Origin of the sequence: Emticicia sp. 21SJ11W-3, from assembly GCF_024138715.1 — a bacterium.
Taxonomy (GTDB): Bacteria; Bacteroidota; Bacteroidia; order Cytophagales; family Spirosomataceae; genus Emticicia; species Emticicia fluvialis.
On record NZ_CP092074.1, the window covers coordinates 634,388 to 692,058 of the forward strand.

Sequence of the window (57,671 nt, forward strand, 5' to 3'; positions counted from 1 at the left end):
TCTACTTCTCCTATTGTAATTACAATATGGCCTTTACTAGCAGCGGAGAATTTTTCTTGAATGCTTGCATTACAAGAAAACAAGATTAATATAGTAATTGTATAACAGTAAAATCTCATTGATTCAATTAAAGTTATTGGCTTGCTATAAGTTAAATATAGCAAGCCTGAAAAATTATTAAGAACAACCTTTGCACCATGTAGCAGTGCTACAATGAGCGCAACAATAATTTACACCTAAAGCCTTAGCAATTTGTTTACAAGTACTTAAATCTGAGCAGCCAGAAGGTCCACCTGGTGTATTTTGACTTGGCTCTCTTTTGCTTTACACTTTTTTGCGAGTTTTAGAATAATTTTCAACTTGCTTTTTTGTAATAATTTTCCATAAAGCTTTGTGGACTTTGATAGTTGAGAGAGGAATGCAACCGCATTCGATTGTAATACCCTTCAATGTATTCAAACAAAATTCCACGTAATTCCTCGATACATCCATAACAACCTTTGGGCATATCTAACTCAGCTTTTAATCTACTCCAAAGTGACTCGGCCGTAGCATTGTCATAAGGGTCATCGGCTCTACTCATGCTTTGCCTTAACTCAAAGATATTCACAACGTTCTTGATATTATCTGACAAATATTGCCCCCCACGGTCGGACCGGGTCGCCGGAGCGATGAATTATCATGTTTTTGGGAGCATTCTTTTTCAATAAAGCGTTTTCTAATGGTACTCTGACCATCTCTTCACGCATATTATCTGCCAAGCTCCAACCAACAATTTCTCGGCTGTATAAGTCTTGCCAGACAGATAAATAGGCCCATTTGTCACCTTTCATGGGCATATATGTAATATCTGATACCCAGACTTGATTCGGTGACGTTGGCTTTGATTTATCCAATAAAAGATTCTCACAAACTCGTTTACCATGTTTACTATCGGTCGTTCTGGGTATGAATAATCTGGGCTGAATCGCTTTTAAGCCTTCTTCCTTCATGATTTTTGAAACCGTTCGGCGACCTAATTTATACCCCTTTGTTCTCAACACTATTTGTATGCGTCTTGAACCATATCTTTTCATATTTCTAAGAAACTCTAAGCGAATTTCATGTCTGGGACGAGTATATTTTTTCTCTAAATTATAACTCCGCCCAGCTTTGAAATTATAATATGATGTTCGGCTTACTTCAAAAACCAAACAAAGCAATGCAACTTTGTAGTCCGTACTGAGCATTTTTATCAACTCATAGACGTCTCTTAACTGGACATGCTGAAGAGACCTAAGGCCTTTTTTAGGATGTCTCGCTCATCTTGTAGTCTTGCATTCTCTTTTTTAAGCCGTTCATTTTCAGCTATTAGCTTTAAACTGTAGCTGCTTTGTTCTTCCGTGGTCTTGGTCTTAACTTTTGTTTTTGCTTTCATCCGCTTCGGCGGTCCGATTCCAAGTGTAAAGAACATTTTGTCCAATACCAAATGTTCTTGAAATTTCACTAACATTTTTTCCGGAATTGAGCATCCTGATAATTTCTTCCTTGAAATCAGCCGCATAATATTGTCGGCTACTCCCTTTCCTTTCTCTTTCCATTTTCTGCTTTTTTTAAGCAAAAAAGTGTAACGATTTATAGCACCACCTCAAAGAATGTTTTAGTAAAATTTACATTTTCATACTTTATTTACAATCCTTCAATTTTAAAGAATCACAAACCCATTTTAAACTATCTGGATAATCTAATTTAAGAGATTTGAATTCGTTCTCTAAAATTAAAATATGACTTTGATAATAATCCAAGCTGTCATAGACAATTGGGAATTTTTTTCCTACTAAGTATTTGTAAATGTTACTATTAGAAATACCATAAGCGGTAGTAAGTCCGCTATAAATTTCTGAGTCTATCTTATAAGAATAAGTAATATAAAGTCCTCTTATAAGTTTTGTACCCGTTATAGTACCTATGGCTATTTTCTTGCGTTTTTCTAAGTTAAGAAGCTGTGTATACCCTATAACACAAATTATAATTAGAAAAGAAATACCAATTATATTAAACCACTTTTTTTTCATATTATTTTTTTTCATCTATAATGTCACTACTCAATGTCGCTCCTATTCCAAAATATGTATTCAATCCTGCATCCATAACTCCTTGATCGAATACATTCGGTTGATATGCTTTTGCGAATTGTCCTCCAATAGCTCCTGCTCCGACATTTCCAATTACACCGAATGAGAAGTTATACCAAGTAGAACTACTAGTCAAGTCGGCAAAATCAAAACCATAGTGACCATTTTTATTCGATTTAAAATTTTCAAGTGTAAATGAGGTAAAGCTACCAATTCCTGAAGCGGCAACTGATGATAAAAAGACTTTGCCCCCTATGGTTAGTTGCCCCGCCACGCTCAATAAATTTACTTTATTAATATCTTGCCCATTTGTAAGAAATTGAGCTGCAAAATCACCAAGTGTCGCTCCTACATTAAATTTATCAATATTTAATACTGGACTTTTGACGATTTGTCTTGCAATGCTTAATGCTCTGCTTCTGACAAGAAATGATACCCCTTGTGTTGTACCAATTGAAACCCCATAAATTGCAGCTATACTCCCACCAATAATTTTGATCGCATCTTCTCCTCCTTTCTGAAAATGTTCTCTGTAAGGACTTGGATGTCCATACAATTTTTGATTTCTATCATAGGCTTTTGATGCGTATTCTAGCATAGTATAAGGTTCTGGGTCACTTATTCTTTGTGCTACTACTCCCGCTTCACCTTTTTCAAGGTCATAATATCCCCCATTTGTCCCACTGGCACCCTTTCCAATCCAAATAAATCTACAAAACCAATGGGGTTGTTTCCAACATAATTATAAGGTGAAAAATCTAAATCTAAAGCTGCCAAAGGATCCACTACCCCCCATCTACCAATACTCGGGTCATACATCCGGGCGCCGTAGTCTAAGTAATTCAAGATGCCCTGCAATTCTTTGCCATTGTAAGTAAAGCGGTCTTTCAATTCAAATTTCGGTAGCTTGCTGGTATCAGCAACAACTTCGCGTTCAATGCCTACACCCCATGGGTCGTAGTGGTTTTCTTGTGTTACCAGCGTAGGGTATGCCTGGTTCATTGCCGTGGCATTTGGTTTTTCTACACATCGGCAACGGGTGCGGAGGGTGTTCTTTTACCTTATATGTTTCAAAAGTGCGTTCAGAGAACGCTAAACACACCGACTAAATGTAGAACATTTAGCCGAACGGGGCGTAAACATATGGAGATGAGAACGGTAATTTATCCGCCAACGGATCCACCTAACTAAACCCCATTAGTATTAGCTTCTTAATCGGTTGGCATTCCATTGTAATAAATAGTACTATTTTTACATTCAAAGCTAAAAACCTCTACTGAATCTTTACTGTCATTTTTATAAAGTGTAATGCTTAAAGTATTTTTCTTTTTAACTATCCTATCACCTTTGTTAGTCTTACGATACAATTGATAGACAGCGCCATCCATAAATCTTTTTTTCTCTTTTGCATTTTCAAATACCCACTTCCTATTTGGAGCATCTTGCCATAGAGAATCAATCTTAATGTTAAATTCCTGGGCTTTTAAAGTAGAATTGTATTCAGAGCAATTAATCCCAATTCTACAACTGGTTAATGCAATTAAGAAAACTACAGTTATCTTTTTCATATTATTTTAGTTGGTCTCTTTCTATAATCAAAAGTTTTATAAAGGAAGGTATTTGAACCTGAAGTAAACATCCCTCCAAGTGGAATTGGTCCTTTCCCAAAAGATTTACTTCCAATTTCAAAACCAAGGCCATATGACTTTACGCCTGATTTAGCAGCTTGTAGAGCTCCCTTAGAATCGTACTCGCCTGACTCAGAAATTGAGACACTCAGTGGGCCTAAATAAGCTCCATTAGTTTTAGAGTTTCCATAAAAAGCACCAATATTGCCAATATAGGTATTATAATATTCACTCAAATACCCCATACTACTAACTGATATTCCTGGAACTAATGGGCCATTCCCCATACTAAATTCATACCCTCCGTAAGTAGTAACACCATAATCATCAAAATATAAGCCGCCGTAACCAGAAAAATTCATACCTGCACCACCTAAAGAGACGCCTCCTTGTAACCCAAAACCATGAGGCAGCCAAGCTCCGTAGTCTCTATCATCATGAGGATTATATTGGAAACTATGGACAAACTGATAAGCTACTTCGTCTTCTCTAGTCCAGCGCTTTGCTGTAACTGAAGCACTTCCTTCTCCATTATAAACTATACCTGTTGGACTATCGTAAGTAAATAAACTTTTATTATCCCTATAAATATCATATTCTTTACTATTAGGACAAGTAGGGCAAGTCCCGATATAAGCAAAATGACCATTTATTTCAGGAGGGGTTATATCTTCTCCATCTTTACCACAACCCTTACAAGACATTCCTGTTGGGTCTGTATTCTTAACAGGATTACCACCCACATAATTGTATGATGTGAGGTTACTAAATTTCTCCGCCAACGGATCCACTACCCCCCATCTACCAATACTCGGGTCATACATTCGGGCGTGGTAGTCTAAGTAATTCAAATTGCCCTGCAATTCTTTGCCATTGTAAGTAAAGCGGTCTCGCATTTCAAACCTCGGTAGCTTGCTGGTATCAGCTACTACTTCGCGCTCAATGCCTACGCCCCATGGGTCATAGTGGTTTTCCTGTGTCACCAGCGTAGGGTAGGCCTGGTTAATTGCCGTGGCATTTGGTTTTTCTACACATCGGCAACTGCTGAGGAGGGTGTTCTTTTACCTTATATGTTTCAAAAGTGCGTTCAGAGAACGCTAAACACACCGACTAAATGTAGAACATTTAGCCGAACGGGGGTAGAGAATATCCCATTCTTCTTTTACAAACTTACGAAAATCTATGCTGAAATTAATTCACCCCACAGGTTTTATGCTTGAGCCCTTTTTCGCTTGAGCCCTTGATCCCATTTTTGGCCTATGTTTGGCATGAAAAAATTGGACATGAAAAAAGGGAGCCACATTTTCATGTAACTCCCTGATTATCAAGTACCGGGGACGGGAATCGAACCCGTACGGGCGTTTCGGCCCACAGGATTTTAAGTCCTGCGTGTCTACCAGTTCCACCACCCCGGCGGATGGTCATTCTTGGATGGTGACGTATCCTAAGAAAAAAAAAGCACCTTTTGATGGGTGCTGAAATTTCCGAGCGGAAGACGAGTCTCGAACTCGCGACCTTAACCTTGGCAAGGTTACGCTCTACCAACTGAGCTACTTCCGCTTAACATTCCTTGGTGTTGGATGGGACTGCAAAGATAGGGGGTCTTTTGATATTTGTCAAGTCTGTAATCAAAAAAAATCTACTTTTTTTGATTACAGACTTGTAAATGGCTGATTATGAGTGTATTTGAAATGAATATTTTTTTAAATTTTTTTTGCCGTTCCTGGCTTCTTCATAATGTCCATAAATTTTCGGTATGATATAGGTATTAGTTTTTTTAACATCTGTACTTTTGTAGAAAATAATTGAAGGAATGGATAACAATTTAGATTTTGATAAATCTCCTGACGGCCTGGTGCCGGCTATCATACAAGATTACCAGACCGGTAAAGTACTGATGCTGGGTTATATGAATGCCGAGGCGTATGCAAAAACAATTCAGGACAACATTGTAACCTTTTATAGCAGAAGCAAGCAACGGTTATGGACAAAGGGGGAAACTTCCGGTAATTTTTTGCATGTAAAGAATGTCCTGATTGATTGTGACGGTGATACCATTCTTATTCATGCCCTGCCTGACGGCCCCACCTGCCACACCGGAGCCGATACCTGTTTTAATGAGCTAAACAGTGCCGACTACAAGAAGATTCTGTTTGTGAATCATCTCCGTGAAGTGATAAAAGGGCGTAAGCAAAACCCGACTGACGAATCTTATACCAGCCATTTATTCAGAAAAGGAATTAACAAGGTGGCGCAGAAAGTAGGAGAGGAGGCCGTTGAACTGGTTATTGAAGCCAAAGACGATAACAAAGAATTATTTTTGGGAGAGGCCGCTGATTTATTTTATCATTATTTAGTACTTTTAGAACAGAAAAACTACGAGTTCGACGAAGTACTCGATGTTTTAATAAAAAGGCATACCCCGCGCTCTTGATTGCCACCCAAAGGGGATATGTGAGTTCAAACCTAAAACCATTGCTCCTGTGGGTAAGGAGGAATCTTTGCTATGCTAAACTACATTGTACGTTTAATATGCTGCGGAGCCGCGGTGTATTATATGCCTAATTTTCTAAGCAAAATACACGTAGAAGACTATACTACGGCAGTAATTGTTGCTTTTGTGATGAGTATTCTTAATGCCTTTGTTAAACCTGTGCTTCAGTTACTTTCATTACCACTTACCATTCTTACATTAGGTATTTTTTATCTGGTTGTAAATGTGGTGGTAGTGTATTTGTGTGCCTCTCTGGTTTCAGGTTTTAAAGTGGATGGGTTCTTACAACCACTTATTTTTGGTTTCATTTTGTCGGTTGTAAATAGCATCGTGGGAGGATTCCAGGATTAATTACAAGCAGCCCTCTGCGCAAATCTTTATACGCACAGAGGGCTGTTATTGCAATAGCCAATTTCTTACAGACTTTCTAAGGTGGCTTTAATTGCGGCAAAGTCAGGTATGTCTCCGGCTTTTTCCAAAACCTCTGCATAGCGTATTATGCCATCTTTGTCTACCACAAAAGCTGCCCGTTTAGATACACCTTTCATATCAAACACAAAAGTGTCATAAAGTGAATCATAAGCCAGCGACACCTCCTTGTTGAAGTCTGACAAAAGCGGGAAAGGAAGTTTTTGCTCTTCTTTAAACTTACCCAAAGTAAAAATTGAATCAACAGAAATAGCCAGTACATCTGTATTTAATGCCGAATAAAAAGCAATGTCATCTCTGGTCTGGCAAAGTTCAGCCGTGCAAACGCTGGTAAAAGCTAATGGGAAGAATAATATAACCACGTTTTTTCCGCGGTATCCGGCAAGCGTTACCTCCTGTTTTTCGCTGTTGTATAGTTTAAAATCCGGTGCCGGGTCGCCTACTTGTAAAGCCATATTAGATGAGGTTTAGATAAATGATATTTTCAGAACAAATAACTGAACAGCCGTTCGTAATGTTCAGTATTACAATCCCAAATTTATCATCTTCTTTAGTATCTTCATCAGGCTTTGGGTAATTTTTTTCGGGTCCGGCTTGTTGGTGTTCTGTTATTTTAATGGTCGCGATAAGGTAAGATTTATCGAAAATTTGTACTTTGCATGCAATAGATACAGGTATTAAACGTGCAAATCTCTGTAAATTCAATTATTTATGGATTTCCCTGAACCATTAAATTGCGGCAATGTATCTTCATTTTAGTTTTGCAATTCATAACTTGTAATACATAATTAGATGAAAACTTTTCTCAGGATTTTTAATTTACTTATCGGCTTTTCTCTGGTATCTGCGTCCGTGAGTTTGGCTCAAACCAAAACGCATAAATTGCTGATAGACTTAAACAGTGCCGATACCACTGACCAGGCTGCTGTATTAAGGCAAATCAGAAACCTGTGGCGTGAGCTGCCCGATACAAAGGTTGAAGTGCTGATTCATGGTCAGGCCATATCTGCTATCAGAAAAGAGACCTCGCCCTTTGCCGTACAGATTGAAAAACTACAAAAAGAAGGCGTTACATTTGCCGTGTGCCGCAACACCATGAAGCGCTATAAATTAGCCGAGGCTGATATGTTGTCTTCAGCCTCCTTTGTGCCCTCAGCTATTGCTGAAACAGTTCTGAAACAAGAAGATGGCTGGAGTTACCAGAAAGCAGGGCATTAACTTCTAAATGCTTTAGTTATGCTCAATTCATATCCGAAAGCGTACCTTTACCGGAGAATCGTACAGGCCAAGCTGTTTATAGACAGGCATTATCACGAACCAATAGACCTGGCTTCTATTGCTGATGAAGCTTTTTTCTCCAAGTTTCACTTCATCAGACAGTTTAAATTAACCTATACCAAAACACCTCACCAGTATCTTACGCATGTGAGACTAGACAAGGCAAAGGGTTTATTAAAAACAAAAGTGTCTGTTTCAGAAGTGTGTTATAGTGTTGGTTTTGAAAGTGTAACTTCATTTACCGGCTTGTTTAAGAAATACGTGGGTAAGGCCCCTTCAGTGTATCAGCAGGAGCAATTAAAGCGGCAATCGGCTATCAATTCAACACCTCTCCATTACATACCCGGTTGTTTTGCGCAAGCAAAAGAATGGAAGCAAAAAAGCAATTTTGAAGAGGTGAGTTTCTGAAATATTGCCGAAGTTTATGTTGTTATTTATTTAAACAACCAGTGCTATGATTTCCAGAATTTCGCATGTAAGCATTTATGTTCTTAATCAGGACAGCGCCTACGACTTCTACGTAAACAAATTGGGTTTTAATGTAGCCACTGATGCCCCAATGGGGCCGGGTATGAGATGGCTTACGGTAACGCCTCCCAACCAGCCTGATGTGGAAATTACCCTGATGTCGGTTTCGGCAGGAATGGTGTTTGATGAAGAATCAGCTGAGCAAATGCGCAACCTGGTAAAAAAGGGAACATTTGGTTTTGGGGTATTTGAATGTAAAGATATTTATGCCACTTTTGAAGAGTTAAAAGCCAAAGGCGTTGAATTTACCAAAGCCCCAACAGAAGAGTTTTACGGTATAGAAGCTTTGTTTAAAGATGATTCTGGCAACTGGTTCAGCCTGAGTCAAAAATCATAAGAAAATGGATGCCAGCGCTATTTTTAAAAAACTACGGCTGAATACAGCCGATACATTGCTGATTATGAATGCACCGACTGATTTTCTGGCCTTACTGGAGGGAACTTCTTTCGACAACCAGCCACAGGCAGGCAAAGTATATGACTTCGTACAGGTGTTTGCTACCCGGCAGGCAGAGCTGGAGCAACTTTGTTCGTCAGTAAAAAATGCAGGTAAATACGATTGTTTGTTCTGGGCTTGTTACCCTAAAGGAACTGGGAAGATTAAAAGTGATATAAAACGGGAAACCGTGTGGCTGGCATTGGAGCTGGCAGGTGTTCAGGCTGTTTCGCAGATAGCCATTGACGAAACCTGGAGTGCGCTGCGCGCTCGGCCAACTGAAATGATAGGCAAATAGGGTAGAAGTTTGGTGGTTTACTGGAAATGGTGTTACATTCGTGGCAGAATTTACTTCATCTTCAATAAAATGCTAAAGGAAGCAATATCGACTTCTGTATTTGACCTGTTTAAAATAGGCCCCGGGCCATCTAGTTCGCATACCATCGGGCCTATGAAAGCCGCCTTCGATTTCCTGCAAAGAGCCCTGGCTTTGCCCGATTCGCTGCTGGCAGGCCCGCTTCAGATAAAAATACATTTATATGGTTCATTAAGTGCCACCGGAAAGGGGCATGGTACCGACCGTGCCGTTATTGCCGGTCTTCTGGGCTGGCTGCCCTACACCTGCGAGCCGACTGCTTTTACTGCATTGCTGAAAAATGCTGATGATACTTACTCCATCTTTATCAACCAAAGCCCGGTTGTTTTAAGTGCCGGCAGCATCATCTTTCAGAAAGGGCGTTATGATTCTCCGCATCCAAACACACTTGTTTTTCAGCTGCTTGCTCCTGAGGGTGTCATGCTGCAGGAAGAATACTATTCAGTAGGCGGGGGCTTTATTCAGCGTAAAGGAGAAGAGGCCCAGGCGGCTTCGGCCAAAAGGCCGGCCTATCCGTTTTCTAACATGAAAGAACTGAAGGAGCATCTGGCTAAAGAAAAGATATCACTTACCGACCTGATGATAGCCAATGAAATGGCCCTGACCGGAGCCAGCCGGAAAGAGATATACCAAAAGATAGATGATATTCTGGAGACCATGCATAAGGCCGTGAAAAGAGGTTTACGTCATAAAGGCCTTTTACCGGGTAGTATCAAGCTAAGGCGGAAAGCCCCGGTATTGTATGCCCAGGCTAAAAGCCATGCCTCTGCCACCGATAGCTTCATGGTTTTTCTGAACGCCTATTGCATGGCGGCATCTGAAGAAAACGCTGCCGGAAATATTGTCGTAACTGCTCCTACCTCGGGTGCATCGGGTGTAATACCGGGCATAACCTACCTGCTGCGTAATCATTACCACTACGATAAACAAAAACTGCGGGAAGGCATGTTGGCCGCTGCCGCCGTGGGCTTCCTGATTAAGCATAATGCCAGTATATCAGGTGCCGAAATGGGCTGCATGGGTGAGATTGGCTCTGCCTCAGCTATGGCAGCAGCTATGTTGGCTTATTGCGCCGGCCGGCCGGTAGATACGGTTGAGGCCGCAGCAGAAATAGCAATTGAGCATCATCTGGGCATGACCTGCGACCCAATAGGAGGCTATGTGCAGATACCCTGCATAGAGCGCAATGCCATGGGGGCTATCAAGGCTTATAACGCTTATCTGCTGGCATCATCCGGCAATACGGGATACCAGAAAATATCGCTCGACAGCGTGATAAAAGTAATGCGTGCTACGGGCAAAGATATGTCTAAAAAATATAAAGAGACCTCGCAGGCAGGCCTAGCGCTTAGTGCTACTGAGTGTTAGATAAGGGTATGAGAACCCCTGATTATCAAGTATATGCTGTATACCGGTAGTTTCCTTCATAGCCGGATTGCGAATTAAAATTACTTTCGTAAATTGTTGAATATATTCAACCGGGCCATGTACCAATCATACAGGCCCCATCTAAACTATATATTTAACTATGAAAAGAATTCTTTATGTGGCATCCATTATGCTGGTGCTTACGCACGCTGTTTCTGCCCAAAAAGCAAAAAAAGGCTGGTACTCTTTGTTTGACGGCAAATCGTTAGAGGGCTGGAAAGTGGGAGAGAACGCCAGTACGTTCAGCATTGAAAATGGTACTATTGCGGTAAATGGCCCGGTAGCGCATTTATTTTATGTAGGGCCGGTTAATAATCATGATTTCAAAAACTTTGAGTTTAAGGCAAGGGTAATGACCACGCCAGGTTCAAACTCAGGTATTTATTTTCATACCCAATATCAGCAAGCCAGCTGGCCCGATAAAGGCTATGAAGTACAGGTTAATAACTCGCATACCGATTGGCGCCGCACCGGAAGCCTCTACGGTATACAAGACGTGAAAGACACCCTGGTAAAAGATAACGTATGGTATACCGAGCACATTATAGTAAAAGACAAGCACGTTACCATAAAGATTAACGATAAGACAGTAGTTGAATATGACGAACCTGCCGAATTACCTAAAGGAAGAGAAGGCAGACGAATAAGCAGCGGAACCTTTGCCTTACAGGGCCATGACCCCAAAAGCAAAGTATATTATAAAGAGATAATGGTAAAACCCCTGCCCTGAGACGTTATCAAAACAAAAGCCTCTTAACATTTGCTAGGAGGCTTTTTTATTGCATAATGACGGCCTGTATATTAAATAGAAAAGCAGGCACACCATTAAATGGAAGCTAATTTGAATGATATCTTGGGATATCCGCTCAGGAATATCAATAACGGCGTCCGCCACCATTATCACCACCACGGCCGTAGCCACCGCCACCACCACGGTTGAAACCACCACCGCCACCGGCAGGTCTTTCTCTTCTTTCTTCAGCCTGATTAACAACTGCAGTACGGCCACCGATATCAGAACCATTCAACTGGCTGATCGCTTTCAAAGCGGCTGCATCGTCTGGCATTTCAACAAAGGCAAAGCCTTTGCTTCTTCCGGTTACTTTGTCAATAATAATTTTAACAGAACTTACTTCACCAAATTCTTCAAAATATTGTTTTAATTCACTTTCTTCGATTCTAAACGGAAGACTTCCAACAAAAATGTTCATGATACCAGTAGGATTTTAATTGATAAATTTTTGTAAATTATATTATTTAATCTTTTTTGAAAAAATCAGTTGTTTATGGGCATGCTTTAAAACCTACCGCTCTTTAATAAATTACTATCACTTAATCTTTGCCTGTCAAAAAATAAAAAAGTGTGAAGCACATTATCGTTCCTTTCACACTTTTCATGATTTTGTTGTATAATCGATTAATAATGGCAAATGCTTTATCGCTTCAAATATAAAGAATTAATTTGCCATTTCCGACAAGAATTTTATTCTCATCAATCTTAATTCTTCTTCAGTTATATCGTCGCCTTCAAAAGTCTTGAGTGCAGCACGGATATTATCGGTTTCTGCGGCCATAAAATACTCATAAATCTCGTCCTGATGTTCTTCATCTATTACCTGATTGATGTAGTAGTCCAGATTCAGCCTTGTACCAGAATAGCAGATGTGCTCAATTTCTTCAATCAGTTCAGGCATTGTCAGGTCTTTCGACTCTGCAATTTCGTCCAGATCAATCTTGCGGTCAATCTGCTGAATGATATAAATCTTTATTTTTGATTTATTGACAGCCGATTTTACAACCAGGTCCTGCGTGGTTTCAATTTCGTTTTCTTCTACGTATTTTGAAATCAGCTCAAGAAAAGGCTTCCCAAACTTTTGAACTTTGCCAAGGCCAACCCCGTTTATCTGAGCCAGGTCTTGTCCGGTAGTTGGGTAGGTGGTTGCCATTTCTTCCAGTGAGGGATCCTGGAAAACCACATACGGTGGCACGTTCTTTTCTTTGGCAATTTTTTTACGAAGCGCTTTCAGCAACTCAAACAACGCTGAGTCAAACGCACCACCTCCGCCAGACGGCCCGCCGTTCATTTGTACGTCGTCGTCGTCACTGCTTTCGGTATTTTCGTAGTTATGGTCTTCTGATATCGTAATAGGGTAAGAGTCGGCAATAAAGCTTTTGCCTTTTTCCGACAGTTTTACTACCCCATAGGCGTTTTCAATATCTTTTTCAATAAAACCAAGCACCATCATCTGACGAAGGATAGACACCCAGTAATCGTTAGGGGTCTTTTTGTTGTCAGATTTTTTTGTTGGTTTTTCTGCTTTTTTAGGTGAGTGTGACGGACTTTTGGTAGCAACAGGGGTGTTGTCTTCCTCTTCGTCCATATCATCATCATTGGCCAATTCTAATTCTTCTTCTTCATCGTCTTCGTCATCCTCATCCTCTGCTTCAGCAAACATGCTTTTCCCTTTACCATAAACGGCCAGTTTGTCGTGTTCATAGCTGCGGATGTAAGCATTGGCTGTATTGGCTGTAAGAACATCAGCAATGTGCTGAATATCAAACCTTTCGCCCACCTGCTGAATGGCTTTTAAGGCCAGCACGGCTTCATCTTCAATTTTAAATTTCTTGGTGGGTTTCAGGCAGTTATCGCAAAAACCACAGTCTTTTTCTGAGTATTCACCAAAATAACTTAGTAACTGACGGCGGCGGCAGATACCCAGGTTAGAGTACGCTACCATTTCCATCAGCAAAGCCTTGGCGTTGTCTCTTTCAGTAACGGTCTTATCTTTATTGAACTTCTCCAGTTTTAAAATGTCGTCAAAGCTGTAGAACATCAGGCAGTTACCTTCCAGTCCGTCGCGGCCGGCTCTTCCTGTTTCCTGATAGTAGCCTTCCAGCGACTTGGGCGCATCATAGTGAATCACAAAGCGCACATCGGGTTTGTCAATGCCCATCCCGAAGGCAATCGTTGCCACAATTACATCAGCTTCTTCATTCAGAAACGCGTCCTGATTTTTCATCCGGGTGTCGGCATCCAGTCCGGCATGATAATGCAGGGCCTTAATACCGTTTACGCTCAGCAGGTTGGCAATTTCTTCAACTTTTTTACGGCTGAGGCAGTAAATTATGCCCGACTTACCTTTATTGTTAAGAATATACCTTATTAATTGCTTCTTCGAATCTACTTTAGGACGAATCTCATAGTACAAGTTCTTGCGGTTAAACGACGACTTGAACACGGGGGCCTCGTCCATTATCAGGTTTTTCTTGATATCCTGCTGTACTTTTGGCGTCGCGGTAGCCGTCAATGCAATAATTGGCAGATTGGGATTGATATCGTCAATGATTCCTCTGATTCTACGATACTCAGGTCTGAAATCATGGCCCCATTCAGATATACAGTGGGCTTCATCTACTGCTACAAAAGAGAGTTTGGCTTTTTGTAAGAAAGACAGGTTATCTTCTTTTGTGAGAGATTCCGGAGCTATATAAAGTAAACGGCATTCACCGCTTAAAACATCGTTCTTCACTTTGGTCATCTCAGCCTTATTCAGTGTTGAATTTAAAAACTGAGCATTGATACCAAAGGCTGTCATTTGGTCAACCTGATTTTTCATCAGGGCAATAAGCGGGGAAATTACAATAGCAGTGCCCTCAAGTACCATAGCGGGCAACTGATAACATAGAGATTTCCCAGCGCCGGTAGGCATAATAACAAAAGTATTTTTTCCTGCTACAATGTTATTGATAATTGCTTCCTGTTCGCCACGAAAAGCATCAAAGCCGAAAATTTCTTTGAGTTTCTCCTTTAATGATTGTTTAATAATTGGTTCTACCATAAACGCAAAATTGCTATCCGGAAAATTTACAATATTTTAAAAATAGGTCAGTATCTGAGCAATTTTATGTTGATTGTCCTGATGAGCCAGTCATCAGAAAAAATGCCATTAGTAAAGATTTGCTGTAGTAATAATTGCTGTGGTTGTGAGGCGGTTCAGGCCATGCCGGGTATGAGCATCAACAACAGCGATATAATTCGTAATACTTACAAAACAGTTTGCTTAAGGTATGTTTAGCCTGGCAAAAGGTACTATAAAGTTTGAATTAGTTCAGAATAATTACTTTAGCCTTTGCTAAGATACTATTTTTTTAATTGAGTATTACAAATTTCCGGCGTGGTTTTTTTTAACCTGATTCATTTAATGATTTAAACTAGTTTTGTTGTAATTGTTATTCTACAGCAGGCAATGTGTTCTTATTGCACTAATCTTTTGATGCAAGCCCTACAAGCATTACTTTTGCCTGTAAATACCCCCTCTGAAAAGTGAAGACGAAGTTAGAAAAAAATTTACAAAGCGTAGCGAAAAAAGTTTTGCAACATGAAGCAGACGCAATACTTTCTTTGAAAAGTTATATTAATGATGATTTTGAATTATGTGCGAAGGCTATTTTAGCCTGTAAAGGCCGTCTTGTGGTAACCGGGATAGGGAAAAGTGCAATTATTGGCCAGAAAATAGTGGCTACAATGAATTCTACAGGTACCCCCGCTCTTTTTATGCATGCGGCCGATGCGATACACGGTGACCTGGGGATGATTCAGAAAAATGACCTGGTTATGTGTATTTCTAAAAGCGGCGATACCCCCGAAATAAAGGTACTTGTGCCGCTGCTGAAGATGCACGGTAACCAGATGATTGCCCTGGTAAGCAATACCAAAAGCTACCTGGCCAGCCATGCAAATTATGTTCTGAATGCCTATGTGGAACGCGAGGCATGCCCGCTTAATCTGGCGCCTACTACTTCAACCACAGCCGCACTGGCTTTGGGAGACGCCCTGGCCATTTGCCTGCTGGAAATGCGGGGTTTCACCAGCAGCGATTTTGCACGCTACCATCCGGGGGGCAGCCTGGGTAAAAAAATGTATCTCAAAGTAAGAGACCTGTACCCCAACAATGCAGTGCCAAGCGTTTCTCCGGATGCTGATTTACATACGGTTATTCTTGAGATGACATCAAAACTATTGGGGGCTACTGCCGTTACCGATGCATCCAGCCAGTTACTGGGCATAATAACTGATGGTGATTTACGCAGAATGCTGAATAAAAAGCAGGATTTTACAAGCCTGAAAGCCACGGATATTATGACTGCCACCCCCAAAACCACCAGCCCGGACGAATATGCAGTCAATGCACTGGCACTAATGCAGGAGAAAAGCATTACGCAATTGGTGGTGGTTGAAGAAGGTAAACTTCTGGGCTTTGTGCACCTGCACGATTTACTAAAGGAAGGCCTTTTATAAAACTACCCAGGCTCTGGCAACCATGCAATATACCGCTACTTATTATGATGGACAAACCTCCAGGCCGCATCAGGTGCAGGTTGAGGTTTGGGGTAACTCCTTGCGCATAAATGATGCAAACATCAATATTGTATGGGCAATAACTGAAATAGAGTTCAGCGCATTTATGGGCAAGGGTAAAACCATGCTTCAGTACGGGGCATTCCCGCATCAACATCTTGAGTTCCCGTCAGACTCCCCACTGGCAATTGCTTTAAAAGCGTATCTGCCCGGGCTTAGCGGTAAGCCCCCAAAAGTGATAAGACGGCAGTATGAGGCTTTTCTAAAAGCGGCACTTATCATGGCAGGCGTGGCAGCGGGCCTTCTACTGGCGCTGTATTATTGGTTGCTTCCGGTGGTGGTTTCTTTTGTTGTCAGCAAAATACCGGTATCGGCAGAAGTAGCCATGGGTGAAAAATTCTATCAGGGTTTGATGGGCAACGCCCGGGTTGATAAAAAAGCCACGGCCGCTCTTACCGGTTTTGCCGGTTGTATTGATTTTGAAACCAAATATCCGCTCAGGTTTACAGTTGTTGAAAACAAAGATGTAAATGCCTTTGCCTTGCCGGGTGGCCATGTAGTGGTTTACAGCGGCATTATCGATAAACTTAAAACCCCTGAAGAGCTGGCAGCATTGCTGGCACATGAGGTAACGCATATAAAGGAAAGGCATTCTTTGAACGCACTAACCCGAAGCATGGCTGGCTCGGTGCTTCTGTCTTTTGTTTTTGGTGATGACGGCACCCTGGCTAATCTATTGTTAAGCAAAGCCGACGAAATACATCAGCTGGGTTTTTCGAGAAGTATGGAAAAAGAAGCAGATCTGAAAGGGCTACAGCTAATGGCAAACAACCGCCTGGATACCCATGGGATGCTCCGCCTGATGCAAAGACTGCAAGCCCAAGAAAATGAAAATCGTAGCACAGGGGCGCCTGCCTATCTTTGCTCGCATCCGCTAACGGAAGCAAGAATAACTTATATATCAGAACAGCCTATACCCGCAAGCCAAACCCGGAACAAGGCCATTGAAGATGCCTGGCGCCTGCTTAAATGATGTAAAATCGGGGCGTTTCTTCCCCGAAAACTCAACAAAGATTTTTGAAATTTAGAACAATTTCAGATTGTATTTTTTTTTTGAAATTAATGTTTGCTTTTTGAATTTTTATTCTACATTTGCTCATAGACACTATGTCTGAGACCTCATACAAATTAACCCTGCGAATTGATTCTTTTAGCTGTGCCATGGAAACCAATTGATGCACCAAGTAAAAAATAATGCAAGAGAATGGTGTTTAAAAAACCGAATTCAATTGCATTCAGACAACCCAAAAAGTAAAAACTGAGTAACGATGTAGCGACGGCTTCTGTATAGGAAGTTTCTGTTTTCTATGCGTGCAGGCCAGAATGACATCAAGCCTTTTTTTAGTTGTCAAATTTTAATTGGTCTGAGATGAGGGTACTTACGTTGCTATTAGGAGTGAGGAATGCCACACATGCAAGAGTGTCTTTTGTTTTGGTAGTTATTTTAACCTGTCTTTCCAACAACTTAAAAGCGCAGAGTAGAATAACCTTCGGCAAAGGTAATATTCAGAATGTAACTGTTTCTTCGTCTTCTGCAGTGGGTAGCCAGGATGGCATCACCACTTTGTTAAGTTCGGGCTTTTTGCCCAATAAAACTGCTGCAGCCAGATTATTATCTCAGGCTACGCTTGGCGCAACCTACGACGAAATTGAGAACGTGGCCGCCATTGGTGTAGAATCCTGGGTTAACAAGCAATTGAATATGCCCAATTCGTTCAGGATTGAGGCCTATCTGCAAAACCTGCATCAGTCTATTGTGGATTCGCTCAGACGAACCGATCCTTCAAAAACAATATCTAATACCTATGTAACCGACAGACATTTTGATATCTGCTGGTTTCAGGGATTCATGACTGCCCCCGATGTATTGCGTTGGAGAGTGGCTATGGGTTTAAGCCAGATATTTGTTACTTCAAGGGTGTCGGCCTTTGATTCAAACCCGTATGCCCTGGCCAGTTATTACGACCTTCTGCTCGACGGCGCCTTTGGCAATTACCGTACCCTGCTTGAGCGCATTACCTATCATCCGGCAATGGCGGTTTACCTTACTTATATGAACAACCACGCTACTGATATCAATAAAGGTAAACAGATATATCCGGACGAAAACTATGCACGTGAAATCATGCAATTGTTTTCGATAGGTTTGTTTCAGCTGAACCTGGACGGAACCGAGAAAAAAGACGCCAGCGGCAAGGCTATTCCTACCTATAATAATAACGATATAGCCAACCTTGCCAAAGTATTTACGGGGTTGTCATGGGCTGACAGCCGTTACATAGGCGAAAAAAATAAAGACATCTGGAGTTATACCAGGAAACTGAAGTTTTATGCCGTTGATTCAAGCGATGCCTACCTGAGAACCTGGTCTGTTGCACCAAGAATTGTGAATGCGCATGAGCAGGGTCCAAAAACATTTTTAGGCAAAACCATTGAAGCACGGCCGGTAGAACAAGGTGAACTGGATATCAGTGATGCACTTGATATTATCTTTAATCATCCGAATGTAGGGCCTTTTATGGCACGCAGGCTTATTCAGCGTATGGTTTCTTCTAACCCTACGCCGGCCTATATAGCGCGGGTGGCCTCTGTTTTCAATGATAATGGAAAAGGAGTGAGAGGCGACTTAAAAGCGGTAATAAAAGCAATTTTGCTTGACCCTGAGGCCCGCGACCTCAGCAACAGATATACGGGTGTTCTTAAAGAACCGTTTATCAGATATACCAATCTTATTAAAGGTCTTAATCTGAAATCATCCGGCGGTATTTACAGAAATACCATGCGCCGGGCTTATGACAGAATGGGGCAACTGCCACTTTTTTCGCCTAGTGTGTTCAACTTTTTCTCTCCTGATTACGTGCCTGATGGAACCATGAAGGAAACAGATAAATATGGCCCGGAATTTCAGATATTTAATGCCCAGACCTGGACCGGGTATCTGAACGCCCTGAACAACTGGATAGCCGGAGATGAACCAATTGATTATATGGGATATTACAGTGCAGAAACCGTTAAAAACGACCAGAGACCCAGATTTGACCTGACGGCCGATTTCCCGCTGACACGTAATGACAGACTTGTGCAGTTGCTTGATAAGTATAACCTTATACTTGCCAGCGGCAGGCTGTCTAAAAAGAGTATGGATATCATAAAAAGAGCTGTATCAGGTATGCCGCTGAGACTTGCCAACGGTGAGCCTAATGCAGATGATGCCAACAAAAGAGTGCGAGTGGCCATCTATTTAATAATGGCTTCACCCGAGTATATCATCAATAATTAATGAAGCTATGAACAGACGCGCTTTTTTAAAACAGACCGGTTGTGCAGCCATGGGAGCTACCACACTGTTAAGCACGCTTACAAGCCTGGGGTCAGTTAACGGTGCCATAGGGCATAAGAGATTCTCGAAGACCGACCTGGGAGAAGACTACAAAGCATTGGTGTGTGTGTTGCTGGCGGGTGGTCTTGACTCCTATAATTTGTTGATACCGAACGGAACGGTAGACAACGGCTATAATGACTATGCCACTACCAGGGCTGACCTGGCCATCCCTCAAAGTTCTATTTTATCTTTAAACAACGCAGGTTCTACCGGATTCAGGGGTATTTCAGGTCACTATGGTTCATTTGGGTTGCACCCGGCTATGGGCGGGCTGAAAGACCTCTATAATAGTGGCAAACTGGCATTTATGGCCAATGTCGGAACTTTGGTTCAGCCGGTAATGAATGCCACCGAGTTTAGCAGTGGCCAGAAAAAACTACCGGAAGGTATCTATTCTCACTCAGACCAGATTATGCAGTGGCAAACTTCTGTTCCGCAAAGCAGAAAAGCTCTGGGGGTTGGTGGGCGCATTGCAGATTTGCTTAATGGCAGTAATGCCAACAACCAGATATCAATGAATATTTCGTTGGGAGGCAAAAATGTATTCCAGACCGGCGAAAGCATTTCCGAGTATTCAATCAGCAATAATCTAAGTGCCAATACAGTAGGTCTTGATTTGGTGCCTTCGTCATGGTGGGGTAATTCAGGTATGATCAGTGACCTCAGAAATTCGGCTATTGACAGCCTGATTAGTGATACCTATGCTAACCTTTTGCAACAAACCTATGCCACGGGTTCCAAAAACGCCGCTTCTTCTTTTGATGTTTTCAGAAATGCCTTGAAGAAAATACCCAACTTTGCCACGCAGTTTCCTAATTCGTCGTTAGGCAATGACCTGGCCGCAGTAGCTAAAGTAATAAGTGTACGCAATAGCCTTGGAGCCAAAAGACAGATATTTTTTGTAACACTGGGTGGCTGGGATATGCACGACAACCTGATAACCGGCCTGAGCCAGAGACTACCGATGGTAAACAGTGCATTAAAGGCATTTTATGATGCCACAGTTGAGCTGGGCATAGCAGAAAATGTAACCACCTTTACTATCTCAGACTTTGCGCGTACCATTACATCAAACGGCATGGGGTCTGACCACGCCTGGGGTGGCAACTCAATTGTTATGGGTGGCAGCGTAAATGGAGGTAAAATATACGGGGCCTACCCGAGTATGAATCTGAACAACAACAGCCAGAACGTTTCGTTCAGAGGTAACTTTATTCCGTCTGTCTCAACAGATGAACTATACGCCGAAATGGCTCTATGGTATGGGGTAAGTCCGGCAGATTTATGTTATGTGCTGCCCAATATCGGTAATTTTTACGCGTATGCCCAGGGCAATTATCCTATCGGCTTTATGAATATGAATGGTACTGCCATTTCTACTGAAGATAAGCCGCAATCGTGTTTAACCTATTGAGTGATGCTATGAATAGAACGTTTACACTACTGTTTCTTATTGTGATTACATCGGCCGGCAGCCTGTTTGCGCAAAACTGCATTGGGCCGGGCGGGCAGGTAAAGTGGTCTTATTGGGCAAACTTTGCCGTTCAGGGTGCACCAGACATAACAGACTTGTCTGTTCTTGAAAACTACCCCGACAAGCCCGATGGTACACAGATACTGGGTTCACTGCGAGCCCCTGTCAATTACTCCGATTATTTTATTGGTATGATACGCGGTTTTATTAAAGTTCAGCAAACCGAAACGTATCTTTTTAACATTACCAGCGACGACAAAGGTACTTTTTTCCTGAGTACAGACCAGAGCCCGGCCAATAAAGTAAAAATAGCAGAGGTTACGTCAGCTACTGGTACTGAAGAAAACGGTAAAGAGGCAGGCCAGACCTCAGCGGCTATTCAGCTGAAGGCAGGGCAGTATTATTATTTTGAAGCCTATAATTTTGAGGCCTCAGGCGCTGACCACCTTGCCTTATGGTGGAAGAAGGCCTCAAACCCCGCCGGAGCCTGGAGCATCATTGATTTTAACAATATAAACGAATACAACTGCGGGCAGGCCTGCCCCCCAAGAGGTACGCTCTGCAATGATGGCAATGCCCTTACCAAAAACGACCAGCAGGATGGCTTCTGCAACTGTGTGGGAGTTGCCCCAACTGCAAATGCCTGTGTGGGCGAGCGTGGTCTGGCAGAAGCCTATTATTATGATAACATTAAAGGCAGCTATGTTGAAAATGACCTTGTTAATTCGCCTAAATTTCCGTTATCGCCTGATAGAAAAGAAAAGCTGAAAGGGGCGTTTGGGCCTATACCCACCATACCCATTTATGCTTCTGATAACTATGGTGCCTACGTGCAGGGCTTTATTACGGTGCCGGTGTCTGGCAATTATGAGTTTAATGTAACCGGCGACAATCAGACGATTTTTTACCTCAGCAAAAATGACTCAATTGAATTCAAACAGACATACAAAGCTGTGGTAATGCAGGGCGTTGATGAAACCGAGCATAACAATGCCCCTGCCCAAACCATTGGCCCTGTTTATATGCAGGCCGGTAAGTACTATTATTATGAAATCAGAAACAAAGAAAACAACGGCAGAGACCATTTTAATGTTTACTGGAAAACACCTTTCTATAAAGAAAAGGTCTGGAAGCGCATACCTGCTTTTTATTTGTTCGACTACAAATGTGAGTTAGCCTGCATTGCACAAGGTACCCCTTGTGATGATGGCAACCCCTATACCAATAATGACAAAATCAATGGCATTTGCGAATGTGTAGGCACGCCCTGCTCAGGGCCCGACTGTATAGACGAAACCGCCAGGTATAAAATGTTTGATTCGCAGGGGGTAACAGACAACCTCTCTACCACCGAAACCTCCTGGTTGTCTTGTGGTACTCAAAAGGCAAATCCAAATGCCGCCAGAGCCGGTAACAAGAGCTGGATATTGTATGATTTTTCTAAGCTATATGTGTTTCATGATACAAGGGTCTGGAACTATAACGTTCCGGGCGAGACAGGCAAAGGGTTCAGAAATGTAAATGTTGATTACTCAACAGACGGCAAAACCTGGCAGCCAATTGGCAATGATTACACCTGGCCGCAGGCACCGGGCAGCCACGACTACGCCGGTTTTGAGGGTCCTAATATGAATGACGTACGGGCAAGATATATACTGGTTTCAGCAAAAGATAACTGGGGAGACGCCACTTGCACCGGTTTCAGTAAAATCACATTCAATGCCTCGCTCTGCGATGTGGAAGGAACAGCCTGCGATGACGGAGACCCACTGACCCAGAATGATAAGTTTGACAATAACTGTAATTGCAAGGGGGTAAGTATTAATTGCGCCACAGACTTGCTGGCTTTGCAGAAGAGTTCTATTACCTCGGGCGATTACAAGGCTGCCAGAACAATTGTGGCACAAACTACCGTTTCTACATCCTCAAAAGATATTTCTTTTACGGCAGGTAATAGTATTGTGTTATTGCCGGGGTTTGAGGTGAACAAAAATTCGGTCTTTACTGCCGACATTGCCGGTTGCGTGCAGCAGTCTTTTATAAACAATCAGAAATCGAGAATGGCAGTTGACGATAAAACGGTTTCCGATTTTAAATCAGACACTACTCATATTGATAAGCAGCGGAAAATTGTTTTCCGGATTAATCAGCCGTCGCAGGTGAAACTGACCCTGAAAGACAAAAATGAGAAGATTATTACCACTTTGATTGACGGCTACTCACAAAACCTGGGTACACAGATTAAAATGCTGCCCGTTAACAAACTACCAAAAGGAGAGTACTGGATTGAACTGCTTGTGGCAGACAAAGTGCTGAGAGAAAAGCTCGAAATTACGGAATAGACGAAAATAAGCCTGAGAACACTGCTGCGCTCAGGCTTATTTGTTATTTCAGTTGTTTAATTACATCTGTCTTGGCTATAAAACCCTCGTGGGCCCACTGAATTTTACTGTTTTTATAAAGCTGCAAGACGGGCAGGGCGTCAACTTTCAGCGCTTTGCACAATTCGGCATTATCATCTGCATTGATTCGTAATACCTGCACTTTATCCTTCATTTCTGAAGCAATCTCGTTCAGATACGGCTCCATTCTTTTACAGGGTTCGCACCAGTCGGCATAAAAATCAACCAGTACCAGTTTATCCGAACTAAGCATTTGATTAAACTGCTGCTTTGTAAGGCTTACAGGCTTGCTACCGGCTTCAGTGGTTTCAGGCAGGTTGGCTGCCCGCCATTTAATTATGCCACCTTCCAGCTCAAACACATTTTTGAAGCCCATTTCTCGCATTTTGGCTGCCGCCGCTGCGCTGCGCCCACCTACAAGGCAATACACAAAAACAGGCTTGGCTTTGTCAATCTTTGCTACCTCAGCGGCAAAGTTGCTGTCTTTCCAGTTTACATTGCGGGCATCTTTCAGGTGTCCTTTCGAAAACTCTTCCGGTGTTCTTACGTCCAGCACCAAACCCCCGGGCGTTTGTTTGATTTTCTCCGAAAATGCCGCTGCCGGCAGATTATTGGTCTGGCTGTGGCTTTCAGAGCAGGCCAGTGTGGTTGTTATCAGGGCAAATAGCCAGGTATACAATTGTCTTTTCATTTCTTGAATATGATTTAACAGACAGCAAAGATAAACTATCCTTCGGGTTTTAAACGTGATAAACGTCACAATCGCTATTCAGGTTATAATAAATTCTTTGCCTTGGGGCGCCGGGCTTTATAATCTTGAAAATAAGGCAATTATTATGGGTTTTGCCAAACATAATTAACACATAATATTGACTTAACATTTGCTTAATATTGACAAGCTAGTTTTGCACCGTGAAAATAAGACACGGAAACCAATATGAACAATAAGAAAATCTCTACTACTCTTTTTTTGTTATTTGCTTCAATTATTGCCTTTGCCCAGACGGGAACCATTCGCGGAACAATCAAAGATGCTAAAACCAACGAAGACCTCATTGGCGCAACTGTTAAAATTGAAGGTACAGCTTTAGGTTCAGTTACTGATATTAACGGTTTCTTTTCGATAGCGAAAGTACCGGCCGGAAAAGTAAAAGTGGTTATCAGCTATGTTTCGTATCAGGACAGGGTTCTGGCTGATGTAGCGGTTGTAAGCGGAAACATAACAGAAATAAACACCAGCCTTGAAGAAGAAAAAACCTTACTACAGGAAGTAAAAGTTACAGCCAGCCGCCTGACTAATACTGAGGTGTCGGTTATTTCAGAAATAAAAGCTGCCCAGATGGTGGTAAACGGTATTTCGGCACAGCAGATTGCCAAAACCCTAGACCGTGACGCAGCCCAGGTAGTGAAGCGCGTACCGGGTATTACTATTGTTGGAGACAGATTTATCAATATCAGAGGTCTTAACCAGCGTTACAACAATGTAATGCTTCATAATGCCTTTACACCCAGTATGGAGACAGACGTTAAGTCTTTCTCATTTGATATTATTCCCAGCTCTCAGATTGACAGGATGTTGATTTATAAAAGTCCTTCGGCTGAGCTACCCGGTGAATTTGCAGGGGGTCTTGTGAAAATCTTTACCAAGAATATCCCTGACAAAAACTCATTGGTAATTGATTACAGCACTTCTTACCGTAGTAATACAACATTCGGAGACTTTTATCAGCCTAACCAGGGTAAAAATTACTGGACAGGGTTCAATAACGGATATTACGACCTGCCTAAGTATTTTCCGGCCAACATTAGTCAGGTACTCAATAACCCTGCTGCGCTTGAGTCCGCAGGGCGTTCTTTGAGAAATGAATGGATTGCCAAAAACTCTACGACAACGCCGGACCAAAGAATTGGTATTACAGGTAACTACAAATTTTCAATCGGAAGAGTAAAAGCGGGTAACGTTACGGCAGTAAATTACTCTGACACCCGTACCAATTTTTTGATTGACCGTAACGATTTCAATGCCAACATCAGCAATACGCAATCGCCGATCTATAACTTTAACGACCAGCAATATAGCCGTAATATCCGTGTAGGTGTGATGCACAACTGGGCGTTTCGTCTTAGCGACAATCATTCTATTGAGTTCAAGAACCTGTTTAATCAGTTAAGCAATTCCAATTATACACGCCGTACAGGCCGTGCCATTGAGGCCAACTATAATCCTGATAACCACTCGTTCAATCAGGTTTACCGGGGTATTTATACCGGCCAGCTTACCGGAAAACACACACTTGCCAATGGCAAAACCAGTATCGACTGGGTAGTTGGTTATAATCATTCGTATCGTGACCAGCCAGATTACCGCCGTTACCGTTCGGATGTTGACCCTTCCAGCGGCACTAAGTCTGTGTATATTCCAATAGGTACTGCGCAGGCGTTCTTCCTGGGAAGATGGTTCTCTAAAATGCTTGAAAACGGTTATACCGGCGCTGTGAACCTGACACAGAAAGTAACCCTTTCTAAAGAAAAAGAAACGGAAATGGAGCTGAAAGCCGGTGTGTTCTATGAAAAGAAAGACCGTAGCTTTAATGGTAGAAACCTGGGTTATGTACGTGGCTCAAACTTTAACGGAGAGTTATTCACAGCGCCTATCAACGTTATTTTCAATAATATTAACGGCACTAACGGTATCAGAATTGACGAGCAGACTAACCCGAACGACTCGTACACTGCGGGTAACAAGTTGTTGGCCTACTATGCAAATGCCAATATTCCGCTAAGCAAAAAGCTGAATATCATTGGTGGTGTTAGGGCAGAAGACAATACGCAAAGCTTAGAGAGTGCTTTTATTGGCGGAGCCAAGGTATCGGTTAAAAACCCGGTTTTAAGTATTTTGCCATCGGCCAACCTTTCTTACAACTTTAATGAGAAAATGCTTGTAAGAGCTGCTTACGGACAAACCATTAACCGTCCGGAGTTCAGAGAGCTGGCGCCTTTCTCGTTCTATGATTTTGATTTCAACGTAGTATATGAAGGCTACACCGGCCTTAAGATTTCAACAGTGAATAATTTTGATGCCCGTTGGGAATTCTACCCTACACCTGCCGAGGTAGTTAGCTTTGCAGTATTCCACAAGGATTTCAGAAACCCGATTGAAATTGAAGTAGAAGCAGGTAGTGGCTCATTGGGTGCCAAAACCTTTATTTATAAAAATGCCCAGAGTGCCAGAAGCACAGGGGTTGAGCTTGAAATAAAGAAAGGGCTGGCAAGTATTACTTCTTCAAGATTTCTTGAAAGGGTAAGTGTGCTCTTTAATACCACTCTGATTGTAAGTAAAGTAAAACTAAGAGAAGGTGCGGTGGGGCAATCAAACAATCGTCCGTTGCAGGGGCAGTCTCCTTACATCGTAAACACAGGTATAAACTACAATGATCAGGAAAGAGATTTCCAGGTAAATATTCTCTACAACGTAATAGGCAAAAGAATTTTTGCTGTAGGTTTTCTGGGATACCCCGACCTATACGAAATGCCACGAAACGTGCTTGACCTTACTTTCTCTAAAGGCGTAGGAAGCAGATTTGTTATCAAAGGTGGTATAAACGACATCTTCAATCAGGCAGCCTTAATTCTGCAAGACGGTAATCAGGACGGTAAGTTTGACCGTAAAAATGATGAAATCATGCAGCAATACAAACCAGGCAGATTATTCTCTCTGGGTGTAAGCTACACTTTGAGTGGCAAATAATTAGCAAATCGAATATCAATATATCAAGTAAACATTTTAGGATTTACATTTAAAACCCCAATAATCATGCAATTTTCCAGATTATCTCGATTGTTTGCAGCAAGTGCAATGGCAGTTTCGGCTGTGTTTGTACTGAACGCATGTAAAGAAGATGAAGAAGTTTTCCCGGCGCCAACTGCATCGGCAGGTGCTGAGGCATCTGGTGTTCCAGGAGCAAAAGTAAACGTTACGGCTTCTATCAGTGCACCGGCTGGTTTGAAAACCCTTACAGTTTTGAAAAACGGAGCCGCTTTTGATACAAAAACTTACACAGACGGAGCAACTTCAGACAATTACACGAAAGAATATACTATTGAAAGTCTTGCCTCTGGTACAACGGTAAACTTTACTGTTATTGCAACAGACACTAAAAACCAGGCGTCAGCGCCGGTTACATTTACAGTAAAAGTAACGGCTGTTCCGCCTAAACAAGTGGTTACAGTAAAAGGACTTTTAACCGGCAACATCAGCTGGACAAAAGATAAAATCTACAAATTGTCTGGCTTTGTACGTGTAGGTGGCGACACCACCGAAACCGCTGCTGCTGGTGTTGCAACCGGAACCCTTACCATTGAGGCTGGTACAGTTATTATCGGTGAGCGTTCTACCAAAGGTACTTTGATTATCCAACGTGGTAGCAAAATTATTGCTAACGGTACAGCTTCTGAGCCTATCGTGTTTACATCTGAACGTGGTGTAGGTGAGCGTGAAGCCGGCGACTGGGGTGGCCTGGTAATTTGCGGTAAAGCAAAAAACAACCTGCCTGGTGGTACTGCTCAGCTTGAAGGTAGCTACAAAGCATGGCATGGTGGCAGCGACGATGCTGACAACTCTGGTAGTTTGAAATATGTTCGTGTTGAATATGCTGGTGTGCCTATCAACCCGAATCAGGAAATCAACTCATTTACTTTTGGTTCTGTTGGTAGTGGTACATCACTAGAGTATTTACAGGCTTCTTATGGTGGCGACGACTCTTACGAGTGGTTTGGTGGTACTGTAAATGCAAAATATCTGGTAGCTTACAGAGGTCTTGACGATGATTTTGATATGGACAACGGTTTTAGAGGAAACATTCAGTTTGCAGTGGGTCTGCGTGGCGCTACAAGTGCTGACCAGTCTGGTTCAAACGGATTTGAAGTAGATAACGATGGTCAGGGAACCTCAGCCGAGCCTTTCACATCGCCAACATTGGCTAACGTATCATTGATTGGAGCTAAACAAAGCCAGGAGACATTTATCAGCACATTGTTCCAGAATGGTATGCACTTACGTCGTAACAATAAAATCAAGGTTTATAACACATTTGTTACGGGTTACCCTAATGGTGTTTATATTGACGGTTCTACTACTGCCGCTAACGCAGTTGCGGGTTCGCTGGTATTAAACAATGTGGTTCTTGCCGGCGTAACAGGCTGGGGTACCAATGGATACGGACAAGGTGCAGCTACACCACCGCAAGGTTTTGCAGTACGTGACGTAAACACCTCTACGCCTGCTGCTGCTTTAACTATCGGTACACAAAAGCCATCTGAGTGGTTTGCTTCTTTGGCGGGTAATAAAGCCTTAGCTTCGTGGACCACCACTGGTATCAGCAATACTGTATTTGGTGCGGGTCGCCCAACGTTTACCATTACTACATCTGCAGCAGATGCTATTACTAAAGGTACTTCAACTGTAACCTTGCCTGCCTTCTTTACTGCTACCGATTACGTAGGTGCATTTAAAGATACAGACTGGACAGCCACCTGGGCAGAGTTTAACCCTAGCGCGGTAGTTTATATCAAGTAATATTTCTTTGAAGAAACAAGGGGTAGGGAGTACCCGCCCCTTGTTTTTTAAGTTTACATCAACACCAATATGAAAAAGAGTTTATGGATATTTATTTGTCTGATTGCGGTTTCGTGCCAGGCAGACAAGTATAAGTTCAATCATTATTTTGACACAGCACAACAAGATACTTTACTGACAAATATCGTAACCTATATTTATAGTAAGGCGCCTCAATCAACCAATCAGACAAGATTCCAACCCCGGTTCAGGAATTTCTATGTTGCAGCTCTGCCAAAATTCAGCATTGAAAACTATTATGTCGGCCCGGATAGCACCCATTATTTTTTTGTGATACGCCCAGTAGGTAATCTGCCGTATAAGCGTGGAGTGATAGGAAGATACAAACTAGGGAAAAACCTGATGCCAACCAATTTTGAAGAGGTAGTTAATACACCTCATCTGGACGAAAAACTGGTAAAGGAAAGAGGCAGATTCTTGTTCAAAGAACTGATAAAGACCGGAAACCTGAATAAATACCTGACCATGAAGCATTACGTAGAATGGCCGGATGCCCATTTGGTTTATGATAAAAAACTGAATGAATGGGTGGCACCCACTTCTGAATCTATACAATAAAAAGACATTAGTTTTATAACTAGAAGATTATCAGCCCTTTGGTTGAGAATTGAATCAGCAGATTCATATTGGTGTTAAATCAGAAAAGTCAGAGGCGTTGCTTCTGACTTTTTCTTTTTGAGTTAGTCTCGCTTTTGCAACAATTCAGAACATCAGACCGACACCGTAACTCAATTGTTTAAACCAGTTTTGTTTATGATTAAGTAATGGGGAAAAATTTGTTTGAAAAACAATATTGGTTCTTTTAAGCGGAATTATTCCACCTAGTTCAAAAACAAGTGGAAATTTGGGAAGAAGCTTAACTCCGTCAGCCTTTTGCTGAGTGAAAGTTGCCGAGAATCCGGCATATGGGCGAAATTCTCCTTTTAATGATGCATAACGAACCCCTAAAGCAATTGAGGCAATTTCCCGTTCGATTTTCTGAGTAGTATTTTTATCGGTGTTTAGCAAAGAATAACTATAATAATGGAAACCCAATTTGTAAAAAATGTTTTGGTTTTTACCGTAATTTGGGATGAGAACATAAATGTTATAGTTCCATGCATTTGTGAATTTTGTTTCAGCACTTGTAAAACGGTCTTTGATAGGAATTGTGCCTCCAGCCGTAAAACCGAAATAAATCTTACCTAATTTTTTCTTTTGAAAAATAATTTCAGGTTTTGTTTCGGTGTATAATGTATTATAGTTTACAATGAAGGCAATTAAATCTTTAGCTGTGTAATTAAGGGTCTTTAAAGACTGTTTAATGCCGTTTTCCAGTGCAAATTTGTTTTCAAACAAAATGCTATCTAAGGTATCAGTAAAAGGTTTTTGCTCAATATATCCACCTCTAAACCTGTTAGTTTGATAATACTGACCTTTTATGATAAAGAATCCATTATTACGGATACTATCCGGTTTGAAATCATAATAAACAGGAGGTAACTCATGCATTTTTTCATCCTTTTCTATATAGAATTGATTTATATCATTTTGGGTGGTTAGTTGATATAAACTAACTTCACCTTTTACAAGTAATTTTAAGTACAAATGTTCTCTATGCGGTTGAACCTGGTTGTTTTTTAAAATCAACGATCCTGATTTTATGAATGGGAATTCACTAAAAGAGTTGTCGACTCTGTAAGAAGAGGAATACACTTCTTTTGATAAGTAAATATTGCCATTAGTAATGTAGCCTTTTATTGAATTTGGCGATACCTCTACAGCCTTGTCATTTGAAGTTAATTTATAACTGATTTTTGATGTGGTGGAGAAATTTGAAAGTATTACTTGAGAAGTATCACCTTTTAAATTAACAATTTTTGCAGGTCTGTAAATGTCCTGTGAAAACAGTTTAATTGTTAAAATTGAGGCAGCTAAAGTTAAGGTAAAGATCCTTATCATATTTGAGTAGTACAGCTTTTAAGTTTTAATAACAAATGTAAAGATATTAGCTTAAATTAATAACCAGCTTAAGATAATATCTTTATCCTGTAATTGGCAGCAAAATTTTGCATCGTAATTGCAATTAATCTTATTTAGCTTTAGACCTTTTGCTGCCACTTTTAAGATTAAAGGCAATTTTGCTAACGGGTGGCTGGTCGTCGCCAATCAGAAAACCAAAAGGCTTCAGGTCATCTATTCTGTCAAAAATTACTTTTAGTATCGCCGTAAGCGGTATAGAAAGAAACATGCCTGCAATACCCCATAGGGCTCCGCCAATGAGCACCACTATTATAGAAATAAGCGCGTTTACCTTTACCTTGCTTGCTACTATTTTAGGTACTATCAGGTTATTGTCAATAAACTGCACGGTTGAAAAAAGGATAATTACCCATAGAACATAAGTAGGCTCTTTGTTGGTAAGCGCCACAGTAATCGGGAAAACCATCGCTATCAGGTTACCGATATAAGGTATCAGGTTAAGTATGGCAGCAATAATACCTATCAGAATAGCATATTCAATGCCCAGCAACAAAAGACCAACCGAGAAAAGCGCCGATACAATAACGGCTTCAATCAGCAAGCCCATCAGGTAGCTTTGAATAAGGGCTTTTGTTTCAACCAGAACTTCTTCTACGATATGTTTTTTAGCATTATGAAACAGCATCGATATAAACTCAAGCAGCAGCGATTTATAGAATAGTATCAGAAATATATAAACCGGTAGCAGCACAAACAACGCAAAAATATTGCTCATGGCCCCTAGGGTTTTGGTAACTACCACGGTGCCATTCTTCATGCCTTCGGTTTTTATATTGGTTAGCATTTCCTGCAATCTGGATTTACTGAGGCCAAAGGTTTGGGTTACCCAGTTAACAGCTTCTACCGACAGCGCATCAAATTTTTGCTTGAACTGCGGGAAAGTTTCGCTGAACATAACCAGTTGCGAGCCAATAAAAAACAGTACTGCGGCTAAGAGAATAAATCCCGCAAAAATAGCCAGGCTGATTGCCAGAATCCGGTTCAATTTTTTACTGCATAAATAATTAACGGCAGGGTTAAGCAGTATGGCAATAACCACGGCCAGAATAAATGGTATAATGATGTTCTGGCCAACGTAAAGAATATAAAAAAAAGCCACAAGCCCCATCACAATTTGCGCAAGTTTCAGGTAAACAGGTAATTTTATAGAATTCAGGTCCATGGTTTTGTTTGATTAAGTTTCTGACTGATATGTCTACCGGTTACTTCAAAAAAATTGTCCAGTTTAATAAGGTAGTATAACGCACACAAATATGGTTGTTTATGTGGATTAGTACGTATAGCCTATGTGGAATTAATTCTACATAGAGTTTATTTAATATTTGCGTAACGATGAGTTTATATTGGATATCGAACTTACAGGTTCAATTAAGTAATGAAACCTGTGAAGAAAATCCTGGAAAAATCTGAGGTATTATTAATAATCTGGTGCATTATTGCTGCTTTTGGTACGTATTTCTGTATGTATGCATTCCGGAAGCCATTTACAACCGGGCTTTATGAAAACTATCAGTTATGGGGCTTAGGCTATAAGAGTATCCTGATTATTGCTCAGGTTTTTGGCTATATGCTGTCTAAAATAATAGGTATTAAAGTAATAGCCGAGCTAAAATCAAAAAGCCGTATATGGCTTATTATTGGCCTGATAGCCTTTGCCGAGCTTGCACTGCTGGCTTTTGGGTTTGTGCCTTTTCCTTACAATTTTATATTTCTATTCATGAATGGGTTACCTCTGGGCATGGTATGGGGTGTGATTTTCAGCTATCTGGAGGGTCGTAAACTAACGGAATTTCTTGCCTTAGGGTTAAGCCTGAATCTGGTAATGACCTCTGGCGTGTTAAAGACCATTTACCTGTACCTGCAGGAAACTTTTCATTTTCAGGAGTTTCATCTGCCTTTTATAATCGGGCTTATCTTTCTGCCGTTTTTTCTGTTTTTTGTCTGGATGCTGGCTCAGATACCCCCGCCTAATGCAGAAGACCTGAAACTGCGTAACAAGCGCGTGGCCATGACAGCAGACGATAAAAACAAAATTGTGAGGGAGTTTGGTATCGGGCTGTTCTGCTTTGTTGGTATGTACTTGCTGATGGCAACCATGAGAGATTTCAGAGATAATTTTGCAGTAGAAATATGGCGCGAGATTGAGCCTGGGTTTAGTAAGGTAATATTTTCAGAGATTGAAACCACTATTGGCCTGGTTGTGGTGGGTCTGATAGCGTTGATAGCGTTTATACGAAATAATTTTTATTCGTACCTGACCTTTACGCTGATGATGCTGCTGGCTGTAATGGCCTGTGGGGGTAGCACATGGGCGTTTCAGCAACAGTTGATTTCAGCAAAATTGTGGATGCTGAGCCTGGGCATTGGTTTGTTTTTACCTTATCTTTTAATACAGACCGTTGTTTTTGAGCGGCTGATAGCCCTTTTTAAAGCAAAAGGAAATGTTGGCTTTCTGGTGTATATCTGCGACGCCATCGGGTATCTGGGCAGCGTTTGTCTTTTGCTTTACCGTGAGTTTTTTCTGCGTCAGATTTCGTTTGTCAACGTGCTTATAACGTTCAGTTATATTATTTCGGTAGTGTCGTTTGTTTTGCTGATTATACAGCTCATTTACTTTACAAACAAACATTTAAACGGCCGTGTGTGGTGGAAACTGTCTCCCGAATCTGAAATGGTGTAGCTGGCAGGCATAAAAAAAGGTATTTTCTGCTTGCAAAAAATACCTTTTTTATGAGGGCTTATTAGTTGGCCGATAGCTCAGATAGAGGCTTGAAATTACCGTTTTTCAGTTTTTCGTCTACTTCGTCATAGGGTAGTACTTCCAGAATATTGGTAAGGTTGATGTCGGTAATCTGGTAATCTTCTACTGTTCCCAGTCTTTCAGCAATCAGGTTATAGGCTTCAGACGGGTTCTGGGCGTTAATCAGCATATTAAACGGCGTGCGTTTTTCTTTTTGTGTTTTTTCGTCGAAACTCATGAAGTTTACCTTTACTTTATACCAGGTTTCGGCGCCGTCTTCTACAAAAAAAACCTCATGGAATTTCCGGCGGGCCAGGCCTGACAAGTGAAACTCTGGCACGTTAGCAGCCACGGCTGAGTAGATTCTGGCTTCGGCATCGGTATAAGACACGGCATCTACTAAATATACTTCGGTCACTTTCACTGTTTTGTCTTTTTCGTCTACAATCTGATAGCGAATCTTTCCTTGATACCAAGCTGACATATTCTAAATGGATTATTAATGAATGGAAAACTTTTGTGCTGCAAAATTACAGAGGCTATTGAAAAGACCTGTACAAATCTGATAATAAAATTATAGTACAGAGCAGGCAGGTGGGCTTTATAAGCAAGAAGAAAGAAACACTACTGAAAAAGGGCGGTAAGAGCTTAGAACGTGGCATGAACGGGCATGCCACGCCGGATTATAGAAGCGACGCAATCATGTTTTCGGCGTAGCCGGCACTGGTTGTCATACCTTTACCGCCAATGCCGGTGCGGATATGAATATTGGGGCTTACGTCAAACTCAAAAATATCGTTAGGGTGCTGGGCGTAAAATCCAGCCCAGGCACGTGCAATTTTACGTACCGGGAAACTCATTATACGCTCGGCTTCTTTTAGCATCAGTTCGTTGATATGGTTTTGGGTATCAAAACCTAGTTCATCGGTACGGCCAACAGGGGCGTATTCGTGTGAGTCGCCAATGATAACAGAACCGTCAATGGCCTGCTTGAACAGAATATGGATACCCCACTTTTTTAGTTCTGAGTAATGTTCAGGAGTAGTGATGTTTTTGAATGAAGGGCATTGCTCAAACGACTCATAACGGCGGATAGAGAGCCCGGTAAGTATGTTGCCCTTAATGCTTACGTTGGTCAAAGGCACGGTCTGCAGCATTTGCAGTTTGCTCACAACCATGCCGCTTTGTGCGTATATTTCAGGAAAAAGCAGGTTGAATACATAACCGCTGCAAATAATGGCTTTGTCTGCCGAGTAAAGCTGTGAGCCTGCGGCAGTAACCACCACCTTGCCTGAAACATCGGTACAGTTGATAACACCGGTGTTGTTAAGGTACGTAACGCCCAGTTGTTCTTGCAGGTATTGTATAATTCTGTAAATAAGCAGGTTCGGCTCAACACTTACTTCGTTAGGGTAATAGATGGCCCCTCGCACGTAGTCCTGTTTCAGTTCCGGGTATAAATCAAGGCATTGTCTTTTCGACAGCAAAGAGCATTCATAACCCTGGCGCTGATGAATATCAAATAGTTCATTGGCCAGCTGCCATTCAGTGTCGTCAGAGGCAATGTAAATGGTGCCGTTTTTTCTGACAGATATATCAAACTGTTGTTGTATGTCTTTGTAGATTTCAAGGCTTCTGCGGCCATAATTGAACCATTTTCCGGCCGAACCTGATGGTACGGCTTGTCCGAAATTACGAACCGTAGCGCTAACCGGAAAATTATCTTTTTCAATAATCAGTACTTTTTTGCCTTTTTTAGCTGCATGGTAAGCATGAAAAGCCCCCATAATACCGCTACCTACTACTATTAAGTCAAAATTTTTCATTTATGCTTCGTTAAGAACGCCCAGGTTGATGATTGTGTCTTTCAGGTCTTTCAGAGAGTCCAGAAGACCATCATTGCGTATAATACTCAGCTGCTGGCGCGTGTGGGTACCATTAACCACACCTAAAGACAGGCGGCATCCGGCTCTAACGCCTGACTTGAGGTCAGAAGGGGTATCGCCAATGTTAATTACTTCGTAGGAGTCTGTTACGCCCATTAACTTCATGGCTTTTTGTATCATGTATGGCTCTGGCCGGCCTTTAGGCACCTCATCGCTGGCGATAGATACATCAATAACAGACCTGCCAGACGTATTCACATAGTTAAACTCCAGTCCGTCCAGCCAGCCCAGTTTACCCAGTATGATATTGGTTACAACCCGGTAAAAGCCGGTGGTAAGCGCTATTTTAATATTATTCTTACGTAGGAAATCAAATAGTTCCAGACATCCCTCTGTCGGAAGCACCTCATGTGTACGATAGTGTTCTTCCAGAATCAGCCTGAAATAGTCATAAGAATAGATAACGTTTTCTTGATATTCGGGGTGGTCTTTGCCTGTTTTTTCTTCCCATAACATTTTGAAAACCTCAATCTTTGAATAACCCTGCAAGGCCAGGATTCTTTCAGCGGTAACGTTTAGACCAACGTACTCACAGGCTCTGGCAAAGCAGGTTTCTACTTCTTTTTTGTCCTGAACGGTAGTACCGGCCATATCAAAAACGACTAATCTGATTGGATACATAAGGTAATGTTTTTGACAAAAATAAATGACTTGTTTCGATTAAACATATTATGTTTTTGTTAAGCCACAGAGGCACAAAACCAGCCTCCTGATACCTGGTTTTATCTGCTTAACAAGCTGATACGTCTTCGAAGTTGTACTTTTTGTAAAAGGGTTTTCATCAGCTTATACTTATTGATATGCTTTTTTGTGGAAAAACTTCCCCGAAATTACACATTAGTCTGGCATATCTGGTGCAGTTTACTGTGCAATATTCATTTTTTTGTTTGTGTTTAAGTGTCTTGTATTCAGTGTTTTATGGCTTGTTTTGATGCTCAGGCCAAGTAGGACGGCTTATGCCCGGCTTACATTTTTTATTGGTAGTCTGCAAATAGTCAGGCGGCAGAACATTAAATATTAAGCCTTTCTGAATAACCATTGTCAAAAAAATACTACTAAATTAAAAGCTTATGAAAAATGTATTGTTGGGCATCTCACTTGTATGGTTTACAATGAGTTGTAATAATAAGGCAAACACAGAAAAAGAAATACAAGCCGCAAGACAGGCAGCCATTGATTCGGTGAACCAGGTGGTAGAACTTGAGCGCGTAAAACAAGCTACCATAGACTCGATGAATGTGGTGAAAGAAGAAGAGGAGCGTAAACTGGAAGCCCAAAAGGCAACCAGAGCAAAAAGCGGGTCATCGTATAAATATGCTTCTAATGGCAGCAGCGGGTCGTCTGCCGATTACGTTCCGGTTTCTCAGACCTCTAACAAAAAGAGAATGAGTAATGCGGCCAAAGGTGCTTTGATTGGCGCCGGTGTAGGTGCATTAACGGGTGTGGCTATTGCAAAAGATAAAAAAGGCAAAGGGGCGCTGATAGGCGCCGGTGTAGGCGCGGGTGCCGGAGCCATTACTGGTGTTATAGTAGATAAACAGCAACAGAAGAAGCAACAGCAATAAGGTTTTTTTTGATTGAAACGCAGCCCCGGTAAATGGATACCCTTCATTTACCGGGGTTTTTTGTGGTAATGGCCCGTCATTTCTACCGCGGGCAGTGAGAGTTTACAGTAATTTAATTTTTGCCGATTTTATTAATAATATCTTCACAATCTCTTAGCCATTAGTTTTTTCTTGCTATCGACTTTTGCATTTTTATTACCATAGTAATTAATAATGCTGCCTGATGGCCAGAATTTTTATCCTTGTTTTTCTTTTAACTGCATTTAAGGTATCTGCTTTCACACTTAAGGGTGTAATTACAGACAAAGCCACCGGCGAACCATTAATTGGCGCTTCCGTAAGGTTACAGAACCAGCCTTTTTATGCCATTTCGGGCCTGGATGGGTCTTATATGCTTAAAAATGTGCCGGCCGGCGAATATCAGCTACAGGTTACCTATGTGTCGTATCAGCCGGTAACATTAAAAGTTAAGCTTTTGCAGGCAGATATGGTTGTTAACATTACCTTGGAAGACGACAGCCAGCGTACGCTCAATGAGGTGGTGGTGGTAGGCACTGCTGATAAATCAACTGAGTTAATGGCCCGGCAGTTGGAGAGAAACGCCAGTCAGCTAATGAACATTGTGTCAGGGAAAGCCATTGAAATATCGCCTGACCTGACAGTGGCCAATCTGATTCAGCGGGTGTCGGGTGTTTCTATTGAGAGAAACAGCAACGGTGATGGCCAGTATGCGATTCTGCGAGGAATGGATAAGCGTTATAATTATACACTTGTAAATGGAGTTAAGATTCCGAGCCCTGATAATAAGTACCGGTATGTGCCACTGGATATTTTTCCGTCAGAATTACTGGGGCGGCTTGAAGTAACCAAAACCCTGACACCTGACCTGGAAGGTGATGCGGTGGGAGGTGTGGTGAACATGGTTATGAAAGACGCACCTAACAACCGCGAAATAAAGTTAAATCTGGCAACGGGTTATAACGAGCTTTTTTTGAACAGAGACTTTATGAGTTATTCATTAAAGGATATCAATTTTAAGTCTCCTTACGAACAATTCGGGAAAGACTATTCTGCCACAGTAGCTAATTTTCCTAAAACCACTATTCAATATCGGTCTGCAAAACCTTTGCCCAATATTGTCGGGGGTTTTTCTTTTGGTAACCGTTTTCTGAATAACAAACTGGGTGCAGTGGTTGCAGGTAGTTTCCAGAATACCTACAGAGGCAGTAACAGCCTTTTTTACTCATCAACCGTTTATGACACCGAGCTGTCTTCCCGCCTCACAAGCCTTGCTGAACGAAAATACGCTGAACAGCAGGGGCGGTACGGGCTACATGCAAAGCTGGATTATAAACCCAACACCCGACATAAATTTCAATGGTATAATGCTTATCTGTATTTGTCTAATCAGCAGGTCAGAGATACCAAAAACACCGAATATTCATCAGGCGGATACGACCCTGACCAAGGCAATGCAGGGCTTTCTTACAGCACGCGGTCTCGCCTGACAGTACAGCAGATTTTTAACAGCACTTTGCAGGGTAGCCATGAGCTGCTCAGAAAACTGAACCTCAACTGGTCGGCGGTATATTCCTTAGCTACCAATAAGGTGCCTGATAACACCAGCATTGAGCTTTTAGGCAAACGCGAGAACTTTGCCGAGACACGTACGTATCCTCAGCAATATACCAGAAGATGGGAGCATAACGCAGATTATGATTTGGCCGGATACTTGAATCTGGTTTATAAAATGAGCAATGCGGATATTTCAGCCGGAGGTTTATACAGAAATAAAAGCCGCAATAATTTCTACAATAACTATGTGTTTAAGCCTTCAAATCCTTTTGCACTTTATGGAAAAGATTATCAGGAATATGCAGACATCGCATGGAATTTGGAGAATCCTCGTGGTTCGGTAGCTAATGCACTTTCGTACAGGGCATCAGAGCAAATTGTGGCAGAATATGTAATGGCCAAATGGCAGCTTACCCGTTTGCAGCTGATTGGCGGGCTACGGGTAGAACATACCAATCAGGGCTATGATATGCGGTTTCCGTTAGGGGAGCTTCGACCCAAGGGAGAACAGATTTATACAGATGTACTGCCGAGTCTGAATCTGAAATATGAGTTAAAAAGCAAACAGTTTGTCAGGGGCTCTTACTTCAGGTCAATCAATCGCCCCGGGTTTTTTGAACTTGTGCCGGGTAAGGTAGTCAATGAAGAGTTTCAGGAAAGAGGGAACCCGGATTTAAAAAGAGCCGTTGCTGATAATTTTGACCTGCGCTATGAGGTTTTTCCGACGCAGGCAGACCAGGCTATGCTGGGTTTGTTTTACAAGTATATTAAAGACCCCATTGAATATGCGCTCAGTGTAGACGCTACCCGTGGGCAAGACGTGTTCTATTCGCCGGGTAATTATGGTAATGCCACCAACTATGGATTTGAACTTGACCTCATCAAATACTTCAGGAAATTTGGCATAAAGGCCAATTATACCTACACCCATTCTTCAATAACTACCCAGAAGATTATCAGAGAAAGAGACCAGAATGGCAACTTACGCTCGAAAAATATAGCGCAAACACGCCCTTTATACGGGCAGGCTGCCAATGTGGGTAATATTTCATTACTCTTCAAAGACACTAAAGCAGGTTGGGATGCCCAACTGGCGGCCTCTTACACCGGCGACCGCATCAATACGGTATCTCAGTTTCTGAACAACGACTTATGGCAGGGTGCATTTGTGCAGATGGATGCCTCGGTCGAAAAAGCAATCGGCTCAGGTTGGGTTATTTATGTAAAGGCAAATAACCTGCTTGATACCCCCATGCGTGTGTTTATAAAGAATACCAATCCGCAGAACGCCAATATTTATCAGGATATAAACAGCAAGAATAAAACCCTGATACGGGAAGATTATTACCAGCGAAACTACCTGATAGGCTTAAGATTTAAAATGTAATTATCTTTCAATGCAAATTCCAACGAAAATGAAAAGAGTTCTTTTTTTATTAATGCTTGCTTCAGCATTTATTACCAGCTGCGACAAAGATGAAGTTACCAACGACCCTCAGACAGGCACCAAACCGGATGAGCTGAGCGTAACAGGAGAAGTGTCTGGTACATGGACTAAAAATTCGATAGTTACCGTAAAAGGCGACATCATGGTGCCTGCCGGTAAAAGCCTGATTATTCAGGAAGGAGTTACTGTAGTAATGGATACAGTAGCTAAGCCGGAGTTTATTGTGCATGGTAATCTATACTCGGTTGGTACAAAAGAAAAACCTGTAAAGTTTACAGTTATAGAAGCCGCCAGAACCGGCAAGTATAATTTCGGGCGTTTGTGGGGTGGTATTCTGGCCTCTAAAACCTGTGCAGAATTATTACTGGATAACACCATTTTAGAATATGGTGGCGCCACCACTACCGAAGCCTCCACTTCTGTAAAACAGGGTTTATATAAAGCAGCCAGCGGCGAGCGCGTTCCGGCCCTTTGGTTTTCTAATGTAAGTGGTAAACTGGTGGTTCAAAACTCAACTATCCGCCATTTTGGCGAAGATGCCACCTATATTGAGGGCGGGAGCGTTATATTTGCTAATAACATTTTTCATACTACCGGCGAAAGTGGAGGAGATGCTATCAACCTTAAATCGGGCGTAAATGCAGATGTTGCTTACAATTTGGTTTATAACGCCAATACTAACGGTTTAAAGTTGTCAAACGTTGGCGAAAGAACGCCGCAGTTGTTTATTGTGGGCTACAATAATACGTTTGTAAACAATGGCTGGAGAAGACCTTCAGTAAAAGGCGGATCAATATGGGTAGAGGCAAGCGCCAATGTAGAGTTACATAACAACCTGCTGGTTAATTGCCGGTTCGGAATTAAAAGAGATACTAAAAAGCCTGAGGATAATCGTTCAGTATTTACAAATACCTATTATTACGGTTTCTATCAGGATGGCGTAAACCAGTTTCAGCCAAGTTCAGAAATCATTGCCGGTACCAGTGATGTAATCAGTAAAACGGCCGGAGACAATGACCCGAAATTTGTTAATTTTCCTGTAAGTACCGCAAAAGATAGTAATTTCGATTCCAACTGGGATTTCAGACTCCAAACGGGTTCACCTGTATTGGGTAAAGGTATTACTAATTTCAAAAGAAATTTTGCTAATGGTTTAACGCTGAATGGCCAGTTGTACAAGTCGCCGGAGCCTTCAACCTATTCAGGAGCGTTCAATGTAAAATAATATTTTTGATATGGCCCCAAGCCAGGTACAGATTTGGCTTGGGGTTTAATCTGTTCCCATTATGAATATCCGTTTAGTGCCCTTTTTATGTCTGCTCGTATTTTCTTGTGTAAACAGGCAGCAGCCCGCTTCCATTCAAAATGTTTCGGCTGCTGAATCGGTTATTGCACCAGTTTATGTAACCGATAGTGTGAGAAGAGACTCAGATGATCCTGCGGTTTGGATTAACCCGAAAGACCCCGGCAAAAGCCTGATTTTAGGAACAGACAAAGACCAGGATGGCGCCCTTTATGTTTTTGATTTACAAGGCAAAGTTCAGGAAGACAAAGTGGTGCGCGGGCTGAAAAGACCTAATAATGTGGATATTGAATATGGGCTTGTTTTAAATGGCGTGGCCACCGACATTGCGGTAACTACCGAACGCTACACGCATAAACTCAGGATTTTTTCATTGCCTGATTTGAAACCCGTTGATAACGGGGGCATAGCTGTTTTTGAGAATGAAAATGAGGCGGGTTTCAGAGACCTGATGGGAATAGCTTTATATAAAAATAAAAAAGGCCAGATATATGCCATTGTAGGCCGGAAAACCGGGCCAACAGCCGGAGGCTATTTAGGGCAATATTTGTTAAATGATGATGGCAACGGCCAGGTGAAAGCCACCCTTGTAAGAAAGTTTGGTTTATATAGCGGCAAAAAAGAAATAGAATCAATTATGGTTGATGATGAACTGGGCTATGTGTATTATTCAGACGAGGGAGTGGGGGTTAGGCAGTACTTTGCTGACCCTGAAAAGGGTAACAACCAGTTAAGCCTGTTTGCCACCACCGGATTTACGGAAGACCACGAGGGAATATCGCTGTATAGACTCTCTAAAACTACCGGGTATATTCTGGTTTCGGATCAGGGTGCAGATAAGTTCCATATTTTCAGTCGGGAAGGCACCAGAGAAAATCCATACGAGCACCGGTTGCTAAAAGTTGTAAAAGTGCAGGCCCACCAGAGTGACGGTTCTGAAACCATTGCCCTGCCGCTGAACAAAACCTTTCAAAAGGGTTTTTTTATAGCCATGAGCGATGACAGAACTTTTCACCTTTACAAATGGGAAGACATAGCCGGGAAAGAACTGAAGACTATTAAGCCCTGATAATCTGTTTAATTGATTCAGACCATTTTTCTACATTGTCTTCAAACACGCCTCTGTAATAATGAATTAAATCATGGTGTTTTTCCTGAAACTCCGGCGTCATTCTTTTGTTGGTGCTTTTGTCTCTGAACACACACTCAAAATTATTAATGCTGCCAATCAGAAACTTGTACTCGTTTATCAGTTTGGCATTGGCCTTTTTTTGAAGAGCCACCTGAATTACCTCCTGATACATCAGCAGGGCGGTTTCGTTAGCGGCAAGGCCTTTTTCAAACCACCTGTTTTGCTGGCATAGGCCTTCTATGGGGTAGAAGTTGCCATTAAACAGGCTCTTGTCAGGCTTTAATGCCGAAGGGCTTGAATAAAACAAAAACTGGTCGGCTTCCGTAATCACACATTTATAGTTAGGGGTGTTCATATGCCCCAGCCATTCTTCGCGGCTCAGCGGTTTTGTTTCTGAAAAATTAAAGTCAAAAATCAGCTCCTGATCCTGCCACTCAATCATTGGGGCCACGTGGTAACCCCAACGTATATGGCCAAGCGGAGCCATGCCGTTAGGGTCCTGAATCCGGAAAACCTCACGCGAGTGTTCGGAGTATCGGCATGGTGCAAAAACCCATATTTTCTTGTGAGGAACAGCATGCTTTGCTAACAAAAGAGAACCCAAATGGGCATTGCAATGACAATTGCCCTGCAGGTATCGGTAGGACGGATACAGAAAATGTTTAATTTCATTAAATATGCTTTGAATCTCAGACCCTGCAAAAGTTTTTATTTGAAGTGCAGTAAGCATTTTTGTGCATTGATTAGAACTCAAAACTACAAGTATGCAGATAAATTAAGAAAGGTTGGTATGTTATGATTTGGTGAAGTAATTGTAAGGCTAAAGTTAAGAGCCGGGGCTTTACAAAAGCGTCTATGACGCGGTCTTAATGGGGCATACTTTCAGGTTTAAGGGTTTATGCCCGCAGGCTGTATTTTACTTTACGTTGCTCTGGCCATTGTAATAATTGGTGCCGCAAAAAAAATCTTCTTGATAATTGTCATTTATTTCATAATTTTCTCCTAATTGTATTGCTGACTTTTTTTGCTTCCCTAACCGACTTAACAATAGCTTAATTCAGACATAATATTCACAGAATGTTACAGGCGTACTTTTGCAGCCTGAAAACCTGCTGACGAGTTATTATTTAAATCTAAACGATTAACATCTTTTTTAACGTCAAAAACAAAAGTATATGAAAAAACATCTCCTATTATGCATGGTGGTTCTTCTGAGCAGCCTGTTAATGAGTAGGGCAATTTATGCACAAACTATTGTAAGCGGGAAGGTATCCTCTGCCGTCGGCGAGGGACTCCCCGGAGTAAGCGTTATGTTAAAGGGTACTAAACAGGGTACCAATTCTGATGCAAACGGAAATTTCAGGATTACTGGTGTGGGTGCCAATTCAGTATTGGTTTTTTCGGCCATTGGTTACTTAACCGAAGAGCGCTCAGTAGGTAACCAGACTACTATTAATGTTACATTGAATGAAGACACCAAAGCCCTTAACGAAGTAGTGGTTACAGCGCTTGGTATCAAAAAAGACATTCGTCGCATTGGGGTGGCTATTCAGTCTATTGATGGTGCCGCCACTATTAAAGCACGCGAGCCAAACGCCATTAATGCACTAGCGGGTAAGGTTGCTGGTTTAACCATCGGTACTCAACCTGAGTTATTGCGCAAGCCAAATATCTCGCTTCGCGGTAATAGCGAAATCCTTTTTGTGGTTGACGGTGTACCTATCAACTCTGACACCTGGAACATCAGCCCTGATGATATTGAAACTTACTCGGTTCTGAAAGGAGCGTCTGCTTCGGCGCTTTATGGTTTCCGTGGTAAAAACGGTGCAATTCTCATTACCACCAAACGTGGTTCTAAAGATAAACGCGGGTATTCGGTTGAACTGAACTCTTCAACCATGATTGACAACGGTTTCTATGCCATTCCGAAAGTACAGGATTTGTATGGCCCGGGAGACCACGGCCGTTATGCATTTGTTGACGGTAAAGGTGGTGGATTAAACGACGGTGACTATGACGGTGGCTGGGGACCTAAATTTGAAGGCCAGCTGATACCGCAGTATGATAGCCCGGTTGACCCCAAAACAGGCATAAGACAGGGCACACCATGGGTTGCGCGTGGTAAAGACAACCTTGAGCGTTTCCTTCAGGCGGGTATTCTTTCAACTAATAACATAGCTGTTTCAGCTACTGGCGAGAAGTATAACCTGCGTTTCTCTGCTTCTCAGATTTCTCAAAGAGGCATTGTTCCTAACACCAAACTGAATATTAGCAACTTCAATGTAAGTGCTGATTACAAATTCTCAAACCGCCTTTCTTTTACTTCAAATCTGCAATATAACAAGCAGTACACGCCAAATATTCCGGATGTAAACTACGGCCCCAACTCAATTATATATAACATGACCCTTTGGGCGGGTGCCGACTGGAATGTTGACGACATGCGCAACTACTGGCAACCGGGTAAAGAAGGTATCCAGCAGATTTACGCAGAATACCAACGTTACAATAACCCGTATTTTATGAGTTATGAGTGGTTAAGAGGCCATTACAAAACCGATATCATAGGCCAGGCTGCATTAACCTATAAATTTACAGACTACCTTGAGGCGACGTTCCGTTCGCAGGTTACCACCTGGAATCTGTTCCGCAACGAAAAAATGCCGTACTCTGCCGGAGCTTATGGCCGTGACGAACGCCGTGGAGACTACCGCGAAGACCGTCGTAACCTGTTTGAAAACAATACCGACGTACTTATTAAATTTGATAAAGACCTGTTTAGTGGCCTTAATGCCAAAGTATGGGCGGGTGGTAATATCCGTACTTTTGAGTATGATTCTCAGTATGGGTCTACAGACTACCTGAACGTACCAGGCTTGTATAACTTCAGCAACTCGGCCAATCCGGTTCGCACAGCCAACTTTGCTTCTGCCATGCGTGTAAATTCGGCTTATTATTCGGCTGACTTCACGTATAAGAATTTCCTGACTATCGGAACAACCGGCCGTGTTGATAAACTCTCAACACAACCAGCCGGTAACAATACATTCTTTTATCCTTCTGTTTCTGCCTCAACTGTTCTTTCAGACTACCTGAGTGTACCATCAGCTATTTCATTCCTGAAACTGCGTGCTTCATACGCCAACGTAAAAGATGGTTTAACACGTAGCACCATTGGTACAACCCCAAGTTTGGGCGACGGCAACCCGATAGGATATGGCGACCAGTATTACTCACCGTATGACGGCCCGGCTTATAGTAACTCGGCAGTTTATTCAACACCATTTGCCTATAACAACCAACCGGCTGCTTATTTTACAGGTACGCTGAACAACCCATCATTGAAACCAAGCTCTACTTCACAAACAGAACTTGGTCTTGATTTCAGAGTATTGCAGAACCGTATCGGTCTTGATGTAACCTACTTTATTTCTGACGAAGGCCCGAGAATCTTCTCATTGCCTATCTCTACTACTACCGGTTATTCGGCAGCTTTGGTGAATGGTATCAAAACGCAGAAAAGAGGATGGGAAATTGCTCTTACAGGCTCACCTCTTAAAAGTGCCGACGGCCTGAACTGGGACGTGCTTGTAAACTACTCAACTTATCAGGAAAAACTTACCGAAATATATCCGGGTGTTGAGAACCTGAACACCTTCTTTAAAGTAGGCGACCGTCTTGATAAATTCTATGGGTCGGCCTTTGTAAGAACTCCTACCGGGCAAATCATTAACGATGCTTCGGGTCGTCCAATTACAGCTCCGGTAGCGCAATTCCTGGGTTATATTAATCCTAAGTTTGTGTTTGGTATCAATAACAAATTCAGCTATAAAAACGTGAACGTGAGCTTCCAGTTCGACGGTCGTATCGGCGGTGTTATTTCAAACTACATCCAACGCCAGACCTACCGTGGTGGTCGTCATATTGGTATAACAGAGGGTGCAATGGGTATAGCTCGTGAGCAGGACTACCTGGGCGTAAAAGCGTATGTAGGCGAAGGCGTGGTGCTTGCCAATAAACCGGCTGTGCCAATTAAATATGATGCCGACGGTAAAGTAACCAATTACGAAGAACTGATATACAGAACCAATGACACCAAACAATTTGTGCAAGACTACGTGAGCCGTTACTATAATACCGACGAAGGTAACCTGATGAGCCGCTCTTTTGGTATGTTGCGTGAAGTGGTAATTGGTTATAATCTGCCTGAGAAATGGTTGGGGAAATCAATCAGAAATGCTTCGGTATCATTAGTAGGCAGAAACCTGCTTTACTTTGCCGAGAAAAAAGACATTGACCTTAACCAGTATATTACCAATGGCGGGTCTGGTCTTCAGACACCATCAACCAGAAGATACGGTATCAACCTGAACTTTACTTTCTAAGCATGGTATTAGCCGGCAGCTCATGTAGATGAGCCTTATTTCAATAACATCAAGATAAAAACATTTAACAATGAAGATACATCAGTTATTCGCAGGAGTTTTCGCAGTTTTGGCTGTTACGCTGAGCAGTTGCGAAAAATCGTTTGAAGACCTTGAAAAAGACCCGAACCGCCCGGTTCATGTGCCTGCATCGCTTGTTTTACAGGGCGTTGAGGCTGATATGGCAGGTAATACCGGCCGCCCTTTCAGCGCCGAAATGCGCTGGAACCAGTTTTACTGTTCTAACTACAACTACTACGCCAACAACGAGTACACCTGGACAGCCACTCCGAATCACTACAATACCCTTAAAAACGTAGTGAAAATGGAAGAAGAGGCCAAACGTGCCGGACTTGCAGACGTAAACGGATACTCGGCGCTTGGTAAATTCTTCAGAGCTTTCTTTATTGAAGAAATGACCAAACGTGTGGGTGACCTTCCGGTTTCTGAAGCCTTGAAAGGTATTGATAATACCACCCCGAAATATGATACCCAAAAAGCGGTATATATTCAGATTCTTAACTGGCTTGACGAAGCCAATGCAAACCTGGCTACTCTGATTGCACAAGGACAAACCGTTCCTGGTGATTTTTACTTCGGCGGTGACCTGCGCAAATGGCAAAAAGCCGTGAACGCCTATAAACTGCGAGTGCTGGTTTCATTGAGCAAAAAAGAAACCGATGGCGACCTGAACATCAAGGCCCGCTTTGCAGAGATGATGGGCAACCCAAGCAAGTTTCCGTTGTTAGAGAGCTTATCAGATAACCTGGAGTTTAAATACAATCAGTTTAACAAGTATCCGTCAAACCCTGACAACTTTGGCTTTGATGCCACCCGTCAGAACATGGCAAAAACTTATGTTGGCTTGTTGTCTTCGTTGCGTGACCCACGCGTAATGGTAACCTGCGAACCGGCTGGCGCTGAACTGAAAGCAGGTAAATTGCCTTCAGACTACACTGCATTTGTAGGCGCAAGCTCGGCAGAAGACTTAACCGACATGAGCGACAAGGCCGGTAGAAACAATGGCGCTGGTTTTGCTCCGGGTTTGTATTCGTTCCAGAATCGTTACCGTTACTACCGTAATTATACGGCTGAAAACACTTTCATTGTAGGGTATCCTGAAATGTGCTTCAATATTGCAGAGGCGTATCATCGCAGCTGGGCCAGCGGAGACGGCGAAGCTTGGTATAAAAAAGGTATTCAGTCGTCGCTTGATTTCTATGGTATTAAAGATGGCGCCAACACCATGACCTACTCAAAGACAGGTGGCAGAGAAACCGCCGACCTTGCTAATTATACCATTAACTTTAGCTTTGATACTTATTACAGCCAGGCTGCTGTAAAATACGCTGGTAAAAATGCTACCGGCTTAGAGCAGATTATCAGCCAGAAATATGCCGCTTTCTTTATGAACTCTGGAATGGAAGCATATTTTAACTGGAGACGTACGGGTTTCCCTAAATTTGAAAGCGGTGTGGGTAACGGTAACTCCAACCGTATTGCGGTTCGTTGGCAGTATCCGATTTCTGAACGCACTACCAACGCCAAAAACTATAATGATGCTATCAACAGCCAGTATGCAGGCAAAGATGATATCAACGATATAGTCTGGATTTTGAAATAATATTGATTTGTGTAAATAAGGTTGAAAGTAGCAGAACATTGTTCTGCTACTTTTCTTTCAATAATAAGGTAAGTGATATGAAAGACATCAGCAGTATAATTGATGAAATCAGAAACATCTTCCTGTCGCAGGGAGATGAAGAATATTATGGCGAGGCCATCAGTCAGTATGAACATGCCGCACAGGCGGCTATTCTTGCACAGGTATCAGGCTTTGATGATGAAGTGCAGATAGCCGCTTTTCTGCACGATATCGGGCATTTGCTTCCGGCAACATCAGAAGAAGAACTAATGGCCGTTTATGGGCGTAAAGACCATGAAGGTGTAGCCGCCGACTGGCTGAGAGAACGTGGGTTCTCTGAAAAAATAGCCGTTCTGGTTGAAAACCACGTTAATGCCAAACGCTACTTATGCTATGCCAACCCGGCTTATTACAGTAACTTATCTGAGGCCAGCAGGCAAACACTTGAGTTTCAGGGTGGCAGAATGGAAAAAGAAGAGGCCGGGGCATTTGAGAAGAATCCTTATTTTGATGTAATCATACGCATGAGAAGATGGGACGAGGCCGCCAAGGTAGAAAACCTGCCGTTGCCAGACCTTGAGCATTTTCTGGCCATTTGTAAAAACTATTTAAGCGCTAAAGAAGTATAGGTTTTGTACAAGGTAAGAAACCTGCTTACCTTGTTTGCTATCTGTTATAAAAACATCTATCAACTATGAAAAAAATTCTCTTGTTGCTTTTACTGGCTGCAGAAACCTTTGCCCAGACCAAAACCGAAAACGTATTTATTATTACAACTGACGGATTCCGCTGGCAGGAAGTTTTTGGAGGTTTAGACTCTTCTCTTTTAAACAAGAAAGAATTTACCAGAAACCGCGACCGGCTAAAAACCACTTTTGGGTCTGATAACCTTGAAGAAAGAAGAAAAAAACTGCTGCCTTTTTTCTGGAACACCATTGCCAAAGAAGGCCAGCTATACGGTAACCGCTGGCAAAACAGTAAAGTAAACGTGCTGAACCCTTACTGGTTCTCGTACCCGGGCTATAACGAGATTCTGACCGGGTATGCAGACGACAAAGTCAATTCAAACAATAAAAAACTGAATGAAAATGTAACCGTGCTTGAGTTTCTGAACCAGCAAAAGGGTTTCAACGGCAAAGTGGCGGCTTATTCAACCTGGGATGTGTTCCCTTTTATTATTAATGAGCCACGTAGTGGTATTCCGGTAAATTCGGGTAAAGACCCTGTTGAGGGCGCTGTAAATGAGAAAGAGCAATTGCTGAACGAAATTCTGGCCAATTATGAAAGCCTTGCCAGCGACAGGCATGACTTTATTACTTATTTTATGGCCAAAGAGTATGTAAAGAAGCACAAGCCTAAAGTTTTTTTCTTGTCGTTTGATGAAACCGACGAGTTTGCACATGAAGCCAAATATGATGAGTATCTTTTTGCTGCCAACACCGTAGATAAATTCATTGCCGATTTATGGAAGTACTGCCAGAGCACGCCTCAGTATAAAGACAAAACCACTTTTATTATTACCACAGACCACGGCAGGGGCGACAAGAACAAAGCACAGTGGACCAGCCACGGCCAACGCGTGCCAGATTGCTACCAGATATGGTTTGCAGTGATAGGCCCCGATACCCCGGCCTTGGGAGAGATTAAAACCGAAAGCCAGTATTATCAGAATCAGATTGCTAAAACGGCAGCTAAATTCCTGGGCTTTAATTTCGAAAACGGAAAAGAAATAGGGAAAGAAATTAAGGAAGTAATGAAGTAATCTTATCTGCACTTTTTAAAAAAATAAAGACGAGCCGGGTAGACTCGTCTTTATTTTTTGGTATTTTATATAATGGATACAAGGAAGGTAACCCACGATTTAATTTCTTGTCGGTGGAGCAAACACTGCCAGAGCCCAACGTCTGATTAGCTGTGGCAGCACATCACGGCGGCGGGTGTTACGCCATTGCATGGCTGGCTGGTGGTTCAGGTTCTCTACCTCGCGCAGAAATTTGAAAGAGCCGCTGTTATACCAGTATTGAAAATCAAAGCGGATGTTCTGATGCGTGGGCAGGTAGTCAATAAAAGCCGATAAGTCGAAACTGGTGCCGGTAATGCCAGCACCTGCCCGGTGGGCATCAAGTGCATTACAGGCTTGTTCGTAATGTTTGGGAACCGGAATCATAAGCGTAGGTTTGCCTAAGTACATGGCCTCGCAAACTGATTCAAAACCGGCAGTAGTAACTAATCCGCGGCAATTCTGCATCATTGCCAGAAATTTCCTGCCATTAATTTTATGAAAATGTAGGTTGGGCGAATAGTGGAAAGTGTCTGTATAATTGGGGTTGTCCCAGAAACAGTGAATAGCTACATCAGGGTTTTTGTCGTGCCATTCCATTAATTGTTCTGCTAACGAAAATTGGGTTACGTATGCCAGCAGATAGTCTTGGGTTTCGGTGCTGAGACCTGTTATTTCTGAGCGCAGCAGAGGAGGGATAATTGCTATTTTCTGCGGCTCATGATTTGTGAACTCCGTAAACGAAAGCGCCAGTTTTTTGGTGGCTCCAAGTGCAGTAATACGGGTGTTGGTGTTTACGAGTAGCTTGTCAAGCCAGTGATTGGCGGGGTGTTTGAAATCAGGATGAAGCAGCAGATACTGGTGCGCAATACATACCATAGGTAGCTTCGGGCGGAACAAAAGTTGATGCAGCCCACCCAGCACATCATAAAAGTTGATGATTACATCAGGTGTAAGTGCATTTACCACCTTATTTATTTCTTTGAGACTTCTCAGAAAATCAGGCAGCTTAATAAAAGCATTGCTGATGGTTTTTGTAATATCAAGCGCCCTGGTTTTATTGTTATAAACCAGATAAGGGCTTGAGAAAGGAAATATTTGCTTCTTGAAATTATCGCTGAAGAATGACGGCACTTCTTTACCTGTGGCTGTGCCTACTAATGCGCCGACAACTGTATGACCGTTACTTTCAAGTATTTCTGTAAGCGATATCGCCTGGGTTAAATGCCCGCGGCCTTCTCCCTGCACTATTAACAGAAACTTCATAATGCAGCGGCTATTCGTGGTAAAACAAATCTTTCGTCTTTAGTTGTTTCAGGCTCTTCGGCGGGGTCTTCTTCGGGTTGGCAATCACTTACAGAGTAATATACCAGGCTCCAGTTGCCGTCAAAGTCTTCTACCAGGGCCGACATCGTTTCTACCCAGTCGCCCGAGTTAAGATACAATACGCCGCCAATATCTCTGATAGCCGGTTGATGGATATGCCCGCAAATGATACCGTCGCAATTTTTGGCTTTGGCAAGCTCGGCCAGTTTCTCTTCAAAGTCAGTTACATAATTCACTGCCAGTTTCACAGCCTGTTTCACCTGCTGCGAAAGCGAATAATAAGGCAGGCCTCTCCATTCGCGATATTTATTATAGTTTTTATTAAGCCATAGCAACAATGTGTAGCCCAGGTCGCCCAGATGCGCCAGCCATTTCATGTTAGTGGTTATGCTGTCAAAAACGTCGCCATGTGTTACGTAGAATCTTTTATCGCCCGATTTCAGGATGTAATCGCGGCGTATCTGAAACTGACGGCCAACAACTAATGGAAGAATCTGGTCCAGGAAGTCGTCATGATTACCACGCAGATAAATAACTTTGGTATCATGTTTGTCCATTTTTTTTAGCACAACTCTAAAAAAAGCAGTGTGTTTTTTCTTCCAGTTGCCATATTTCTTCAACTGCCAGCCATCAATAATGTCGCCGTTCAGAATGAGGCGTTCACAGCGGTATTGTTTCAGAAACTCGGTTACCTCTTTAGCTTTACAACCACTTGTTCCTAAGTGGAGGTCAGAAAGCACAATTGTACGAAAATGTTTGCCCTTGTTCATATTAGCAAATTTCTGAAATGATTATAAAGTATTGATTAAGAGGATATTACCAAAATGTAAAGAAAAAAATAAAGCAGAAGAAAAATTCCTCTGCTAATCTTCAATCAATTAACCTAAACAAACTATATTACCATATGTACAAATATCTTTCTTAAGCTATTAAGCGGCCCATTTCATTTCCTGAATTGAGTAATCATCTTCATACTCATCAAACTCATTACCTTCAAAAGCCTCTTCAAAGAACTCATCATCAGAGTCGTCATAAATGCGCTCTTCATTAAACCCACTGGTAATTTTGCTGCTATATTTCCAATGGTTCTGATTTAACTGATAGGGTATTTTCTTCATTTTTCTTTCATTTTGATACCACAAAGGTCATACAAAGATTTAAACTGAATATTGCCCTAATATTAAGAAACTGCTAACAACCCGGCCTGCCGGGTATTCCAAACGAGTTCAGTTTGGGCTGTAATCTTAAAAAATTCATTTTTTCTTAATAATACGGTAAACTCCATTTAATGTAAAAGAGTGAATTTTGTTGCGTTAAGTACCCAATTACAATTATGGTTATCACTCGTCAGAATTACTTACAGAATTTTCTATCAGTGCTGGGCCTGATGCTTATTGTGCTTTACTATACCTTTAACGGTATACCAGAAGAAGGTTTTAAGGCCGAGAGTTACTCGTCAGCAAAGGTGGCAGAGTATGAAAACAGCGTAGAGCTTGAAAAAAGCGTCAGCCATCTGAGAGCAGCCATATTGATGGATGCCGATGTGGTGCAGGTAAACGGCCTGTTATATCAGCTAGAACTGGCCCTTGCCAACTTAACTACAGAGCAGGAGGCAAGCGCGCAGGCAAAATCTATCTATAACCTGCTGGCTGTTAACAATAAAAAGGGGGCTATCAGGAAAATAAACAGCCTCAGAACGATACTCGTTCAGAAAATCAAGACACTCCGTTAAATATATCTACCGTACTCCGGGGCGGACTTTATTCTGAAAGCCCGGTTTTTTTAATGCCTTCCTTTCAGGTTTGCAGATATTAGCAAAATTCAATAATTTGTTATCTTTGCTTGATATCTACCTGCACAGTGCCGGCTGGCGGTTTTCTGTGCCTTACAACTATTTATGAAAAAAATACTTCTGATTGAAGATGAAATCAGTGTGGTCAGCTTTATCAAAAGTGGGTTGTCTGAAGACAACTATGAGGTATCGGTAGCTTTAGACGGCACATCTGGCACTACTATGGCGCTCAATGGTACTTTTGACCTGATTATCCTTGATATTATGCTGCCAGATAAAAACGGACTTGAAATTTGTAAGGAACTGCGCGCCGGTGGTTTGCTGATGCCCATACTTTTTCTGACCGCACTGGGTACTTCTGAAAACATTGCACTCGGTCTTAATACAGGCGCTGACGATTATCTGGTAAAACCCTTTAAGTTTATTGAGTTGAGCGCCAGAATAAAGGCCTTACTACGCCGGACGGCTCTTAAAAATGAGGCCTTAAACGAGCCCGTGCAGAATATTTATGTAATGGCCGACCTGAAAATTAATGACGACGCCAAAACCGTAGAAAGAGGGGGCAATACCATTTCATTAACGGCTACTGAATACAGGCTGCTGCTTACGCTGGTGAAAAACCGCGGCAAGGTTTTGTCGAGATTAGATTTACTTGAAAGTGCCTGGGATATTAACTTCGACCTGGGTACAAACGTGGTTGATGTCTACATCAATTATCTGCGCAAAAAACTTGACTCAGACTATAAACAAAAGCTGATTCATACTGTCATTGGTATGGGTTATGTGTTGAAAGAAGCATGAAAACACAAACCAAAATAGCGTTTTCGCTGGTATTGTTCAACAGCTTTATTTTGCTGTCGTTCAGTATTGGCATTTACTTTTTTCTGAACGAGTATTCTTATATAGATTTTTATAAACGTTTAGAAACCCGCGCAAGCATAGGTGCCAAGTATAACCTGAAAATTGATTCGGCCAATGCTGAAACCTTCAAGAAAATACGCGACCAACACCTGGAAAAACTGGAAGCAGAAAGAGAGTATATCTTAAAAGTGAGTGCAAAAACCGACTTTGAACAACTGTCAGAAGCACATCAGGTACCAGTCTCTTTGTTAAAAAATATTATGAAAGAGGGCCGGGCGCGGTATCAGGAAGGGAACGTTTTTTACAGCGGCATAAAATTTAAGCATGAAAACGCAACTTATATTGTTATTGTATCGGCCAACAACAGGTTTGTGTCGCATCATCTTAAATTCTTAAGAAACATTCTGCTCTGGGGTATATTGTTTACGGTGGTGGTAACGGTTTATCTTTCAGTTTATTTTTCCAAGCACTTCTTTGACCCCATCAAGGAAATGATAGACAAGGTAAAACAAATTAGCACTGAAAACATACACTTGCGGCTGAAAGAGCCGGAGAATAATAATGAGATAAGCGAACTGGCCAGTACTTTCAATGACCTGCTGAACAGGATTGAAACAGCTTTTGAAACCCAGAAGAATTTTATCAGCAATGCTTCGCACGAACTGGCTACCCCACTTACCGCAATTATTGGTGAAGCCGACGTAGCGCTTATCAAAGAACGCAAACCTGAAGAATACCAGAAAGTATTGCAGAATGTGCTGCAACAAGCCGAGCGCCTGAACGAGATTACAAGGTCTTTGCTGTTTCTGGCGCAGACGGGTTACAAAGGGAAAAACGTAGCATTTGAAATTGTGCGGCTCGATGAAGTAGTGTGGGAAGTAAAGGCCCTCATAGACCGGCTGAACCCTGAAAATAAAATAATGCTCGACCTGAGCCTGCTGCCCGAAGACCACAAAAAACTGAAAGTGAGCGGCAACAAGCAGTTGCTGCATCTGGCTTTGGCCAACCTGCTGAACAATGCCTGTAAATACTCACATAATAAGCCTGTTTCTGTACATATCGGCAGCAGCCAGGAGCAGGTGATGCTTTTTATTAAAGATCAGGGAATTGGCATACCGGAGTCTGACCTCCCCTTTATATATGACCCTTTCTTCCGGGCATCAAACACTCATCTTTTTGAGGGCTTTGGTATTGGCCTGCCATTGGCACGTAATATTATTAAATTACATAACGGCACTTTGGTGCTTACCTCAAAAGCAGGCAGCGGTACCAGCGTTCAAATCAGTTTTCCGTTAGCAAGGCTGGTTAAATAATTTTCTAATCCGGCTCTAATGTCTCTAATAACATTCTAATGTGGTTCTTAAGCGGCACTAATGCTGTTTGCTGATTTTTGTACCTCAATCATCCATTAAATGAAGGAGGTATGCAGAAAACTATTTTAATTCCGATTGACTTTCGCGTGGCATCGCTGAACACATTAAAATATGCACTGGAGAACAGCTCGGGCGGGCCACATCGTGTCATACTTATTTATGCCGAATATCTTCAGGACTCCATCACCGAACTTTTGTTTTACAGACCACAAACCAAGCTGGCCAGTAAAATTACACCTGAGTTTAAGGCAGCACTTGAGGTTTTAAAAAACCGTTTTGAGTTTCAGATTGTCAATCTTGAAATGAAGCTTTTTCATAACCGCAGCCGCAGAGGCCTACGCCGGTTTATTGAAAACCATGAGGTTGATGAGGTATTTATCCCGAAGTCTTATAAGTTGCAAATGCCCAAAAAGGCCTTTGACCTGGTAAGCATTATCAGACAGGGAAACTTTGAATATACCGAGATTGACTGGCCTTTAGGCGCCACTATTGCTTCGGAGCGCGACCACCTGGAGTACCTTTTTAATTACTGACTTTAAGGCGATGAAGAACTGATAATTGATTACATACAGCTTTTACCTGAGCCGGCGAAGCAGTTCGTCGGCTAATTAATTAACCGATGGTCGCCGCCTGATGCTTGTATTCGCTTGGAGAAACCTTGTATTTTTTCTTAAATATGCGATTGAAATAAGACAAACTATTGAAGCCGCTTTCAAAATAGACATCTTTGATACGGAACTCGGGGTTTTTAAGCAGGCTCGATGCCAGCTTGATTCGTTCTTCTATAATAAACTCAATGGGCGATATACCCATTTCTTCTTTAAAAACCCTGTAAAAATTAGATTCGCTCATGCAGGCAAGTTTGCAAAGTTGCTCTACCTGAATCTGCTCTCGTATATTTTCTTTAATATAGTTTACCACATGGGCAATGCGGTTGTCTGACGCCAGCCTTGCCGCATTCTTTGAATACAACACCCTGGTTTCTGTCTGAACTATCCTGATTATTAACTCCTGAATCATCAGGTCGGCAAATATATCTTTAGAGGGGTGCTGTTCGGTAAATATAAATACCAGACGCTGCAATATCTGTTGAATAGCAATATCGTTTGTAAAATGAAAGTTGTTGCTGGTAAACTTCCATTCCTGATTATCTATTTTGGGGCGTATTTCATTCAGATTATTAATGACTTTGTCGAGCCTTTCCTGATCAAAAGCCATAGCCAGGCATTTGGTAGGATTCTTAAGGCTTGCTTCCGGAAAATCAATACACATGATTTCATCAGACGGCAGAATTACCGATTCGCCCGGCAGAAAGTCAAAATCCATGTGCTGGTTCAGATGCATGATTTTTTTGCCTGAAATCATACTGGCCAGCACCGGGTCAGAAAACTTCAGGTAAACGTTTTCAGCCATCTGGTGGGTCTCAAAAATACTGAGTTCGGTATGATTCAGCGTAAAAGTAGACCTGTTTTCAACCAGTGTTTCAATCCGTCTTGTTTTCAAAAATGACTCTGAAAGTTCCATAATTTAATAGGTTGTTGAAATGTCACTATTCAAATATATAATATAATTTATCTAAATGAAACCGGCTTTGTAAGAATTAGAGAATTGTTCATCTTTTTGGTAGAAAAGGCGAATTAAATATGAATTTGGCAAGATAATTTTGCACAAGAATTATATCTTACACTATTAAACGACCAAAACTATGGCTGAATTG

The 57,671-nt window shown here is 42.0% G+C and carries 53 protein-coding genes and 2 tRNA genes (2 of these 55 running past the window's edge); 30 read left to right on the forward strand and 25 right to left on the reverse strand.

What is annotated here, in order from left to right; genetic code table 11:
* The 11 genes from MB380_RS02560 to MB380_RS02610 form a co-directional block, all read right to left on the reverse strand.
* On the reverse strand, nt 1–119 hold the beginning of the coding sequence (locus MB380_RS02560; RefSeq protein WP_253532995.1) for a TlpA disulfide reductase family protein. It extends 1,435 nt beyond the left edge of the window; the window shows 119 of its 1,554 coding nt (coding positions 1–119); the start codon lies at nt 117–119; its stop codon lies beyond the left edge, outside the window.
* A 236-nt stretch (nt 120–355) separates the two neighbouring features.
* The gene (locus tag MB380_RS02565; RefSeq protein ID WP_253532997.1) at nt 356–583 is read right to left on the reverse strand and encodes an integrase core domain-containing protein; all 228 of its coding nucleotides are present in this window, start codon (nt 581–583) and stop codon (nt 356–358) included.
* A gap of 40 nt (nt 584–623) precedes the next feature.
* Nucleotides 624–1,229, reverse strand: a complete 606-nt coding sequence (locus MB380_RS02570; RefSeq protein ID WP_253532999.1) for a DDE-type integrase/transposase/recombinase — start codon at nt 1,227–1,229, stop codon at nt 624–626.
* Between the two features lie 165 nt (nt 1,230–1,394).
* Complete coding sequence (locus MB380_RS21950) at nt 1,395–1,580, reverse strand: transposase (RefSeq protein WP_409014657.1); 186 nt, start codon at nt 1,578–1,580, stop codon at nt 1,395–1,397.
* Nucleotides 1,581–1,664: 84 nt separating this feature from the next.
* Entirely contained in the window at nt 1,665–2,054 is a 390-nt protein-coding gene (locus tag MB380_RS02580) for a hypothetical protein (protein ID WP_253533002.1), read from the reverse strand.
* Between the two features lies 1 nt (nt 2,055).
* Nucleotides 2,056–2,712 (reverse strand): hypothetical protein, encoded by a 657-nt coding sequence (locus MB380_RS02585; protein WP_253533004.1) that lies wholly within the window; start codon nt 2,710–2,712, stop codon nt 2,056–2,058.
* 35 nt (nt 2,713–2,747) lie between these two features.
* Nucleotides 2,748–3,116: an RHS repeat domain-containing protein gene (locus MB380_RS02590; protein ID WP_253533006.1), complete on the reverse strand. Its 369-nt coding sequence runs from the start codon at nt 3,114–3,116 to the stop codon at nt 2,748–2,750.
* Between the two features lie 209 nt (nt 3,117–3,325).
* Nucleotides 3,326–3,682, reverse strand: coding sequence for a hypothetical protein (locus tag MB380_RS02595; protein WP_253533007.1), 357 nt, complete (start codon nt 3,680–3,682; stop codon nt 3,326–3,328).
* On the reverse strand, nt 3,679–4,725 hold the full coding sequence (locus MB380_RS02600) for an RHS repeat-associated core domain-containing protein (RefSeq protein ID WP_253533009.1): 1,047 nt from the start codon (nt 4,723–4,725) through the stop codon (nt 3,679–3,681). The genes MB380_RS02595 and MB380_RS02600 overlap by 4 nt, the downstream gene beginning before the upstream one ends.
* A 346-nt stretch (nt 4,726–5,071) precedes the next feature.
* Nucleotides 5,072–5,157 (reverse strand) — tRNA-Leu (locus MB380_RS02605).
* 72 nt (nt 5,158–5,229) lie between these two features.
* Nucleotides 5,230–5,302 (reverse strand) — tRNA-Gly (locus tag MB380_RS02610).
* 253 nt (nt 5,303–5,555) lie between these two features.
* On the opposite strand from MB380_RS02610, the gene hisIE reads away from it, so the two are divergent.
* Nucleotides 5,556–6,176, forward strand: coding sequence for a bifunctional phosphoribosyl-AMP cyclohydrolase/phosphoribosyl-ATP diphosphatase HisIE (gene hisIE / locus MB380_RS02615; RefSeq protein ID WP_101726660.1), 621 nt, complete (start codon nt 5,556–5,558; stop codon nt 6,174–6,176).
* 72 nt (nt 6,177–6,248) lie between these two features.
* Nucleotides 6,249–6,587 (forward strand): phage holin family protein, encoded by a 339-nt coding sequence (locus tag MB380_RS02620; protein WP_253533011.1) that lies wholly within the window; start codon nt 6,249–6,251, stop codon nt 6,585–6,587.
* A 65-nt stretch (nt 6,588–6,652) separates the two neighbouring features.
* Here MB380_RS02620 and MB380_RS02625 read toward each other — a convergent pair whose 3' ends face one another.
* On the reverse strand, nt 6,653–7,120 hold the full coding sequence (locus tag MB380_RS02625) for a redoxin domain-containing protein (RefSeq protein WP_253533013.1): 468 nt from the start codon (nt 7,118–7,120) through the stop codon (nt 6,653–6,655).
* Between the two features lie 337 nt (nt 7,121–7,457).
* Here MB380_RS02625 and MB380_RS02630 point away from each other — a divergent pair, with 337 nt between their 5' ends.
* The 6 genes from MB380_RS02630 (at nt 7,458) to MB380_RS02655 (ending at nt 11,441) form a co-directional block, all read left to right on the forward strand.
* Nucleotides 7,458–7,883: a DsrE family protein gene (locus tag MB380_RS02630; protein WP_253533021.1), complete on the forward strand. Its 426-nt coding sequence runs from the start codon at nt 7,458–7,460 to the stop codon at nt 7,881–7,883.
* 18 nt (nt 7,884–7,901) lie between these two features.
* Complete coding sequence (locus MB380_RS02635; protein ID WP_253533023.1) at nt 7,902–8,351, forward strand: helix-turn-helix domain-containing protein; 450 nt, start codon at nt 7,902–7,904, stop codon at nt 8,349–8,351.
* 46 nt (nt 8,352–8,397) lie between these two features.
* Nucleotides 8,398–8,808, forward strand: coding sequence for a VOC family protein (locus MB380_RS02640; protein WP_253533025.1), 411 nt, complete (start codon nt 8,398–8,400; stop codon nt 8,806–8,808).
* A 4-nt stretch (nt 8,809–8,812) separates the two neighbouring features.
* Nucleotides 8,813–9,205, forward strand: a complete 393-nt coding sequence (locus tag MB380_RS02645) for a hypothetical protein (protein WP_253533027.1) — start codon at nt 8,813–8,815, stop codon at nt 9,203–9,205.
* Between the two features lie 69 nt (nt 9,206–9,274).
* Nucleotides 9,275–10,651, forward strand: coding sequence for an L-serine ammonia-lyase (locus MB380_RS02650; RefSeq protein ID WP_253533028.1), 1,377 nt, complete (start codon nt 9,275–9,277; stop codon nt 10,649–10,651).
* Nucleotides 10,652–10,811: 160 nt separating this feature from the next.
* The gene (locus MB380_RS02655; protein ID WP_253533030.1) at nt 10,812–11,441 is read left to right on the forward strand and encodes a DUF1080 domain-containing protein; all 630 of its coding nucleotides are present in this window, start codon (nt 10,812–10,814) and stop codon (nt 11,439–11,441) included.
* A gap of 145 nt (nt 11,442–11,586) precedes the next feature.
* Here the strand turns inward: MB380_RS02655 and MB380_RS02660 are convergent, their stop codons facing one another.
* Together MB380_RS02660 and MB380_RS02665 are read right to left on the reverse strand one after the other, a co-directional pair.
* Nucleotides 11,587–11,922: an RNA-binding protein gene (locus MB380_RS02660; protein ID WP_101726651.1), complete on the reverse strand. Its 336-nt coding sequence runs from the start codon at nt 11,920–11,922 to the stop codon at nt 11,587–11,589.
* 246 nt (nt 11,923–12,168) lie between these two features.
* Nucleotides 12,169–14,550: an ATP-dependent DNA helicase RecQ gene (locus MB380_RS02665; RefSeq protein WP_253533032.1), complete on the reverse strand. Its 2,382-nt coding sequence runs from the start codon at nt 14,548–14,550 to the stop codon at nt 12,169–12,171.
* Nucleotides 14,551–15,035: 485 nt separating this feature from the next.
* On the opposite strand from MB380_RS02665, the gene MB380_RS02670 reads away from it, so the two are divergent.
* The 5 genes from MB380_RS02670 (at nt 15,036) to MB380_RS02690 (ending at nt 23,328) form a co-directional block, all read left to right on the forward strand.
* Nucleotides 15,036–16,010: an SIS domain-containing protein gene (locus MB380_RS02670; RefSeq protein ID WP_253533033.1), complete on the forward strand. Its 975-nt coding sequence runs from the start codon at nt 15,036–15,038 to the stop codon at nt 16,008–16,010.
* A gap of 22 nt (nt 16,011–16,032) precedes the next feature.
* Nucleotides 16,033–17,103, forward strand: coding sequence for a M48 family metallopeptidase (locus MB380_RS02675; RefSeq protein WP_253533035.1), 1,071 nt, complete (start codon nt 16,033–16,035; stop codon nt 17,101–17,103).
* A gap of 396 nt (nt 17,104–17,499) precedes the next feature.
* Nucleotides 17,500–19,410, forward strand: coding sequence for a DUF1800 family protein (locus MB380_RS02680; protein WP_253533037.1), 1,911 nt, complete (start codon nt 17,500–17,502; stop codon nt 19,408–19,410).
* Nucleotides 19,411–19,417: 7 nt separating this feature from the next.
* Nucleotides 19,418–20,926: a DUF1501 domain-containing protein gene (locus MB380_RS02685; RefSeq protein ID WP_253533039.1), complete on the forward strand. Its 1,509-nt coding sequence runs from the start codon at nt 19,418–19,420 to the stop codon at nt 20,924–20,926.
* Nucleotides 20,927–20,934: 8 nt separating this feature from the next.
* Nucleotides 20,935–23,328 (forward strand): PA14 domain-containing protein, encoded by a 2,394-nt coding sequence (locus MB380_RS02690; protein WP_253533041.1) that lies wholly within the window; start codon nt 20,935–20,937, stop codon nt 23,326–23,328.
* Between the two features lie 43 nt (nt 23,329–23,371).
* Here the strand turns inward: MB380_RS02690 and MB380_RS02695 are convergent, their stop codons facing one another.
* Nucleotides 23,372–24,079 (reverse strand): thioredoxin domain-containing protein, encoded by a 708-nt coding sequence (locus MB380_RS02695; protein WP_253533043.1) that lies wholly within the window; start codon nt 24,077–24,079, stop codon nt 23,372–23,374.
* 246 nt (nt 24,080–24,325) lie between these two features.
* Between MB380_RS02695 and MB380_RS02700 the strand changes: the two genes are divergently transcribed.
* The 3 genes from MB380_RS02700 (at nt 24,326) to MB380_RS02710 (ending at nt 29,581) form a co-directional block, all read left to right on the forward strand.
* Nucleotides 24,326–27,136 carry a TonB-dependent receptor gene (locus tag MB380_RS02700; protein ID WP_253533045.1) on the forward strand — a complete coding sequence of 937 codons (2,811 nt, stop codon included), beginning with the start codon at nt 24,326–24,328 and terminating at the stop codon, nt 27,134–27,136.
* A gap of 66 nt (nt 27,137–27,202) precedes the next feature.
* Nucleotides 27,203–28,963, forward strand: coding sequence for an Ig-like domain repeat protein (locus MB380_RS02705; protein WP_253533047.1), 1,761 nt, complete (start codon nt 27,203–27,205; stop codon nt 28,961–28,963).
* Between the two features lie 69 nt (nt 28,964–29,032).
* Complete coding sequence (locus MB380_RS02710) at nt 29,033–29,581, forward strand: hypothetical protein (protein WP_253533049.1); 549 nt, start codon at nt 29,033–29,035, stop codon at nt 29,579–29,581.
* Between the two features lie 144 nt (nt 29,582–29,725).
* Here the strand turns inward: MB380_RS02710 and MB380_RS02715 are convergent, their stop codons facing one another.
* A complete protein-coding gene (locus MB380_RS02715) occupies nt 29,726–30,964 on the reverse strand; it encodes a hypothetical protein (RefSeq protein ID WP_253533051.1) in 1,239 nt (412 codons plus the stop codon).
* 130 nt (nt 30,965–31,094) lie between these two features.
* Nucleotides 31,095–32,207: an AI-2E family transporter gene (locus MB380_RS02720; protein ID WP_253533053.1), complete on the reverse strand. Its 1,113-nt coding sequence runs from the start codon at nt 32,205–32,207 to the stop codon at nt 31,095–31,097.
* Nucleotides 32,208–32,429: 222 nt separating this feature from the next.
* On the opposite strand from MB380_RS02720, the gene MB380_RS02725 reads away from it, so the two are divergent.
* Nucleotides 32,430–33,725 (forward strand): DUF5690 family protein, encoded by a 1,296-nt coding sequence (locus MB380_RS02725; RefSeq protein ID WP_390890839.1) that lies wholly within the window; start codon nt 32,430–32,432, stop codon nt 33,723–33,725.
* 61 nt (nt 33,726–33,786) lie between these two features.
* On the opposite strand, the gene MB380_RS02730 is transcribed toward MB380_RS02725, so the two are convergent.
* The 3 genes from MB380_RS02730 to MB380_RS02740 form a co-directional block, all read right to left on the reverse strand.
* Nucleotides 33,787–34,269, reverse strand: a complete 483-nt coding sequence (locus MB380_RS02730; protein ID WP_253533057.1) for a DUF4494 domain-containing protein — start codon at nt 34,267–34,269, stop codon at nt 33,787–33,789.
* 199 nt (nt 34,270–34,468) lie between these two features.
* The gene (locus MB380_RS02735; protein WP_253533059.1) at nt 34,469–35,611 is read right to left on the reverse strand and encodes a TIGR03364 family FAD-dependent oxidoreductase; all 1,143 of its coding nucleotides are present in this window, start codon (nt 35,609–35,611) and stop codon (nt 34,469–34,471) included.
* Entirely contained in the window at nt 35,612–36,352 is a 741-nt protein-coding gene (locus MB380_RS02740; RefSeq protein ID WP_253533061.1) for an HAD hydrolase-like protein, read from the reverse strand.
* Between the two features lie 449 nt (nt 36,353–36,801).
* On the opposite strand from MB380_RS02740, the gene MB380_RS02745 reads away from it, so the two are divergent.
* The 4 genes from MB380_RS02745 (at nt 36,802) to MB380_RS02760 (ending at nt 42,690) form a co-directional block, all read left to right on the forward strand.
* Complete coding sequence (locus MB380_RS02745) at nt 36,802–37,296, forward strand: YMGG-like glycine zipper-containing protein (RefSeq protein WP_253533063.1); 495 nt, start codon at nt 36,802–36,804, stop codon at nt 37,294–37,296.
* Between the two features lie 223 nt (nt 37,297–37,519).
* A complete protein-coding gene (locus MB380_RS02750; RefSeq protein ID WP_253533065.1) occupies nt 37,520–40,258 on the forward strand; it encodes a TonB-dependent receptor in 2,739 nt (912 codons plus the stop codon).
* 28 nt (nt 40,259–40,286) lie between these two features.
* Nucleotides 40,287–41,543, forward strand: coding sequence for a right-handed parallel beta-helix repeat-containing protein (locus MB380_RS02755; protein WP_253533067.1), 1,257 nt, complete (start codon nt 40,287–40,289; stop codon nt 41,541–41,543).
* A 61-nt stretch (nt 41,544–41,604) separates the two neighbouring features.
* Complete coding sequence (locus tag MB380_RS02760; protein WP_253533069.1) at nt 41,605–42,690, forward strand: phytase; 1,086 nt, start codon at nt 41,605–41,607, stop codon at nt 42,688–42,690.
* Here MB380_RS02760 and MB380_RS02765 read toward each other — a convergent pair.
* Nucleotides 42,680–43,483 (reverse strand): protein-glutamine glutaminase family protein, encoded by an 804-nt coding sequence (locus MB380_RS02765; protein ID WP_253533071.1) that lies wholly within the window; start codon nt 43,481–43,483, stop codon nt 42,680–42,682. The two genes, MB380_RS02760 and MB380_RS02765, sit on opposite strands and share 11 nt — an antisense overlap.
* A gap of 445 nt (nt 43,484–43,928) precedes the next feature.
* Between MB380_RS02765 and MB380_RS02770 the strand changes: the two genes are divergently transcribed.
* The 4 genes from MB380_RS02770 to MB380_RS02785 all read left to right on the forward strand — a co-directional run bounded on the left by MB380_RS02770 (nt 43,929) and on the right by MB380_RS02785 (nt 50,584).
* Nucleotides 43,929–47,138 (forward strand): SusC/RagA family TonB-linked outer membrane protein, encoded by a 3,210-nt coding sequence (locus MB380_RS02770; RefSeq protein ID WP_409014658.1) that lies wholly within the window; start codon nt 43,929–43,931, stop codon nt 47,136–47,138.
* A gap of 70 nt (nt 47,139–47,208) precedes the next feature.
* A complete protein-coding gene (locus MB380_RS02775) occupies nt 47,209–48,801 on the forward strand; it encodes a SusD/RagB family nutrient-binding outer membrane lipoprotein (RefSeq protein ID WP_253533073.1) in 1,593 nt (530 codons plus the stop codon).
* A gap of 77 nt (nt 48,802–48,878) precedes the next feature.
* Entirely contained in the window at nt 48,879–49,451 is a 573-nt protein-coding gene (locus tag MB380_RS02780; protein WP_253533075.1) for a phosphonate degradation HD-domain oxygenase, read from the forward strand.
* 65 nt (nt 49,452–49,516) lie between these two features.
* Nucleotides 49,517–50,584 (forward strand): alkaline phosphatase family protein, encoded by a 1,068-nt coding sequence (locus tag MB380_RS02785; RefSeq protein ID WP_253533077.1) that lies wholly within the window; start codon nt 49,517–49,519, stop codon nt 50,582–50,584.
* Between the two features lie 99 nt (nt 50,585–50,683).
* Here MB380_RS02785 and MB380_RS02790 read toward each other — a convergent pair whose 3' ends face one another.
* The 3 genes from MB380_RS02790 to MB380_RS02800 all read right to left on the reverse strand — a co-directional run bounded on the left by MB380_RS02790 (nt 50,684) and on the right by MB380_RS02800 (nt 53,046).
* Nucleotides 50,684–51,868, reverse strand: coding sequence for a glycosyltransferase family protein (locus MB380_RS02790; RefSeq protein WP_253533079.1), 1,185 nt, complete (start codon nt 51,866–51,868; stop codon nt 50,684–50,686).
* Nucleotides 51,865–52,698, reverse strand: a complete 834-nt coding sequence (locus MB380_RS02795; RefSeq protein WP_101727213.1) for a UDP-2,3-diacylglucosamine diphosphatase — start codon at nt 52,696–52,698, stop codon at nt 51,865–51,867. Before MB380_RS02795 ends, MB380_RS02790 begins: the two co-directional genes overlap by 4 nt.
* Nucleotides 52,699–52,857: 159 nt before the next feature.
* The gene (locus tag MB380_RS02800; RefSeq protein ID WP_253533081.1) at nt 52,858–53,046 is read right to left on the reverse strand and encodes a hypothetical protein; all 189 of its coding nucleotides are present in this window, start codon (nt 53,044–53,046) and stop codon (nt 52,858–52,860) included.
* Nucleotides 53,047–53,261: 215 nt separating this feature from the next.
* On the opposite strand from MB380_RS02800, the gene MB380_RS02805 reads away from it, so the two are divergent.
* The 4 genes from MB380_RS02805 (at nt 53,262) to MB380_RS02820 (ending at nt 56,487) form a co-directional block, all read left to right on the forward strand.
* Nucleotides 53,262–53,660 carry a hypothetical protein gene (locus MB380_RS02805; protein WP_253533083.1) on the forward strand — a complete coding sequence of 133 codons (399 nt, stop codon included), beginning with the start codon at nt 53,262–53,264 and terminating at the stop codon, nt 53,658–53,660.
* 165 nt (nt 53,661–53,825) lie between these two features.
* Nucleotides 53,826–54,521, forward strand: a complete 696-nt coding sequence (locus MB380_RS02810) for a response regulator transcription factor (RefSeq protein ID WP_253533085.1) — start codon at nt 53,826–53,828, stop codon at nt 54,519–54,521.
* On the forward strand, nt 54,518–55,894 hold the full coding sequence (locus tag MB380_RS02815) for a HAMP domain-containing sensor histidine kinase (RefSeq protein ID WP_253533087.1): 1,377 nt from the start codon (nt 54,518–54,520) through the stop codon (nt 55,892–55,894). Before MB380_RS02810 ends, MB380_RS02815 begins: the two co-directional genes overlap by 4 nt.
* 110 nt (nt 55,895–56,004) lie before the next feature.
* Nucleotides 56,005–56,487, forward strand: coding sequence for a universal stress protein (locus MB380_RS02820; RefSeq protein ID WP_101727218.1), 483 nt, complete (start codon nt 56,005–56,007; stop codon nt 56,485–56,487).
* Nucleotides 56,488–56,566: 79 nt separating this feature from the next.
* On the opposite strand, the gene MB380_RS02825 is transcribed toward MB380_RS02820, so the two are convergent.
* Nucleotides 56,567–57,478, reverse strand: coding sequence for an AraC family transcriptional regulator (locus tag MB380_RS02825; protein WP_253533088.1), 912 nt, complete (start codon nt 57,476–57,478; stop codon nt 56,567–56,569).
* A 181-nt stretch (nt 57,479–57,659) separates the two neighbouring features.
* On the opposite strand from MB380_RS02825, the gene MB380_RS02830 reads away from it, so the two are divergent.
* Nucleotides 57,660–57,671, forward strand: the 5' end (the start) of a protein-coding gene (locus MB380_RS02830; RefSeq protein ID WP_253533090.1) for an aldehyde dehydrogenase family protein. It continues 1,512 nt past the right edge of the window; only the first 12 of its 1,524 coding nucleotides appear in the window; the start codon lies at nt 57,660–57,662; the stop codon falls past the right edge of the window.

What these genes read in the sequence shown, in the direction of transcription:
- MB380_RS02565 (WP_253532997.1), bottom strand. Translation starts at nt 583, where the DNA reads ATGAGTAGAGCCGATGACCCTTATGACAATGCTACGGCCGAGTCACTT.
- MB380_RS02570 (WP_253532999.1), bottom strand. Translation starts at nt 1,229, where the DNA reads ATGCTCAGTACGGACTACAAAGTTGCATTGCTTTGTTTGGTTTTTGAA.
- MB380_RS21950 (WP_409014657.1), bottom strand. Translation starts at nt 1,580, where the DNA reads ATGGAAAGAGAAAGGAAAGGGAGTAGCCGACAATATTATGCGGCTGAT.
- MB380_RS02580 (WP_253533002.1), bottom strand. Translation starts at nt 2,054, where the DNA reads ATGAAAAAAAAGTGGTTTAATATAATTGGTATTTCTTTTCTAATTATA.
- MB380_RS02585 (WP_253533004.1), bottom strand. Translation starts at nt 2,712, where the DNA reads ATGCTAGAATACGCATCAAAAGCCTATGATAGAAATCAAAAATTGTAT.
- MB380_RS02590 (WP_253533006.1), bottom strand. Translation starts at nt 3,116, where the DNA reads ATGAACCAGGCATACCCTACGCTGGTAACACAAGAAAACCACTACGAC.
- MB380_RS02595 (WP_253533007.1), bottom strand. Translation starts at nt 3,682, where the DNA reads ATGAAAAAGATAACTGTAGTTTTCTTAATTGCATTAACCAGTTGTAGA.
- hisIE (WP_101726660.1), top strand. Translation starts at nt 5,556, where the DNA reads ATGGATAACAATTTAGATTTTGATAAATCTCCTGACGGCCTGGTGCCG.
- MB380_RS02620 (WP_253533011.1), top strand. Translation starts at nt 6,249, where the DNA reads ATGCTAAACTACATTGTACGTTTAATATGCTGCGGAGCCGCGGTGTAT.
- MB380_RS02625 (WP_253533013.1), bottom strand. Translation starts at nt 7,120, where the DNA reads ATGGCTTTACAAGTAGGCGACCCGGCACCGGATTTTAAACTATACAAC.
- MB380_RS02630 (WP_253533021.1), top strand. Translation starts at nt 7,458, where the DNA reads ATGAAAACTTTTCTCAGGATTTTTAATTTACTTATCGGCTTTTCTCTG.
- MB380_RS02635 (WP_253533023.1), top strand. Translation starts at nt 7,902, where the DNA reads ATGCTCAATTCATATCCGAAAGCGTACCTTTACCGGAGAATCGTACAG.
- MB380_RS02640 (WP_253533025.1), top strand. Translation starts at nt 8,398, where the DNA reads ATGATTTCCAGAATTTCGCATGTAAGCATTTATGTTCTTAATCAGGAC.
- MB380_RS02645 (WP_253533027.1), top strand. Translation starts at nt 8,813, where the DNA reads ATGGATGCCAGCGCTATTTTTAAAAAACTACGGCTGAATACAGCCGAT.
- MB380_RS02650 (WP_253533028.1), top strand. Translation starts at nt 9,275, where the DNA reads ATGCTAAAGGAAGCAATATCGACTTCTGTATTTGACCTGTTTAAAATA.
- MB380_RS02655 (WP_253533030.1), top strand. Translation starts at nt 10,812, where the DNA reads ATGAAAAGAATTCTTTATGTGGCATCCATTATGCTGGTGCTTACGCAC.
- MB380_RS02660 (WP_101726651.1), bottom strand. Translation starts at nt 11,922, where the DNA reads ATGAACATTTTTGTTGGAAGTCTTCCGTTTAGAATCGAAGAAAGTGAA.
- MB380_RS02665 (WP_253533032.1), bottom strand. Translation starts at nt 14,550, where the DNA reads ATGGTAGAACCAATTATTAAACAATCATTAAAGGAGAAACTCAAAGAA.
- MB380_RS02675 (WP_253533035.1), top strand. Translation starts at nt 16,033, where the DNA reads ATGCAATATACCGCTACTTATTATGATGGACAAACCTCCAGGCCGCAT.
- MB380_RS02680 (WP_253533037.1), top strand. Translation starts at nt 17,500, where the DNA reads ATGAGGGTACTTACGTTGCTATTAGGAGTGAGGAATGCCACACATGCA.
- MB380_RS02685 (WP_253533039.1), top strand. Translation starts at nt 19,418, where the DNA reads ATGAACAGACGCGCTTTTTTAAAACAGACCGGTTGTGCAGCCATGGGA.
- MB380_RS02690 (WP_253533041.1), top strand. Translation starts at nt 20,935, where the DNA reads ATGAATAGAACGTTTACACTACTGTTTCTTATTGTGATTACATCGGCC.
- MB380_RS02695 (WP_253533043.1), bottom strand. Translation starts at nt 24,079, where the DNA reads ATGAAAAGACAATTGTATACCTGGCTATTTGCCCTGATAACAACCACA.
- MB380_RS02700 (WP_253533045.1), top strand. Translation starts at nt 24,326, where the DNA reads ATGAACAATAAGAAAATCTCTACTACTCTTTTTTTGTTATTTGCTTCA.
- MB380_RS02705 (WP_253533047.1), top strand. Translation starts at nt 27,203, where the DNA reads ATGCAATTTTCCAGATTATCTCGATTGTTTGCAGCAAGTGCAATGGCA.
- MB380_RS02710 (WP_253533049.1), top strand. Translation starts at nt 29,033, where the DNA reads ATGAAAAAGAGTTTATGGATATTTATTTGTCTGATTGCGGTTTCGTGC.
- MB380_RS02715 (WP_253533051.1), bottom strand. Translation starts at nt 30,964, where the DNA reads ATGATAAGGATCTTTACCTTAACTTTAGCTGCCTCAATTTTAACAATT.
- MB380_RS02720 (WP_253533053.1), bottom strand. Translation starts at nt 32,207, where the DNA reads ATGGACCTGAATTCTATAAAATTACCTGTTTACCTGAAACTTGCGCAA.
- MB380_RS02730 (WP_253533057.1), bottom strand. Translation starts at nt 34,269, where the DNA reads ATGTCAGCTTGGTATCAAGGAAAGATTCGCTATCAGATTGTAGACGAA.
- MB380_RS02735 (WP_253533059.1), bottom strand. Translation starts at nt 35,611, where the DNA reads ATGAAAAATTTTGACTTAATAGTAGTAGGTAGCGGTATTATGGGGGCT.
- MB380_RS02740 (WP_253533061.1), bottom strand. Translation starts at nt 36,352, where the DNA reads ATGTATCCAATCAGATTAGTCGTTTTTGATATGGCCGGTACTACCGTT.
- MB380_RS02745 (WP_253533063.1), top strand. Translation starts at nt 36,802, where the DNA reads ATGAAAAATGTATTGTTGGGCATCTCACTTGTATGGTTTACAATGAGT.
- MB380_RS02750 (WP_253533065.1), top strand. Translation starts at nt 37,520, where the DNA reads ATGGCCAGAATTTTTATCCTTGTTTTTCTTTTAACTGCATTTAAGGTA.
- MB380_RS02755 (WP_253533067.1), top strand. Translation starts at nt 40,287, where the DNA reads ATGAAAAGAGTTCTTTTTTTATTAATGCTTGCTTCAGCATTTATTACC.
- MB380_RS02760 (WP_253533069.1), top strand. Translation starts at nt 41,605, where the DNA reads ATGAATATCCGTTTAGTGCCCTTTTTATGTCTGCTCGTATTTTCTTGT.
- MB380_RS02765 (WP_253533071.1), bottom strand. Translation starts at nt 43,483, where the DNA reads ATGCTTACTGCACTTCAAATAAAAACTTTTGCAGGGTCTGAGATTCAA.
- MB380_RS02770 (WP_409014658.1), top strand. Translation starts at nt 43,929, where the DNA reads ATGAAAAAACATCTCCTATTATGCATGGTGGTTCTTCTGAGCAGCCTG.
- MB380_RS02775 (WP_253533073.1), top strand. Translation starts at nt 47,209, where the DNA reads ATGAAGATACATCAGTTATTCGCAGGAGTTTTCGCAGTTTTGGCTGTT.
- MB380_RS02780 (WP_253533075.1), top strand. Translation starts at nt 48,879, where the DNA reads ATGAAAGACATCAGCAGTATAATTGATGAAATCAGAAACATCTTCCTG.
- MB380_RS02785 (WP_253533077.1), top strand. Translation starts at nt 49,517, where the DNA reads ATGAAAAAAATTCTCTTGTTGCTTTTACTGGCTGCAGAAACCTTTGCC.
- MB380_RS02790 (WP_253533079.1), bottom strand. Translation starts at nt 51,868, where the DNA reads ATGAAGTTTCTGTTAATAGTGCAGGGAGAAGGCCGCGGGCATTTAACC.
- MB380_RS02795 (WP_101727213.1), bottom strand. Translation starts at nt 52,698, where the DNA reads ATGAACAAGGGCAAACATTTTCGTACAATTGTGCTTTCTGACCTCCAC.
- MB380_RS02800 (WP_253533081.1), bottom strand. Translation starts at nt 53,046, where the DNA reads ATGAAGAAAATACCCTATCAGTTAAATCAGAACCATTGGAAATATAGC.
- MB380_RS02805 (WP_253533083.1), top strand. Translation starts at nt 53,262, where the DNA reads ATGGTTATCACTCGTCAGAATTACTTACAGAATTTTCTATCAGTGCTG.
- MB380_RS02810 (WP_253533085.1), top strand. Translation starts at nt 53,826, where the DNA reads ATGAAAAAAATACTTCTGATTGAAGATGAAATCAGTGTGGTCAGCTTT.
- MB380_RS02815 (WP_253533087.1), top strand. Translation starts at nt 54,518, where the DNA reads ATGAAAACACAAACCAAAATAGCGTTTTCGCTGGTATTGTTCAACAGC.
- MB380_RS02820 (WP_101727218.1), top strand. Translation starts at nt 56,005, where the DNA reads ATGCAGAAAACTATTTTAATTCCGATTGACTTTCGCGTGGCATCGCTG.
- MB380_RS02825 (WP_253533088.1), bottom strand. Translation starts at nt 57,478, where the DNA reads ATGGAACTTTCAGAGTCATTTTTGAAAACAAGACGGATTGAAACACTG.